General features: G+C 57.9%; 44 protein-coding genes, 1 tRNA gene and 2 pseudogenes. 15 read left to right on the forward strand and 32 right to left on the reverse strand.

The features are described from left to right. From LJD17_RS22400 to LJD17_RS22410, 3 genes are all read right to left on the reverse strand, one after another. Nucleotides 1–547, reverse strand: a 547-nt coding sequence (locus tag LJD17_RS22400) for a nucleotidyltransferase domain-containing protein (RefSeq protein ID WP_227386428.1), incomplete at its 3' end; no start/stop codon positions are given. Nucleotides 548–651: 104 nt separating this feature from the next. Then, a complete protein-coding gene (locus tag LJD17_RS22405; protein ID WP_319799723.1) occupies nt 652–1,161 on the reverse strand; it encodes an NUDIX hydrolase in 510 nt (169 codons plus the stop codon). A gap of 36 nt (nt 1,162–1,197) precedes the next feature. Beyond that, nucleotides 1,198–1,446: a hypothetical protein gene (locus LJD17_RS22410; RefSeq protein WP_227386430.1), complete on the reverse strand. Its 249-nt coding sequence runs from the start codon at nt 1,444–1,446 to the stop codon at nt 1,198–1,200. Nucleotides 1,447–1,578: 132 nt separating this feature from the next. Here LJD17_RS22410 and LJD17_RS22415 point away from each other — a divergent pair, with 132 nt between their 5' ends. Next, nucleotides 1,579–2,199 carry a DUF922 domain-containing protein gene (locus LJD17_RS22415; RefSeq protein WP_227386431.1) on the forward strand — a complete coding sequence of 207 codons (621 nt, stop codon included), beginning with the start codon at nt 1,579–1,581 and terminating at the stop codon, nt 2,197–2,199. 695 nt (nt 2,200–2,894) lie between these two features. On the opposite strand, the gene LJD17_RS22425 is transcribed toward LJD17_RS22415, so the two are convergent. After that, a complete protein-coding gene (locus LJD17_RS22425; protein ID WP_227386432.1) occupies nt 2,895–3,305 on the reverse strand; it encodes a VOC family protein in 411 nt (136 codons plus the stop codon). A gap of 360 nt (nt 3,306–3,665) precedes the next feature. Here LJD17_RS22425 and LJD17_RS22430 point away from each other — a divergent pair, with 360 nt between their 5' ends. The 4 genes from LJD17_RS22430 (at nt 3,666) to LJD17_RS22445 (ending at nt 7,073) form a co-directional block, all read left to right on the forward strand. After that, nucleotides 3,666–4,667: a hypothetical protein gene (locus tag LJD17_RS22430; protein ID WP_227386433.1), complete on the forward strand. Its 1,002-nt coding sequence runs from the start codon at nt 3,666–3,668 to the stop codon at nt 4,665–4,667. After that, nucleotides 4,657–5,784 (forward strand): hypothetical protein, encoded by a 1,128-nt coding sequence (locus tag LJD17_RS22435; RefSeq protein ID WP_227386434.1) that lies wholly within the window; start codon nt 4,657–4,659, stop codon nt 5,782–5,784. The genes LJD17_RS22430 and LJD17_RS22435 overlap by 11 nt, the downstream gene beginning before the upstream one ends. Next, the gene (locus LJD17_RS22440) at nt 5,781–6,458 is read left to right on the forward strand and encodes a hypothetical protein (RefSeq protein ID WP_227386435.1); all 678 of its coding nucleotides are present in this window, start codon (nt 5,781–5,783) and stop codon (nt 6,456–6,458) included. The genes LJD17_RS22435 and LJD17_RS22440 overlap by 4 nt, the downstream gene beginning before the upstream one ends. 408 nt (nt 6,459–6,866) lie before the next feature. Continuing rightward, nucleotides 6,867–7,073, forward strand: coding sequence for a hypothetical protein (locus tag LJD17_RS22445; protein WP_227386436.1), 207 nt, complete (start codon nt 6,867–6,869; stop codon nt 7,071–7,073). Nucleotides 7,074–7,311: 238 nt separating this feature from the next. Here LJD17_RS22445 and LJD17_RS22450 read toward each other — a convergent pair whose 3' ends face one another. Genes LJD17_RS22450 through LJD17_RS22460 form a run of 3 tightly spaced genes read right to left on the reverse strand, consistent with a single transcriptional unit; the run spans nt 7,312 to nt 8,988 of the window. Then, nucleotides 7,312–8,184, reverse strand: a complete 873-nt coding sequence (locus tag LJD17_RS22450; RefSeq protein WP_227386437.1) for a protein-L-isoaspartate O-methyltransferase family protein — start codon at nt 8,182–8,184, stop codon at nt 7,312–7,314. Further along, entirely contained in the window at nt 8,171–8,407 is a 237-nt protein-coding gene (locus LJD17_RS22455) for a hypothetical protein (protein ID WP_227386438.1), read from the reverse strand. The genes LJD17_RS22450 and LJD17_RS22455 overlap by 14 nt, the downstream gene beginning before the upstream one ends. Further along, nucleotides 8,404–8,988 carry a sigma-70 RNA polymerase sigma factor region 4 domain-containing protein gene (locus LJD17_RS22460; protein ID WP_227386439.1) on the reverse strand — a complete coding sequence of 195 codons (585 nt, stop codon included), beginning with the start codon at nt 8,986–8,988 and terminating at the stop codon, nt 8,404–8,406. Before LJD17_RS22460 ends, LJD17_RS22455 begins: the two co-directional genes overlap by 4 nt. Nucleotides 8,989–9,551: 563 nt before the next feature. Here LJD17_RS22460 and LJD17_RS22465 point away from each other — a divergent pair. Continuing rightward, nucleotides 9,552–10,802, forward strand: a complete 1,251-nt coding sequence (locus tag LJD17_RS22465; RefSeq protein WP_227386440.1) for an MFS transporter — start codon at nt 9,552–9,554, stop codon at nt 10,800–10,802. A gap of 256 nt (nt 10,803–11,058) precedes the next feature. On the opposite strand, the gene LJD17_RS22470 is transcribed toward LJD17_RS22465, so the two are convergent. The 3 genes from LJD17_RS22470 to LJD17_RS22480 all read right to left on the reverse strand — a co-directional run bounded on the left by LJD17_RS22470 (nt 11,059) and on the right by LJD17_RS22480 (nt 13,011). Continuing rightward, nucleotides 11,059–11,349 carry a hypothetical protein gene (locus LJD17_RS22470; RefSeq protein WP_227386441.1) on the reverse strand — a complete coding sequence of 97 codons (291 nt, stop codon included), beginning with the start codon at nt 11,347–11,349 and terminating at the stop codon, nt 11,059–11,061. Between the two features lie 124 nt (nt 11,350–11,473). After that, a complete protein-coding gene (locus LJD17_RS22475; RefSeq protein ID WP_227386442.1) occupies nt 11,474–11,971 on the reverse strand; it encodes an NUDIX hydrolase in 498 nt (165 codons plus the stop codon). Between the two features lie 515 nt (nt 11,972–12,486). Beyond that, nucleotides 12,487–13,011 carry a tautomerase family protein gene (locus tag LJD17_RS22480; protein WP_227386443.1) on the reverse strand — a complete coding sequence of 175 codons (525 nt, stop codon included), beginning with the start codon at nt 13,009–13,011 and terminating at the stop codon, nt 12,487–12,489. A gap of 106 nt (nt 13,012–13,117) precedes the next feature. On the opposite strand from LJD17_RS22480, the gene LJD17_RS22485 reads away from it, so the two are divergent. Further along, nucleotides 13,118–14,140 carry a GlxA family transcriptional regulator gene (locus LJD17_RS22485; protein WP_227386444.1) on the forward strand — a complete coding sequence of 341 codons (1,023 nt, stop codon included), beginning with the start codon at nt 13,118–13,120 and terminating at the stop codon, nt 14,138–14,140. 96 nt (nt 14,141–14,236) lie between these two features. Then, nucleotides 14,237–14,498 (forward strand): annotated as a pseudogene (locus LJD17_RS22490) (phosphomethylpyrimidine synthase ThiC); the annotation flags it as partial. Between the two features lie 741 nt (nt 14,499–15,239). Here LJD17_RS22490 and trhA read toward each other — a convergent pair. The 4 genes from trhA to LJD17_RS22510 all read right to left on the reverse strand — a co-directional run bounded on the left by trhA (nt 15,240) and on the right by LJD17_RS22510 (nt 19,627). Then, nucleotides 15,240–15,887 (reverse strand): PAQR family membrane homeostasis protein TrhA, encoded by a 648-nt coding sequence (gene trhA / locus LJD17_RS22495; RefSeq protein WP_227386445.1) that lies wholly within the window; start codon nt 15,885–15,887, stop codon nt 15,240–15,242. Nucleotides 15,888–16,047: 160 nt separating this feature from the next. Continuing rightward, nucleotides 16,048–16,230: a hypothetical protein gene (locus LJD17_RS22500; RefSeq protein WP_227386446.1), complete on the reverse strand. Its 183-nt coding sequence runs from the start codon at nt 16,228–16,230 to the stop codon at nt 16,048–16,050. Between the two features lie 404 nt (nt 16,231–16,634). Then, nucleotides 16,635–18,533, reverse strand: coding sequence for a molecular chaperone HtpG (gene htpG, locus LJD17_RS22505; protein ID WP_227386447.1), 1,899 nt, complete (start codon nt 18,531–18,533; stop codon nt 16,635–16,637). A 116-nt stretch (nt 18,534–18,649) separates the two neighbouring features. Further along, nucleotides 18,650–19,627 (reverse strand): 3'-5' exonuclease, encoded by a 978-nt coding sequence (locus LJD17_RS22510; protein ID WP_227386448.1) that lies wholly within the window; start codon nt 19,625–19,627, stop codon nt 18,650–18,652. Nucleotides 19,628–19,994: 367 nt separating this feature from the next. Here LJD17_RS22510 and LJD17_RS22515 point away from each other — a divergent pair. Together LJD17_RS22515 and LJD17_RS22520 are read left to right on the forward strand one after the other, a co-directional pair. Further along, nucleotides 19,995–20,068 (forward strand) — tRNA-Cys (locus tag LJD17_RS22515). 549 nt (nt 20,069–20,617) lie between these two features. Continuing rightward, nucleotides 20,618–22,096, forward strand: coding sequence for a protein adenylyltransferase SelO (locus LJD17_RS22520; protein WP_227386449.1), 1,479 nt, complete (start codon nt 20,618–20,620; stop codon nt 22,094–22,096). Nucleotides 22,097–22,526: 430 nt separating this feature from the next. Here LJD17_RS22520 and recD2 read toward each other — a convergent pair whose 3' ends face one another. From recD2 to LJD17_RS22570, 9 genes and pseudogenes are all read right to left on the reverse strand, one after another. Then, nucleotides 22,527–24,725 (reverse strand): SF1B family DNA helicase RecD2, encoded by a 2,199-nt coding sequence (gene recD2 / locus LJD17_RS22530; RefSeq protein WP_406600867.1) that lies wholly within the window; start codon nt 24,723–24,725, stop codon nt 22,527–22,529. Between the two features lie 469 nt (nt 24,726–25,194). Further along, complete coding sequence (locus LJD17_RS22535; RefSeq protein ID WP_227386451.1) at nt 25,195–26,322, reverse strand: synaptic vesicle VAT-1 family membrane protein; 1,128 nt, start codon at nt 26,320–26,322, stop codon at nt 25,195–25,197. Nucleotides 26,323–26,328: 6 nt separating this feature from the next. Continuing rightward, nucleotides 26,329–27,117 carry a phosphodiester glycosidase family protein gene (locus LJD17_RS22540; protein WP_227386452.1) on the reverse strand — a complete coding sequence of 263 codons (789 nt, stop codon included), beginning with the start codon at nt 27,115–27,117 and terminating at the stop codon, nt 26,329–26,331. A 17-nt stretch (nt 27,118–27,134) separates the two neighbouring features. Next, entirely contained in the window at nt 27,135–27,449 is a 315-nt protein-coding gene (locus LJD17_RS22545; RefSeq protein WP_227386453.1) for a hypothetical protein, read from the reverse strand. Between the two features lie 127 nt (nt 27,450–27,576). Further along, nucleotides 27,577–28,074, reverse strand: coding sequence for a cupin domain-containing protein (locus LJD17_RS22550; protein ID WP_227386454.1), 498 nt, complete (start codon nt 28,072–28,074; stop codon nt 27,577–27,579). Between the two features lie 169 nt (nt 28,075–28,243). After that, nucleotides 28,244–28,716, reverse strand: a pseudogene (locus LJD17_RS24435) (2-hydroxycarboxylate transporter family protein). Between the two features lie 427 nt (nt 28,717–29,143). Further along, nucleotides 29,144–30,088 carry a MerR family transcriptional regulator gene (locus LJD17_RS22560; protein WP_227386455.1) on the reverse strand — a complete coding sequence of 315 codons (945 nt, stop codon included), beginning with the start codon at nt 30,086–30,088 and terminating at the stop codon, nt 29,144–29,146. A gap of 87 nt (nt 30,089–30,175) precedes the next feature. Next, on the reverse strand, nt 30,176–31,330 hold the full coding sequence (locus LJD17_RS22565; RefSeq protein ID WP_227386456.1) for an AAA family ATPase: 1,155 nt from the start codon (nt 31,328–31,330) through the stop codon (nt 30,176–30,178). A 10-nt stretch (nt 31,331–31,340) separates the two neighbouring features. Further along, nucleotides 31,341–31,742: a hypothetical protein gene (locus LJD17_RS22570; RefSeq protein ID WP_227386457.1), complete on the reverse strand. Its 402-nt coding sequence runs from the start codon at nt 31,740–31,742 to the stop codon at nt 31,341–31,343. Nucleotides 31,743–34,329: 2,587 nt separating this feature from the next. Between LJD17_RS22570 and LJD17_RS22575 the strand changes: the two genes are divergently transcribed. Further along, the gene (locus LJD17_RS22575) at nt 34,330–36,066 is read left to right on the forward strand and encodes a hypothetical protein (RefSeq protein ID WP_227386458.1); all 1,737 of its coding nucleotides are present in this window, start codon (nt 34,330–34,332) and stop codon (nt 36,064–36,066) included. Nucleotides 36,067–36,126: 60 nt separating this feature from the next. On the opposite strand, the gene LJD17_RS22580 is transcribed toward LJD17_RS22575, so the two are convergent. The 5 genes from LJD17_RS22580 to LJD17_RS22600 form a co-directional block, all read right to left on the reverse strand. Then, a complete protein-coding gene (locus LJD17_RS22580) occupies nt 36,127–36,402 on the reverse strand; it encodes a hypothetical protein (RefSeq protein WP_227386459.1) in 276 nt (91 codons plus the stop codon). A 207-nt stretch (nt 36,403–36,609) separates the two neighbouring features. Then, nucleotides 36,610–37,101: a hypothetical protein gene (locus LJD17_RS22585; protein ID WP_227386460.1), complete on the reverse strand. Its 492-nt coding sequence runs from the start codon at nt 37,099–37,101 to the stop codon at nt 36,610–36,612. Between the two features lie 96 nt (nt 37,102–37,197). Continuing rightward, nucleotides 37,198–37,812 (reverse strand): HAD family hydrolase, encoded by a 615-nt coding sequence (locus LJD17_RS22590; protein WP_227386461.1) that lies wholly within the window; start codon nt 37,810–37,812, stop codon nt 37,198–37,200. 230 nt (nt 37,813–38,042) lie between these two features. After that, a complete protein-coding gene (locus tag LJD17_RS22595) occupies nt 38,043–38,279 on the reverse strand; it encodes a MucR family transcriptional regulator (RefSeq protein WP_227386472.1) in 237 nt (78 codons plus the stop codon). Beyond that, entirely contained in the window at nt 38,242–38,478 is a 237-nt protein-coding gene (locus tag LJD17_RS22600) for a hypothetical protein (protein WP_227386462.1), read from the reverse strand. Before LJD17_RS22600 ends, LJD17_RS22595 begins: the two co-directional genes overlap by 38 nt. 703 nt (nt 38,479–39,181) lie before the next feature. Here LJD17_RS22600 and LJD17_RS22605 point away from each other — a divergent pair. The 3 genes from LJD17_RS22605 to LJD17_RS22615 all read left to right on the forward strand — a co-directional run bounded on the left by LJD17_RS22605 (nt 39,182) and on the right by LJD17_RS22615 (nt 41,113). After that, nucleotides 39,182–39,496, forward strand: a complete 315-nt coding sequence (locus tag LJD17_RS22605; protein WP_227386463.1) for a putative quinol monooxygenase — start codon at nt 39,182–39,184, stop codon at nt 39,494–39,496. A 17-nt stretch (nt 39,497–39,513) separates the two neighbouring features. Continuing rightward, nucleotides 39,514–40,401 carry an RNA polymerase sigma factor SigJ gene (sigJ, locus tag LJD17_RS22610; RefSeq protein ID WP_227386464.1) on the forward strand — a complete coding sequence of 296 codons (888 nt, stop codon included), beginning with the start codon at nt 39,514–39,516 and terminating at the stop codon, nt 40,399–40,401. Nucleotides 40,402–40,585: 184 nt separating this feature from the next. Beyond that, nucleotides 40,586–41,113 (forward strand): YybH family protein, encoded by a 528-nt coding sequence (locus LJD17_RS22615; protein ID WP_227386465.1) that lies wholly within the window; start codon nt 40,586–40,588, stop codon nt 41,111–41,113. Nucleotides 41,114–41,167: 54 nt separating this feature from the next. Here LJD17_RS22615 and LJD17_RS22620 read toward each other — a convergent pair whose 3' ends face one another. From LJD17_RS22620 to LJD17_RS22635, 4 genes are read right to left on the reverse strand one after another with little or no spacing between them, the layout of a single operon-like run. Then, on the reverse strand, nt 41,168–43,459 hold the full coding sequence (locus LJD17_RS22620; protein ID WP_227386466.1) for an endonuclease/exonuclease/phosphatase family protein: 2,292 nt from the start codon (nt 43,457–43,459) through the stop codon (nt 41,168–41,170). Continuing rightward, the gene (locus tag LJD17_RS22625) at nt 43,456–44,283 is read right to left on the reverse strand and encodes an NHL repeat-containing protein (protein WP_227386467.1); all 828 of its coding nucleotides are present in this window, start codon (nt 44,281–44,283) and stop codon (nt 43,456–43,458) included. The genes LJD17_RS22620 and LJD17_RS22625 overlap by 4 nt, the downstream gene beginning before the upstream one ends. Nucleotides 44,284–44,318: 35 nt before the next feature. Continuing rightward, nucleotides 44,319–44,747, reverse strand: a complete 429-nt coding sequence (locus LJD17_RS22630; protein WP_227386468.1) for a hypothetical protein — start codon at nt 44,745–44,747, stop codon at nt 44,319–44,321. Between the two features lie 11 nt (nt 44,748–44,758). Beyond that, the gene (locus tag LJD17_RS22635) at nt 44,759–45,634 is read right to left on the reverse strand and encodes a hypothetical protein (RefSeq protein WP_227386469.1); all 876 of its coding nucleotides are present in this window, start codon (nt 45,632–45,634) and stop codon (nt 44,759–44,761) included. 579 nt (nt 45,635–46,213) lie between these two features. Between LJD17_RS22635 and LJD17_RS22640 the strand changes: the two genes are divergently transcribed. Next, nucleotides 46,214–46,547, forward strand: a 334-nt coding sequence (locus tag LJD17_RS22640; protein ID WP_227386470.1) for an NUDIX hydrolase, incomplete at its 3' end; no start/stop codon positions are given.

A 46,547-nucleotide genomic window follows, 5' to 3' on the forward strand; every position in this document is an offset into this window, starting at 1 on the left:
CCCGGCCTGTCCAAGCGCCGCGCCCTAACAGGATCAAGTCACCAAGTTTCTGATAGAGCGCGGTCGCAATCGCAAAGACCTCTTCGGGCGAGCGCTCGCCCCGTAAGTCGTCGGCGAGGTCACTGATCTGGTAGCGCAAAGCATCGTAGGATGGTCCTGACAGGGGAGGGGGGCCTTTTGCCAATGTTGCCTGTGCGGCGGCCTGTAGGCGCTTCCCGGCCACCGCTTCAGGGCCTATCACTTCACCTGAAGCCACCATGCTGACCATTACAGGGCAGCCGTTTTTCACATCGAGGTCCATGAAGTAGCTCAAGGTCTCCAAATCATGGACAAAGGCCTCGACAGGAAAGCGATCTTCCTCGAATGACTCCCGCCACGCCCGTTCCAGGCTTGGGAAAACAACGACCAAGTCGATGTCTGAGCCGACTGTGCCAGTGCCTCTCATGATAGAACCCGCCACGAAGGCGAAATCCGCTTCTGCAAAGCGGTTGGAAAATGCTCTTTGTGCAGCATTGAGCGCCTGTCCTCTAAGCGAGCTTGGGATCATGAATGCCTCTCAAGAGCGCAAGCAACACGCCAATCCTGTACTGGGAATCCGGGCTTGTGTTTGTGATTTGTGAATAATGATTGCCTCGGACTCCGCATCGGCAGCTACGATCGTGGTTTGTGCCAAGCAGGACCTGCCGCCAGCATCGAGGTAAGGTTGATAGGCCAGACGGTATCAGATGTGGAAGCCAACTCGTCTATCGACCACCAGCGATGCTCGGTCATGACCTCCCTCTCTAAGGCGGTCCAGCTATCACGGGTAAGAGCTGTGTTCTGTGTCTCAGCGAAGAAGCGTTCCTCGGCGATTACATGGTCACCATCCGGCAATTGCATAACGAACTCTCGCTGTCCCGCCTCCGGGCCAACTGGGTCCACATGCAGGCCGGTCTCTTCTCGGAGTTCTCGGATCGCGGCTTCTTCGAACGTCTCCCCGTCTTCAACCCCGCCTCCAGGCGTGGCCCAGTATGTTTGGCCTGCGAGAGGGCCACGGTCATGGGAGAAGCGAAACAGCAGAACTCTCCCCAAGGGGTCGAGCACAAGTACGCGGGCTGAGGGACGGCGGCGCATGATGTTCCTCAAAAGTGCTTTTGTCTCAGATACTTCGCATTGCCCCATTTGCTTTGCAACCACCTACCCACTCTAATGGACGCGTCAGCGAAAATCCCGGGACGCAACTCGGATGATTGGCGTCTCTCCGATCTGATCGGGCACTTGCGCCTCTGACGCATTGACTCTCTCCTTCGCCCCTTCGCGGAGTCGATCACGGGTGCCAATCTTCGCCTCATCGCCACGCCCATGGCGCATGCTGAGCGGATTGTTCCTCTCGCCGACGCTGCGCAGCAGGTCAGACAGGTCCATCAAATGCTCGGCGATCAGATGCGTACAAGATGAAGGCGTCAAGAAGATCGCCTTCCGCGCCGTAATGGACCTCAAGGACACGTTCTGAGCAACACCTTGAGGCAGCTCTTTCCAAGCAAGAATGCGTACTGTTATGCTTGTTCACGACAACGATCCTTTAGAGCTGGCTATCTCATGAACCTCAAGTCTCGCCCAATGCTGAGACCAATGATCGTGGTGGTTTTCTCGGCAGCCTTTGTGTCGCCCACCCTCGCTTCAGTCGTCCAAACCTCCAAAATCACTCCGTACAAAATAGCTGGCAATACTGTGGAAGAAGTCCGCCAGCAAATGAGCTTGAAGGGGCCAAGGGACGGCAACACACCCAAGGCTTCACATATCGGTGCGAAAGTGAGATGGGGCTTCCGCACTCAAATGGCCGGGAGCAATTGTATTATCACTGACGTCAAAGTGACGGTTTCCATAATACGGACAGTGCCGGAGTTGAACACGAATAACAACGAGCTGAGGTCGCAGTTCGCGCGATATCGAAAGTTGGTTGATGCCTTTCAAGAGGGGCATGCCAAGAATGCACAATCTATGGCGAGGCAGATGGATCGTGGAATCGCAGCGCTGCCACCTGCGGCGTCCTGCGATGACCTAAAACGCTCTGTTGAACAGCTTGGTAACCGGCTCACCAAAGAAACGGCCGCTGCCAATCGGGAATATAGTGAGCGCACAGAATACGGCCGTACCTTAGGAGCGGTATGGCCGCCCTTGGAGCCGAAGAACGGGACTTCCCAACCGGGCGCAGAATGAACTTGATTTCTTGGCCCCAGATCAGGCCGAGGCTTGCCAGGTCCCCCCCACTTACAAGTGTCGGAAAGAAGGCGAGGGACGGTGAGCAGAGCGAAGACGGGGTGCAGTTGTGGGCGTCCCATTACTGAGTTCTAACGGGACGAAACGTCACCGAAGCAACCCAAATTGGACCTCAATTTGGGTTGCTACCAAGACCCCGCCCTTGCTAGTGGTGGTAAATCTCTGGGCTGAAGGGGGTGAAGGCCTATCCTCATGCAAGGCTGCGGATCTGCTTTGATGCCGACATGATGCTCGGTCGTGGCAAGGCGGACATCCTCCAGGGCTCCTAGGAGACAGGTTCGATTTCTGCCGCAGGGCGGCGCATGGGCATGAGCTACAAGCGGGCCTGGGCCTTCATCAAGACACTCAAGCACCACTTCTGCCAGCCACTCGCCGTCTAATCCGCAGGCGGAAAACCAGCGGCAGTGCCAGCTTAACGCTACTCGGTGAGCAGGTTCTTGCCCGTTACCGCTCACAACCTATCGCTGGAAGTGGGTATGTTCGGTATAGGCCATCGCTCAAAAACGGTCGTTTGAGAGCGGGGAGGGGACGCACAGAATAGAGTCCGCTTTTGGTCCTGAGCTGGCCTTCTTCGCTTGAGCTGATGAAGCTTCATGACCGTGCCGCTCTTACAGGTCAGCGGTCGCAGAGGCCTGTCAGTCAGTGATTCTGGCGTTGATTTCGATGATGTTGCGGTCAGGATCGAGAATATAGATCTGCGGATATCCGACACGCGTTGAGGTCTTGATACCCATCGGATCATCAGGGCTCGCATCCTCGCGGTAACCTTTGGCTTTAAGAGCGTCCAGAGCCTGCCTGTAGCTGGTCACCCGAAGGGCGAAGTGGATGTCGTTGGTATCCATCCCTTTCGAGGCCCGGAACGTCGCCTGAGCATCCCCAACGACCAGATGCAGCTCCTGGCTGTCGCCGACCCGGAACCACGCCCCCGCCACAGGCAAGGCAGGCCGCGGGATTTCAGTAAAGCCGAGAACTTCCTGATAGAAGCGACGGGAACGTTCCAGGTTAGTGCACGGGAGAGCCACATGGTGAAGGCCGTTGATCTCCATTAGCCCTCCGACCTAGCCACCAGTTCACACCGAGAAAGTGCTCGAGCGCATATGTGCCACAATGGCGAGGTTTAGGGTCCCCTGGCAATTCAAATTGGGAGGTAACCACGAGCCGGCGTGTTGGCTTGAACCCGCCTGTCAGACCGAAGCCCACATTCGTGTAGTCGGTAGTCATGCGGCGAAGCTGGCTGGATTGCTGTCCCGCTTATATAAGTCGAGGCATCTAACTTTCCGGTGGAAAAGGCGTCGCTGTTCCATGGGCACCTTGCCTACCCGACCCCGCTAGCTAAGTATTGAAGGTTGGGGAATTGGGTACACCGAAGTCATTGATAAATTTCGGTGGTTAAGGGGCTGGCTACGATGGGCGAGACTGTGGGGATTGCACGCATCGCAGAAATAATTTCTGACGAAATATTCGCAGAATTTCTCTGGACGAAAATTGGCCCCGAAAATATCGACTTGGAATGCCAGAAGAAAGACGCCCACAATGCGCAAAGCCACCCTACAGACGTGGTCTTCTTCTATGACGAACCATATGAAGACATAACTACCTACGTTCAGTGCGATCTGAAAAGTTATGCGGCTGGTTCAATTGGACGATCTCAGATCGAAAAAGCTCTTGTGAGCCTATCTAAGCAGGTTTCGTGCGCCGAAATCAGTCAAGAATGGCAGGATAGATACGTTCACAAGCACAAAGACTTTGCAATCTCAGGACTGCTCTTCGTTTACAATCATGATGGGGGGTATGATCGTACATTTAGCGACAACTTCGAGAAGCTTAAACTCGATGATTTAGACACCCCGGAGAACAGCAAACTCGTTGTCCTCGGCCCTGTAGAGATCCACTGGCTGAATAACGTCAGTCAGGAAATTGTACGAATGAGGGGAAAGTCAGGTTCCGAACGCTTGCCTGACCTAGACGCTTGTTCCTTTTTCTATCCGCAACCCGTAAGACGCGCTCAGCTACGCGGGGAATTGAGATGTGCCGCCACTCTCGAGATGCTCACCGGACCTTGGATAATTCTGCAACATCTAGGACATGAGAACCGCAAAGCAGGGTTCGTAATTTTCTATAGACCCTCAGGTGAAACTGTCGATGAGTTCCTGTACTTAATAGATTATCTTCGGCAGCATGGCTTACTCGACCAGAAATACTCGATAGTTATTCGATCAATGGATAAAACTGGAGTATCAGCGAATAACTTTCAAAAAGCTAAGCAGCACTATGTTGCAGCAATGGGCGCAACTTATGACGGAGATGGCAGTCTGCTCGATATAATAAATGGAATCACCTTCTCACTTATGAATAACCTGATACCCACTTTCTCTGAGGTAGAGATTGGAATGGACTATGACAGATAAACTGCCATTTCTCTCAGCTTCCGATAAAGACATATTCGACCTGTTGATGTCTGCAAGAGGTCGCCTGAATGACAACGTGCTACATAGCATCGCCATACAGCGAGGCATCATCTACTCGAAAAAGACGAAGCGCGAACGTTTAGCAAGCGACATTGCTCTTCTGCCCCACGACTATCTCTCGGTGAAAAAACTGATCGAGAGACGCGAACATCAAAGCAGAAATGAAAAGAGGACCTATCTTGATATCCCAGTGGCCCTGACGAACGAGGAGATCACCGAGATTGTCAGGAACTACAAGAACGAGGTGCAAGGCGAAGAAGACGTTACGATTCAAAGAAGGCGTGCTCAGGACGTTTATGTGAATGTCGCGTATGACGAGGTTGATTACTCCAAGACGCGCCTTATTCAGAGACAGCGGAGAGATGCTGGTATCGAGTTCGTGATAGGCGAGGGGAAGACGACAATCAGGATGCCCGCGACGGAAAAAGCGAGAAGTATCGTCAACAAGATTTGCCATCAAGCAAGTCGGCTTAAGCTACAAGATCTGCGCAGCCATGAGATCTCATTGGAGGCCCTGAGCGCAGATCAAAGAACGACCTTCTTTGTCAACTTGATGCGCTCCATTTCAGGTTATCAACTGCAGACGGTAGTGACCATCAAGTGTGCGTCGGAAGATGATAGCATAGAAGACGATTTCGATGATATCGATTTAGAGACGGAGCGCTCTGTCGAGAGCGATATTGTTATCAAAATTAACAGCGTCGCGCTGAGTGGCATGAACCTTTTGCAGTCTGAGGAGTACCAGACACTAAAGCGAAATGGCTTTTTCATAACTGCAGTGACATGGAGAGCCCTACAGAAAGGGAAACCAAACGACCTCTTGCAATTTGATGTTTCGTTTGAGGAGCCCCGACAAGGAAAAGGCTTTAAGTTTGGAGTTCGTATTGCGCGTCGTCTAGCCGATGGAAGTCTGACAACCGATTTCAAGCCGCTGGAAGCACATCGACAGCCTCCGATGTGGACTCTTGTCGAGAATACCTCTTCAAACGTCCTTGAAGAAATTCGCTCATCTCCGGTCGAGGCACCCGTGGCGGCCAAGGCAGGAGCAAAGGCATGATCCGCCGTCGATGGCTCCGCGCCCAATGGCCATTCGGCACGCGGGTGTTGTCGGATAGATTGAAAGAGTTGCAGTTTACCTCTGAGGCGCAGAATGGCTTCATAGTCGATAGGCTTCGGTCGAACCGGATAGAAGGCCGATTTGTCGAGCGGCAAGAAATTAGTCAAACAGTGGAGAGCCCACTAGGCGAGACGATCCTCTATGAAAGGATAGAATTTCGAGAGACAGCGTTCATAGTCGCGCCTGATCGTTTAGGATTGGAAATCATCAACCCGCCGCGAAGCATGAGTCTGTTCTTATCCCGCTTGGCTGAGGCCTGCGACTTTCAGGTTGCTGTAACCGAAATTAGAGTTGACGTAACTTTGTGGTGCGAGCGTCTATCAGCCAATCTGGGAAAGCAGCTTGATATTATTAGCTGCCAGCTACGCGATATAAAGCTAACAGAAAACATCACAGCGACAGCAGTTTTGAAAGGCTCGTCAGACGTCCGTCAGGCAACCCGCCTGCTGACAGATGGCATGCCGTACATTAATGATAAAATAAAGATACAGGTTCAGGGCAGCCCATCGCAAAGCTTGATACTTACAAGGCATGGGTCGGCAACTCTCGACAGGATTGCTTCAGAGAGTCTGCTCGACCCGCTAAGGGATGCCTTGTATTCTGCCGCCGGCTAGGGCCGAAACACGAGAATTCTACTATAGAGTACTTAGTCGGAGGAGTGAGGTTCAGATTTCCTGTTACATCTGGGTCGACCCAACTATATGGATACCAAGAGCACTTTACCCGGAAGTGAATTTTTGGTTTGAGATATAGATTGGCTGAACAAGCGATTTATGTTTATTTATCAAGCACTTAAGTTCCATAAGCTATGTTATGCGAAATTCAGTTGTAGAACACCGTTAGAGATGTCACCGGTCTGCCCGTTACAGATGTCACCCTCCACGGGTGCGGACAACGGGGAGCTCGGGTGTCATGACAGTGATCGCCATGGGTTGTCGAGAGATCGATCGGATGCGGGTGTTGAGCAATATACTTGCGGCATGTCACGATCCGGGACCTTGCCGTTTTATCCCGAGTGTTGTGTGAAGAAGTCCACCTGCGTCGAGCGCCTGGAAGTGGGGGTAGCGTTCCATTACGGCATGGTAGGCATCCGCCACTTCCTCAAGACCTGTACCCTCAGGGAGACAGTACCCCAACCGGGTGTCCGTCCGCTGCGCTTGAACCTTTGCCCCTCGGAGAAAACCATCGACGAAGCGCAGGCAAAGCGGACGGTTTGGGGAATCCTTTGAACAGGGGCCCAAATACTCATAGGCCCATCTCATCTCAGCATCAGAGGCACCTGCTCCTTGAAACTGGCTGAGCCAGATGAGCATTCCCGCCAAACACGCACGGAGGAATGGAGACGTGATTGTTTCATGTAACAGGCCGCTGCCCAAAGGCTTCCTCACCGTAGCTTTTGCCGCGGCTCCTCATCAGGGAATATGCATGCATTGTTCTGGTACACGATATGCCCCTCGTGTATGAGGGCTACTCATAAGTGAGGCTCCAGCCCTCGAACGTTAGCCAACATCGCTCCTCCGGCAGTTCCGCCGTGCGGCGCAAGCGCGTCACTCGATTCCAATCCCCCTTCTCGAAGGCAGCTGCCAGGGCATGCTCTGATGCCTCGTCACGCATACCAGCACAAGGATAGATCGCGACCGGCGAGACCCAGCGTGCCAGGTAATCTGGTCCCTGGCGCGTAACGAGGAAGACGGCCCCACGGCGGCTGATTGGTCCCGGCCCCGCCGATCGAAAGCCCTGATTGGTGGTCAAGGGCAGAATAAGCCTGCCACCGTCCCGGAGCCGGTCGAGCCAGGTGTCCGCGGGTTTCGTTGTGCCGGCATTGACATAGATCACGTCAGCCGGCTCGAAGGGCACAGAGGCCCCGTCTCCCTGGAGCACAGCGACGTTGGCATAACCCGATAAGTTCTCCTTCGCTCGAGCCGCCAGATCCGGCTCGTACTCGATCGCAGTCACCTGCCCGGAGAGACCGACCATCTCGGCCATGATTGCCGTGTAGTAGCCGACACCAGCCCCGACATGGACGACGTGTTCACCCTCGTTAGAGGCCGCGCAGGCGAGCAGGTGGGCATGCAAGGACGGTTGGCCGTTGTTAATGTGCCGCTCGGGATCGATGCCAACGAGGTCGTTGGTGTAGAGATAGACCGGATCAGCGCTGGGGGTGGCCATGTAGCCTCCCTGCCAGAACCGGAAGATGGGCCAGGGACCTGGACCGAGGAAGCGCTCCCGTGGAACGGTCGCAAACGCATCCTCTACCTGTTGGCTGATCACCGCGCGATCGGCCGCCATAATTTGCTTGGCGTAGGCGCGCCGGACGATTGCGAGCTCATTCTCGGTCATCGATCTGGTCCTCAATGGGATCATCGCTTTTCGGGAGGGTGTGCGGCAGCAGCTCACAACGCGAGACGGCCGCGTGGACGATGGTCCGGATCTCTGTGAGCGTTGCGCGCAAAGATCGGCCGGAGGCAGCCTGCCTAAGTTCTGGATCGGCCGCGTCAACGACGTCCTGAGCGAGATCGGCAAGGACATAATCGAGCTTTTGCTCTGGTCTGAGGCGCTTCATCGCTCCCAACCTCTTAAGTTATGGCGCAGCAGGGTCCGTCGCATGCGCTTGCGCGCACTGTCGTAGTCGGTCTCGGACAAGCCGTACCGGACGCGGATTTCCGCCGCTGACAGGCCGTCCCCCAGCCCAGCGATAATCTTGAGGGCGATCTCATCCTCCGCGAACAGGGCATCTAGGATGGCTAGCATTTGGACGGCGGCGGCCGTTCGCTCGGGATCGGCGTCGGGCGCTTCATCGGCCTGCTCGACGGTCCAACTAGCGCCGGTACCCTCCAGGCTAACAAGGACTGTTCGCTCCCGTCGCATCTTCCGCCAGTATTCGTCGCAAACGCTGCGCATGCTCCAGGCCAGGAAGCTGATAATCGGCACCCCAGGCGACCAGCGGCGGGTGCCACGGAGCGCACGTACTATGGTTTCGTTGAGCACGTCCGCCCATTCGACCCCTGGCAGGCTACGCGCTCTCAGTCGGGCGAGAGCCTTGAGGCGAAGCAGATCCTCCTCTGGGAGGGCCTGGATCGCATGGGCGATGGCGGCGGTCGCCTCATCAGCCTCTTCGTTGCGATTCACGTTATAGCTCTGCATGTCCTAGATCAGCCGTTCGCCTACCTATCCTATTATGCGCACGACAAGGGGGAGCGCGGACACTGGTGCGCAAAATTTTCGAAGACCCCTCCAGTAGGCGAGATGGCCGAATGAGCGTGGGTAGGCACTCGATCTAACCCTTGGGCCGCCTCGGTAATTGGAACATTCAGGAAAGAGAGTTTTGGAAGCTGGTGGGGAAGAACCCTGCGGATGCCTTAGGGGGCTAAAAATTGCCGGCTTTGCAGGCCAGAAACCAGTTTGTTTGCTCCGCTGTCTAAGCCAGCGTACTGGAAGCCTTTGTCTGAAGTACTTCGCTACGTTTCATTTGTCTTGCAATTGCCCAGCGAACCGCCATCTGGCAGCGCGTAGATCCAATCGAGGACCGCGGCATTCCAGATAGTGTCTACACTCCTCGCTCATTTTTTCTCTAGAATGCCCAGGCTTGAGCCCATCATGTGTTTTAGGCACACTGCGACAGTGGTCCGCAGCAGTATTGGACCTACCGCCGATTGCTAATCAAGAGCGGGCAGTGCCGTTTCCGAACAGAGGTTAGGACACAAGGAATGGGGGCAACAGGCTGGGCCGCGTTCCACTACAGGGAATTTCGGCTGTTCTGTGCTGCACGCTTTGCCATGGCGCTTGCCACGCAAATCCAGACAGTTGCGGTGGCCTGGCTCGTCTACGACGCTAGCCAGAGTGCGCTGAGCCTAGGCCTTGTCGGGCTCGCGTCGTTCCTGCCGACAATCGCCCTTGTTCTGGTGAGCGGGCTTGTGGCGGACCGCTACAGCCGGCGCTGGATCCTCATCATTGTCGCCGGCACCATGATGGTGTCCTCACTTGGGATTTTGGCTCAGGTGCAGGCCGGCGTCCCGAAGCTCTCGATCATTTACGGGCTACTGGTGGCGCTCGGAGCAGCTCGGGCCTTCGGCAAACCGACTTTCCAAGCGATCGTTCCGAACCTGGTCCCCAAGGAGGATCTTGCAAATGCGATCGCCTGGAACTCTTCAGTCATGCAAATTGCGACCATCAGCGGGCCAGCCATCGGGGGGATCCTCTACGCCATTGATCCGACTGCACCCTTCATCGGGTCGGCGGGCTGTTTCGGGCTGGCCGCTTTACTGATGGCGGTACTGCGCTTGCGCCCTGCAGCCACAAAGCGGGAGCCAGTCACCTGGTCCCGGGTGATTGCAGGCCTCGTGTTCCTGCGGGCAAAGCCGGTTCTGCTCGGGGCGATCTCACTCGACCTCTTTGCGGTCCTTCTGGGAGGCGCCACGGCCTTGATGCCGATCTTCGCCCGTGATGTGTTCCATGTGGGGCCCTGGGGTCTTGGACTTCTGCGTTCGATGCCGGCTGTCGGGGCCGTGCTGATGGCCGTCGTCCTGGCGCACTCGTCCCTGCTTGCGCGGCACGCCGGCCTGCGCATGCTGCAGGCGGTAGGGATCTTCGGTCTGGCGACGATCGGCTTCGGGCTGTCCACGAGCTTTGGACTGACCTTAGTGTTCCTTGCGATCCTCGGTGCCGCCGATATGGTCAGCGTAGTGGTGCGCCAGACGCTGGTCCAAGCGGAAACGCCGGACGATCTGCGCGGGCGTGTGGCGGCTGTGAACACGGTGTTCATCGGAGCCTCGAACGAACTGGGCGAATTTGAATCGGGCACGCTTGCCTGGCTGATTGGCCCTGCGCCTGCAGTCGTGGTCGGCGGCGTTGGTACAGTCCTGCTCGCCGTTTGCTGGCGGTTCTGGTTTCCGGAGCTCGCCCGGCGCGACACACTGGTCCGCGATGAACTGGCTGATCATCGAAAGTCGGCTGCTTGAGAAACTAGCCCCAGACCCCTCAACCAGATGAGTCATTCGACGAGCGGTCGCGTGGGTCCGTAAAAATATGTCTTAATATAAACGACTAAGAGCATAAAATACGCTATCAATAGAAATGTTGTGCAGCAAAAGGCAAATGGCGACAATATTTTTACTAGAAGCTTATTTCCATCGACGTATGGCAACAAGGACGGATCTTCGCTCTGCGTCGCCGTCATGAACAGCGACCGTCCTGCGATGGTGATAATCACTACGATTAGGGTACAAATAAGGTTGCGTGGAACATTGGGATCGTCTTCATCTCAGGCATGAAGGGAAGGATGGCCGGCAGTCCGAAGGCAGCCTGCGTGATGCTCCCGATCAGAGCCAGGACGACGAACTGTTGATGGAAGAAGCTCAGCCCTTCCACGAGTGGCCGCTCCCAAGGCAGCAAAGCATATGGATAGAGGGCGTCGATCAGCGCTGGTGGCAGCAACAGGCGCTGTGAGCCGCGCACCAGCGCATAGATCGCCAAAGCAATGGAGGCGATAAATGGAAGCCCGATCATCTTCCCATTGTATCGAACCCGCTCTTCATATGTCATTGCCGGATGCTCGGTGGTGATAGCTCTACGTTTGAGCCGTCACCACATCCTAGTTCAAGGAGTGAAGGCTGATCAACGCGCTGCCCCTTCACCTTGAGCGTGTCGGGTATTGCGCAGCCGCTGCGGGTTTCAACAAAAGCACCTTTTGGCCCGGTCGTGGTAGTGTCGCGGCGCTCAGCCGTGCAAAGACAGGACGGTAGGCTTCCGACGCCAGCGCCGTCAAAGACTCGGCCTCTTCAAACCGGAACCATTTTAGTTGGCTGTGTTCGTCGTTGGCGATTGCTGGCTCGCCGCCGGTCCATTCCGTCACTGTAAAGAGGTGCCAGCGCGCCGGCGTGACACCGTCGAACTCAGTGGTCTCGATACAGTCGAAGTAATGGAATTCCGTTGGCGTGATGCCAATTTCTTCCTGGAGCTCTCGGATGAGCGCAGTGCTAGCAGCCTCACCAGCCTCCAGATGACCGCCGATTATATCCCAGCAACATGGCCAAGATCGGCGATGCACAGCTCTCAGGCCAAGCAAAATCTGCCGGTCGCGGATTAGTAATGCGCAAGCATACTCTACACGATATGGAAGATCGCTCATCCTCGTCATCCTTGCTGGCAAGCCACAGCTTAGTCGACTGGAAGATTCTCTCAACCGGCCTTGAACAGACTCTTGGCTCGCCCGCGCCGGCCCGACTGGTCAAGATTGCAGGGGCGGGCGAAGCCGTTCTCCAGCCCGACACGATCAGGGCGAAGGGCTGCTCGTTGCTAGAACTCCATTCGTTGCTATAAAGTATGGTGACGGTTCAAACGTCGAGCCATAGTCATCAAGCGCCACCAATGACCGATGAGGAGAGCCGAGCCGGTCGTTCCCAGCGTCCCTCTGGGCGGTCCGCTCCAGCGCAGGGACGACGTCATGCATCTCGATCGACCGCAGGATGGCGACGATCTTGAGCCGCTCTGACCGAAGTGCCTTTGGCGCATGCCCAACTTAAAGGCTCCGCAACCGTCCAGCAATGACCGTGCGGAGCCGGATTGGGAAAGCGGCTGCACGCGCCGAGTGGGCTCTTTGCGGGAAGAGCCCAAGGTTGCTTACCTTCTCGTAAGAGGCCGCCCTTATGACGCCTCAGTGGCTGCAGGGCCTCGCGCGGCCTCAAGAACAGCCACCGCCTCTTGCTGGCGCCGCTCGGCCAGTCGACGGGCTCCATCGGCGCTCGCCTCCTCGCCAAGCGCATAGGCAAGGAATTCCGGAAGCCGGCGGATCACGCCGCGACCACCCCAGCGGCCGTCCGCGATCTCGGTAGGGAACACCCAAACGCGCGGTGCGACGTCTTCGAATGTCGTTCCCTCCGCCCGAGCCACTGCTTCAGTGATCTCGCGCACGATCGCACTCCTCCGCTCGTCGTCGTAGAGGCCCTCCATCACAGAAGGGATGAACCGATAGCGCGGGGAGGTGGCCGGCGCTCCCGCGACATACACGACCGGCCTATGCAGGAAGATGAGACTCACCGCCCGCGCCTTTTCGTTCGCCGGATCAATCCCCTCGTTCCGCATCAAGAGGTCCGTGACCTCCCGCAGCAGCCGTGCTTCCGCGTCGGGTGCCAGTGCGCCTTCCGGAATAAATGCATCGAGCATCGGCATCGCTAAACTCCATTCGCCATTTCGATATGTCCAATTTAGGTCTTCACCAGCCCGTGAGAAATTGGCAGGATCGCCATCTTTGGAGGAAAATCAGACAGAGATGAGAATGATCCGTATCTGGGTATATGACGGGATCCTAGCCTCGGGCGTATCGGGTCCAATCGACGTCTTCGCAGCGGCCAACCGCATTGCTGCCAAGAGCTCCGTGAACCGTCGTCAGCCGTTCCAGCCCATCCGGTGGCGTGTGGAATCTCTTGATGGAAAACTGGTGCATACTGCCTCTGGTCAGACCGTTGCGGTCGACGGGAGGATCGATGCCCGCGGGCGCGCCGACGCAATTCTGGTGACGGCGCCGTTTCTCGCCGATATGGAGGAGTTTGTCTCCCGGCACGAGCAACTGCGCGCACTGTCGTCTGCACTGCGGCGGCAACACACAGCGGGCGCGGTGGTGGCGTCCTACTGTACCGGCAGCTATCTGCTGGCCGAAGCGGGACTACTTGACGGCCGTATCGCCACCACCCACTGGGATCGGGCTACGGACTTCTCGCGGCGATACCCAAGGGTCGAACTTCGGGCCAACGAAGTTCTGACCGAACAGGATCGCGTTCTTTGTACCGGCGCTGTGACATCCTTCCTCAACCTGGCCCTGCGCCTCGTGGAGATGTTCGGCGATGCACATTTGGCCACGACGACCGCCAAGGCCCTTTTGATTGACACCAATCGTGTGTCGCAGGCATCCTATGCGACGTTGCTCGACGAGCATGGACACTCCGATCGCCTTGTCGCCCGCGCCCAGCTCCGGATGGAGGCGACACTTCAGCACGGGTTTCGACTGTCCGAACTCGCAGCTTATCTTGCTGTCAGCGAACGGACCCTCAATCGACGTTTCAAGCAAGCGGTAGGTGACTCGCCCCTGGAGTATCTCCAGTCTCTCCGTATCGAAGTCGCCAAGCGGTTGCTTGAGGCGGGCCACGCCAGCCTCGAAAGTGTGAGCCAGCGTATCGGCTATGGCGATCTCAGCACATTTCGTGAGCTCTTCAAACGCAAGACCGGGCTGACTCCGCGCGAGTACCAACGCCGATTTGCGCGGCACGCGAGCCGGAACACCTCAAGTGCGGCGCCATCTTAAAGGAAGCGGCTGCGCAGGCATCACACCTAGCGCTCGGTCAGATGGAGTTAGGCAGGCTCCACTGCGGTCAGGCGGTCCTCGACCAGATCCAACACATCGCGTGGTCGATGCAGTTCCTTGTTGCTCGATCAGTTCAACCTTTCTCTGGATCCGGACACGGCGCGTGCCTACCACGATGAGACCCTGCCGAAGGATGTGCACAATGTAGCGCACTTCTGCTCCATGTGCGGACCGAAATTCTGTTCGATGAAGATCACGCAGGATTTGCGGGCGGAGGTAGCCGCGATGAGTCCAGAGGCCCAGGAGAGATTGGCCGGCATGCGCTAAAAGTCGGGAGTTCCTCTCCGGTGGCGGCTGACTTTGCATCGACCAACCTTGAAGTCGCCAGTGTGACGGGTACGGACATTAAACCAGAGGTTCGTGTTCGTCAGAGCAATATATGGGCTCACCAATCTTCCGAAATCGATCTTTATGCGCTGCCTCTGACACACCGCCATGGCCGCCTCCGAAGCATCCGTTGATGATGGAGCGGATGGTGACGGCGCATCGGCCATACTGTGGTGAGCAACCGAGGTTGCGATAGTGCTGTGCAGACATTCGGGACGGCAGCACATCTCCCGATCGAGACAGCCGCAAACCACGCCATAAAATAATGTACTGAACGAACAGACGATCATGAAAGCCTCCGGATTGCTCCTTGCGTGGCCCATGCGAACTTCGGCATGTGGCATAGGGAGAGGGTCACCGGACAGGCGGACGCCCGTCCAACAAACTTATCGTGAGCCCAAATCATCAGAACCATGAACAATTTGTGCTAACCAGAGAGATGGGTGGCCTCAGCATTTGTTCGGCAAACAAGCTTCCGCTCACGCACGGACTCTCGGGTGAGCAGTCTTGAGATCGCCAAGCGTTTGCAGTGAGCCCTAAGGGTGGACATGACCATCCATGGGAGGAGAGGGGAGCCTGCAGTGCGGAAGCGGTTCCGGCAAGTGCCCCTGCAACCATTCCGGCTCGCAGGAGGTCATAGCGCATGCCTCGATCTGATTGCTCAGCACGCGAACCGACGTGTGAGGACGGTGGCCAGAACGAGTGTCGCCAATTACGCCCGCGACAGCACCACGCAGTCCAGTACCGCCCCATAATGGCAGGCTGCAGCCACAAGCACGAAGGCATGCCAGATCGCGTTCTGAAAGCGGAGACTTTCCCACACGTGGAAGACAACCCCTATCGTGTACAGAATGCCACCCACAGCTAGAAGGGTAAGGGTCAAGCCCGGCAGGGCGCCAAGCACGGCCTCATAGGCCATGACGCCGCTCCAGCCGAGAAGCAGGTAGAGAAGAATCGAGAGCCGATCAAACCGGCCCGGCAGGCACAGTTTTAGGACCATTCCAGTCAAGGAACCGACCCAGACGCCGACCAGCAGGATGATGGCCGTGATCTCGCTTCTCATTTGCATGATGAACGGAGTGTAGGTGCCGGCGATTAGGAGATAGATGGCAGAGTGGTCGAACCGCCGCAGCACCCACTTGACCGGGGAGACCGGCCAGAGATTGTAGAACGCGGAGATCACAAGCACCGCCAGCAAGCCGCTCCCGTAGATCGCCACCGAGGTCAGCTCCCAGGGGCTAACCGTCGGCGCGGCGAGAGCTAGCAGGACGATCACGGCAACAAGACCACCGACGACCCCCAGGGCATGGACAATCCCGTCGGCCAGGATCTCATGCCTGTCATAGTTCCACCTGATCATTGTCCCCATATCATTGAAGGCAGCCCAGCCGTCGGCATAGTGGCCTCCGGCTTCTGAAGCAGCTAGCCTAGCTTCGGAGGAACCCGCCACCAGTACGCGGGTTCCTGCGACTTGGTGGCAGATCGTCGAGGTGTTAGGATACAGGCTCTGACTTTCTGATCTAGCAAGAGCTTGATTTGTCCCGGCGCGATCCAGTCGTTTCAACAAGGCAGACCAGCACGAAGACGGCCACGACCGTAACCAGCTCCACGGTCTGGGTGGCCCATTCTGGCGCATCATTCGACAGTAGACCAACCGTCAAGCCCGACAGCAGGGCTGCGGCAAGAGCGGACCAGATCAGCATGGGAACCTCGTTCGTCAGCGGAGGCGGATGTTTAGGCCAAGGTGTCTGAACCGAACCTGTATAGGTTTTTCAGGTCCTCGCCGCCCAGTACGTGCTGCCGAGCCAGTCGAACAGGTCTAGAAGCCACGCCATATATGGATCGCAGGCCACAGACCGGTAGTGATCTCAGCGGCCTGCGTGCCGGTGCAGGTTTCCACGGTCGCATTCAGTCGCTGCCGGAAAGCGCGGTCATCGCCATGACGCCCAATCCTCCCCAGGCAGACAAATTCGCTCGTAACCCTTCGGAAAGAACGGGTTACGGTGGCGTCGCTGGCACTGAGCTGCCGATTGGTACACACAGGCCGGACTAGGTCCGGCGAGGCGCGGCAATTACAAACCGAGCTCTCGCGTATGATCGTTTCGGTCTATCCGTTGGTAACGCACCCCTGCATGACCCGTGCAAGCCGTTGCGAAAATGCCCTCGCATCGGTCGGTAACTCGCCGTCCAGGATCCGAGCCTCGTCCAACAGCAGATGGGCGGCGTCTTCGCGCAGAGACTGCTGATCCTCCCCCAACTTGGCCAGGGCCAGGATAAGGTCATGGCGTGGGTTGATCTCAAGAATGGGTTTGGCCGCGGATGTCAGCTGACCCGCGCGGGCGAGAATCCGCTCGAGCTGGCGGTCCATGCCGGTCTCAGGGGCCACGAGGCAGACGGAACTTTCTGTCAGACGCTCTGAGGCGCGGACGTCGGAGACGCCCTCACCAAGGATCGCCTTCACGGATTGGATGAAGCTCGTCACCGCCTCCGTTGCCGGCGCGCGCGCATTCTCCTTAGTTTCAGTCAGCGGGACTTGCGCCAGGTCCGCAGCGCCTTGGGTGACCGACTTGAATGGTTTGCCTTCGTAGTCGACGCCAGCGGTGACCCAGAAACTGTCGACCGGATCGGGCAGCAACAGTACCTCGATAGCGCGCGCCCGGAAACCTTCAAGCTGCGGCGAGGTCTCGAGCCGGGCAAGATCCGTCCCGGTCACGTAGTAAATGGCGTTCTGGTTCTCCTTAAGGGAGGCGACATAATCCCTGAGCGAGCGCCATCCGCTACCAGACGCGGTGGTCTTGAACCGGGCCAGGCCGAGCAGTGTCGAGCGCCGCTCGAAATCCTCATAGAGCCCCTCTTTCAGCACCGGCCCGAAAGTCTCCCACACCTTGATGTAGGCCTCAGCATCGTTCTGCGCGAGCTTTTCGAGATCGCTGAGCACACGGCTGGTCACGCCCTTCTTGATAGCAGCCAGAAGTGGGCTCTCCTGGATCATCTCGCGCGAGACATTGAGTGGCAGGTCAGTCGAGTCGACGAGCCCACGCACGAAACGCAGGTAGCGCGGCAGGATCTCCGCCTCGTCGGTGATGAAGACTCGCTTGACGTAGAGCTTCATCCGCCCGTGACGGTCGGGACCGAACAGGTCGAACGGCGTAGAGCCTGGCACGAAGGCAAGTGCCGTGTATTCGTGGCGGCCCTCGGCCCGGAAGTGCACAGTCAGCGCGGGCTCGTCGAACTGGCCAGCCACGCTGCGATAGAAATCCGTGTAGTCCTCAGGCTTGATTTCGGAGCGTGGCTTCACCCAGAGAGCGGCACCGTCAGCGACTTCCTGTGGCTCTGCTCCGGGCTTCTCGACAAGAGAGATCGGCACGGGGACGTGGCCTGACTGATCCTTCACGATGCGTTCGAGCCGATAGCGCTCGGTGTAAGAGGCGGCGTCCTCCATCAGGTTCAAAATCACACGAGTGCCGCGGGTCGGGGCCTCATCGATGGCTGCAGAGGCGACCGTATAGGAGCCCTTACCGTCAGACGACCAGATCGTGGCCTCGTCGCTGCCGGCCCGGCGTGAGACGACGTCGACCCGATCGGCCACCATGAAGGCGGAGTAGAAGCCGACGCCGAACTGCCCGATGAGCTGAGTTCCTTCGCCTCCCTGGGCTGCCTGGATCTGGTCCATGAAAGCTCTTGTGCCCGATCGTGCGATGGTGCCGAGAGCCTCAACCATCTCGTCGCGGCTCATGCCGATGCCGTTATCCTGAATCGTCAGGCGGCGGTTGTCGGCATCAATCAGCAGTGTGATCGAAGGCTTAGGATCGTCGCCGAGCAGGCTCGGATTGGAGATCGCCTCGTAGCGCAGTTTCTCGCAGGCATCAGCCGCATTTGAGATCAGTTCGCGCAGAAACACGTCCTTGTCGGAATAGACCGAGTGCACCATCAGGTGCAGCAGCTTGGCAACATCAGCCTCGAAGGAGTGGTTCTCTGGGGCGGGCGTGGTGTCAGCAGTTTTCATGGCTTGAGATGAACCTTGTTGCTCCAGCGGGCGATGAGATGGCAGCCCACAGTCAAGATTTCAAGCCTGAAAGGCCGCGAGCAAGGGGAGCAGTCTTGAGAAATTGCTAAGGTTGATTAGCGTCCTGCCCGGAATCTCTCGAAGGCAGAGATCTTCTGGATGTAAGGCTCGACCTCGCGCCGGTAGACCTCGTGCCGGAGAAACGTGACCTCCGCCTCGCCAGCATTCTCGTCAACCTCAACCCACCACGACTTTGGCCGTCCGTCCGTGCCATCATTCCAACGGTAGCCCCGTTTCTTGAGGACATCTTTCATATCGAATGGGCTGCTCTCGGCCCAAATGCGCAGGAGCGATTTTCGAGCCGACGTCAGCAGGTGCTTGAGCGGGAGACCACCCTCAGCAGGAAGGGGCGATGCCAACACCTCAAGCAAGGCATGGCAATCCTCTACAGCACGGTGTCCCTGGTGGAACCAGCCGGACTGGGTCAGAAGGTATCCCAGCTTTGATCCCTCGAACCCGAACTCGCCCCAGGAAATCTCGGAATGGGAGCAGGCCCAGGCCTTCACCTTGAAGCTTTTGGACAGGCGCTCGCAGAAGGGCCGATCGAAGCGGGCATTGTGCGCGATAACCAGATCGGCTGGCTCGATGAACCGCTCGACTGCCTCTAGATCGAGCACTTGGCCGGTGACCATATCCGGCGTAATTCCAGTCAGACGGGTAATCTCTGCACTGATCGGCACACCCGGCTCGCGTAAAGCATTGAAACTGCCTATGACGTCACTGATGCGGCCTTCCTCATCAAAAGTGAAGGCGACCATGCCGAGCTCAATGACCTCATCCTTCGTGTGATCCAGACCTGTGGTCTCGGTATCAATGATGATGGCGATCTTTTCCCCTCGGAATGGCGCACTTTGTACTGCGATAGGGCGGGGCTGCAGGCGGCGGAGAACGCGATAGTCGCCGGTTGCTTCCAGGATCCGGGCGGCCGCCTCACAATCGGCAGCCTTGAGGGACTTGCCGCGGTATTTGGTTCGGAGGACGATTTCATCGGCGGTCTTCGCCTCGATCGAACCCGGAGGTGCCTCAAAGTCCAAAAAAAGATCAGCCTGGCCTCGCATTCCCAATCTTTCGCCCATCAACAGTGCAGGCTTTCGCGTAAGCCCCGTGGGAGAGAATAATGAGATGCAAGTCGACAGATCGTTAATGGGCGAGCCTCCGTCGGGCGCGGCGAGACGAGCGTTTGGATGGTAACGGAGAAGATCGCGGCCTTTGCCGAGGCGACAGCTCCGATTGCCGCTGGCGGATTTGCCCACAAGGCGGTCAATGGATACCGCGAGCATGTGCGGGCGAGCGCGAGGTGTTTGAGGCCTTAGCGACGAAAGCTTCACCAGGAACGAACACTTGTCCTGTCGGGGGCTCTCCATTATCAAATTGTCCTCCCATCCAGAGGACACCTCGGATGGCCTCGTGGCGGAGTGGTTACGCAGAGGACTGCAAATTCTTGCACCCCGGTTCGATTCCGGGCGAGGCCTCCAACTCTAGGCCAGGAGCTAGAACTTTGGGAACCGAGGGGTACAGTCAGACGGTGACAAAAGCGCCCGGCAGGATTTCAACCTTGCATCCCACCTCTGGTATCAGCATATACCAGCTTGTTGAGATCGTGGTGCGTCACGGGAGCCGATGGACACACGCTATTCGTTCCGTCCAGGGACAAAATCTATCGACTGCCCCGCTGGGCTGTTGTTCTGGCTGCGATCGCTGCCGTCTCACTGGGCCTCCTGCTGCTCGTCTTAGCTGCTGGACTCGCGCTGATCATCATCCCTGTTGTCATTGTCGGCGGCATAATCATGCGTTGGCGGCTTCGCCGCAGGATGGGAGAAGCAACTCGCCCCGGAGATGTGATCGACGCTGAGTACCGCATCATAGACCGGGGGCGGTGATCGACCTTCTGGCTGTGCTTGGAACGGGATCGTAGCACACTTGCGAGCGCCATGAAGCCTTATACAACCAGTTTTGGCCTCTGACCCTTGCCTTCAGCAGGGTCAGTTACGATTTCACGGAGTCCTGCCGGTGAAATCAGTCTCATGACAGTTCATTTCCCCTTCGACAACACTTATGCCCGCCTGCCCGATCGTTTTTACGCGCGCTTGGCTCCGACACTTGTCAGCGCGCCAGGACTCATTCGGCTGAACCGGGACCTCGCCCAGCAACTCCGCCTCGACCCGGATCGCCTCTCCAGCCCCGAAGGAGTTGCATTTCTGTCCGGCAACCGCGTTCCGGATGGCGCTGAGCCTATTGCCATGGCCTATGCCGGCCACCAGTTTGGGAGCTTCGTGCCGCAACTCGGCGACGGACGCGCCATTCTTCTCGGTGAGGTCGTCGACCAGAACAGTATCCGCCGGGACATTCAGCTCAAAGGCTCAGGCCCGACACCCTTCTCGCGCCGCGGCGACGGACGGGCCGCATTGGGACCCGTCCTGCGAGAATACCTCATCAGTGAAGCAATGGCAGCGCTTGGGCTGCCAACGACGCGTGCGCTCGCCGCAGTGTTGACCGGAGAAGCCGTTATCCGCGAGATGCCGCTTCCCGGGGCAGTTCTCACTCGTGTTGCCTCAAGTCATATCCGGGTTGGCACGTTCCAGTATTTCGCCGCCCGACAGGATGTTGAGGGGCTTCGTCTTCTAGCGGACTACGTCATCGGCCGACACTACCCGCACGCTGCCGAAAGCGACCATCGCTATCGCGCGTTCCTCGACCAGGTGATCGCCGCCCAGGCAGAGCTTATTGCCCGTTGGCTGCACATCGGCTTCATCCATGGAGTCATGAACACCGACAACATGTCCATCGCCGGCGAGACGATCGATTATGGCCCGTGCGCCTTCATGGATGCCTACGATCCGGCGACAGTCTTCAGCTCCATCGACCGGCAGGGCCGCTACGCCTATGGCAACCAGCCGCGCATCGGCCTCTGGAATTTAACGCGGCTGGCCGAGACGCTTCTGCCGCTCCTGTCTGAGGACGAGGAGAGGGCCGTGGCTGAAGCGAGCGAGGCGCTCGAAGCTTTCGCGAGCAAGTTCGAGGCGGCCTACCACGCGGGGCTCAGGCGCAAGCTCGGGCTACTGACGGAGCGCGAGGAGGACCCGACGCTTGCCGGTGATCTCCTGAAGGCGATGGCTGAGAACCAAGCTGACTTCACCCTGATCTTCCGGCGGCTAAGCGATGCAGCCGCTGGTCCTGAGAGAGACGAGGCCGTCCGAAACCTCTTCATTAATCCACTTGCTTATGATGCTTGGGCCACCCGCTGGCGAGAGCGGTTGAGCCTTGAGCCGCAAGGTGGTGTCAGGCGCCAAGCGGCCATGCAAGCAGTCAATCCAGCGTTCATCCCGCGCAATCATCAGGTGGAGGCGGTGATACAATCTGCGGTGGAGCAGGGTGACTTTGCTCCCTTCGAGGAGCTTTTGACGGTGCTCTCCAGGCCCTATGAGGATCAGCCAACCTTGGCCCACTATTCCGAGCCACCAGAACCGAACCAGCGCGTCTATCGGACATTCTGCGGGACATAGCTGCCTCAACAGCTTCGCGCCTGTGCCGCTCTCTAGAGATCCCGACGGAGAGCCCTCGGCATCCTATCCCCTCCCACAGCTTCTACTTCCGCCCATCACCCATTCTGCATGCCAGGCGGAGCAACAACAGCGTGCGCGAGTGGTCAGCTAACCGGGGCAGTCAAATGTTGGAACATATATTGGCGTGCTTCGTCATCCATCTCAGCTTTGAAGCCGTGTCGCTCCTTCAGCGCGCTAGCGGCATGAGCAGCCCGGCGAGCGCTGATCGCAATTGCTCCCATTCATCCGGTCATCAGGAAGCAATAAGCAGCTCTCCTGAGTGGTTGTATGGGGGCAGCGGCATGGTCTAACTAATATTACCTCGACGTGCAGATGGTGTTGAAACCTCATGCCTCGAACGCATCGTGAGAACATAAGTTTGGGCTGTTTATCAGCGAGCAGCTAACCATTCTCGCAGTTTCGTCCAGCGCCTCTTCATCTGCCCGCCCCTGACGGCAATCCCGACAGCTTTCTTCTGGCCTACCAGAACGACCAGTCGCTTACCGCGGGTGACACCCGTGTACAGCAGGTTGCGGGCCAGCATCGTGAAGTGCTGCGTAACCACCGGGATGATCACGGCGGGATATTCTGAACCTTGTGACTTATGGATCGTGGTCGCGTAAGCGGGGACAAGGGTATCGAGTTCACCGAACGGGTAGGGCACCTCCCGTCCATCAAAGGAGGCGATCAGCACTCCCTCCTCACCGTCGATCCCGACCACCGTGCCCAGATCTCCGTTGAACACCTCCCGGTTGTAGTCGTTCTGGGTCTCCATGACCCGATCTCCCGGCGAGAAGCGCCAGCCAAACCGTTCCACCTTAGATGGAGGATTGGGATTGAGCACTTCCTGGAGTTGGATGTTGAGGTTGCGGGCTCCGAGCACACCTCGGTTCATGGGGCAAAGCACCTGAATGTCCTTCATTGGATCAAGGCCGAACCTACGCGGCATGCGTTCCTTGATCATCTGGATGATCTTGGCCACACCCTCCTCGGGATCGGCGATCTCGACGAAGTAGAAGTCAGTCTCCTCTCCTGCCTTTGGGACCTCAGGCATCTGGCCATTATTAATCCGGTGAGCATTCACCACGATCCGGCTTTCTGCTGCCTGCCGGAAAACCTCAGTTAGACGGGCGACAGGAATGCGCTCCGAGGCGATGATATCGGCCAGTACCTGCCCTGAGCCGACGGAAGGTAACTGATCCACGTCGCCGACCAGCAGCAGACCAGCCTCAGCGGGGATAGCCTTGGTCAGGGCGTTCATCAGCGGAACATCCACCATGGAAGTCTCGTCCACTACCAAGAGATCGCAGTCGAGTGGGTTCTCCTCATTGCGTGAGAAGCCACCGTGCTCGGGATCGATCTCCAGGAGGCGATGGATCGTCTTGGCTTCCAGACCGGTCTGCTCTGTCATGCGCTTGGCCGCTCGCCCTGTGGGCGCGGCCAACGCGACCCGAACGCCTTTCGCAACCAGCAGACGCAAGATCGTATCGAGGAGAGTCGTCTTGCCGACACCAGGACCACCTGTCACTACCGCCATCTTAGAACCAAGCACCAGTTTTAGAGCCTCGCGCTGCGAGACTGCCAGGGTCTTGTCAGTGCGGCCTTCAACCCATGGAACAGCTTTGTCGAGGTCGATCTCGGGCCAGGGTGCTGGACCAGACGTTCGCTCAATCAACCGAGAGGCAATCGCCTGCTCGGCCACATGGAGCCCTTTCAGGAACAGGCAGGTCTCGTCGCCAATTGAGTCCGAGACGATTTCGCCCTTGGACAACTCATCGGCTATGGCGGTGCGGATCAGGGCCTCATCGACTTCGAGAAGCTGCTCGGCCAGTCGGCTGAGAGCATCAACCGGTAATGCGCAGTGGCCCTCGTCCGTCGCCGTTTGGAGCGCGTACGAGATACCGGCGCGGATACGCTGGGGGGCTGTCTTCTCCATCCCGAGCTTGACCGCGATGGCATCAGCGGTCCGGAAACCGATGCCGCGCACGTCCTTGGCCAGGCGGTACGGGTCATCGGTCATGACGTGGACGGACTCAAAGCCGTAGGTCTTGAAGATGCGCACCGCACGAGCAGTACCGACCCCGTGTGCGTGAAGGAAGACCATGATCTCCCGCACGGCTTTCTGCTCGGCCCAGCCCGCCACGATGCGGGAGGCCCGCATCGGGCCGATTCCAGGCACCTCGGTCAGGCGCTCAGGTGCCGCCTCTATAATCTCAAAGATGTCCACGCCAAAGGCAGCAACAATCCGCTTGGCCATGGCCGGTCCGATGCCGCGCATCTGGCCTGAGGACAGATACTTCTCAATGCCCTCGGCACCGGTCGGCGGAGTGGACTTGAGCACCTCAGCCTTGAACTGCAGCCCGTGGGCGCGGTCGCTGATCCAGAGCCCACTCGCGGTGATCCACTCGCCTGCGGCCACAGCAGGCGTATGGCCGACGACTGTCACGAGATCGCGCTTGCCTCTCGCATGCACCTTTAGGACAGCGAAGCCGTTCTCCGCATTGTGGAACGTGACGCGCTCGACTGAGCCTGCGAGCGTCTCAAAGACTGGCCTCTGATCAACTTGTGAGGGTCGAATCATCTGGTTCACGGCGCCTGCCAGGAAAGGTTCCTGAACTCTCGGACTGTATCCCTGAATAGCACCACTGACGCGGATGCTCTCCCTAGATTGTCATCAGATGTTCTTGGTTCGTTTCAAGGCTTTTTTACGGCCATTCCGGTGGACACAAGCTCGATGAGAGGAAGTTCACTGGTTTGGTTGTAGTGCTCGCTAAGCAAGTGTCGAAACCGAGCATTCGCAGAGTTCTGTCCGGCTCCATAGGAAAATATAGATATGATTAACGATTGATTAGCGAAGCGATACTCAGGGGCGGCTACAGATTGGGAGAGAGGAATAGAAAGTGGGTCGGATGGCAAACAGTCTTCAGTAATCTCCGATACCGAACTCCTGCGCCGGATCGGTCAAGATCTCCGCTCGATTTAAGTGGACGTTATCAGGCTGGCTCTCCCACAGCGCATCCAGGCAACTCTGGCACTGATCGATCGGAAGCAGGGGCTCACTAAATGTGCACCTCGTGCGGTGCACCACTGAAGATGGTCGGCACTGTGCGCAAGACTAACTTGCCGGTGGTTTCGCCTGACTCCAGAACTCGGTGAGCTTGAGCCACATCTTCCAGCGCAAAAGAACGAACCTTCGGCAACCGAATGTCCCCTGCCTCTACCCAGGCGGTGAGATCGTTCACAGCCGCGTGCAGCAGGTCGGCGCGCGGCAAGAGAAACGACAAATTGAACGCCACGACACTCTTGTTGTCACTTGTCATCGACAAAGGACTGAAGCGCGGCATTTTTAGCATTCCGAGGGCCGCTTTAAGGTAGTTAATGCGCCCACCCTTTTTGGGCAACAAACTATGAAAGCCATAGACCAGCAGCTTACCTGTGGGCTTCAGATGCGCGTAACTTTGCCCGAGGGTCTCAGGGCCGTTCGCGTCAAAGATCAAATCGTAGCCGTCAGGGCATACACGCTTGGCTTCATCCCAGAGTGACTGAGTGGATTTGTCGATCACGGCGTCCGCGCCGAGCCGGCGCACATACTCGACCTTGTGACTTCTTCCCACTACGCCAGTCACGTGCAGGTTGTGCAACTTGCATAGTTGCACAATCGCTGAACCTACTCCACCGCCGGCCGAATGCACGAGGACCCTCATGCCGGGCCGGATCACCACGTTCTGCAAAAGTCCGTGATAGGCTGTGAGATGGACGGCCAAGAAGCCAGCCGCGGCCTCGAAGTCCAGAGCCTGCGGCTTAGGCCATACTAAATCTTCCGGTGCGCACACGTGGGTGGAGTAGCCGTTGAAAAGAGTGACACCGAAGACCGCATCCCCTGGCCTCACATTCTTGACCTCCCGGCCAACGTCTTCCACCCAGCCTGAATATTCGAAGCCGGGCGTGATCGGCCAGCCCACGAATCGCCGCGCGGACTCGTACACGCCCCAACGAACACAGATGTCAGCATAGTTTACACCCACTGCCTCGGTGCGGATCAAAACCTCCCGACTGGCAGGTTCGGGCACAGGATGAGTTTCGAGCTTAAGCTGCTCGTAACCGCCCGCTTTATGAATGACCACTTTGTGCATGGACGCTGGAGACATCGCCTTTTCACCCACAGCTTCAACCTGAAATGTCCTCATTGGCCCCTATGGGCGTCGGCGTGAGGCCCCGACCATCGGCCCCATAGGCATGAACGTGTCCATCCTCTTCAATGAAGGGGCATAGAGGCTAGAGACACTTCCATCCAGGAACAGAGCATTCGCGCAGCCTAACTCGTCCCGGAACAAGCGAGCGAATGTGCTAAATGTGACCGGGTCATCTGAAATCGCAAACACGATCACGTCTTGGCCTTTCACGCCAACACCGTTCCGGATCTTTCGTGAGCTGCTTTGTTCTGAAAACTGAGGGTGGATTTGCCCATTGATGACGAGCATCGGGCCCGATTGCGTCGCGAAGTCAGGCCTGACTTTCCGCTTCAGATAGGCTCCTGTCTCAAGCACGCCTGCCTGATAGCCTTTGACGTAAAAGATGCCATTAGGCATGAGGTGGAAGTTCCCGGGACCGTTGCGGGTGTTGACGGCCTTCAGCTCTTTTCCGTTTTCAACGTAAAGTCCCACTGGCGAACGATCCTTATGGTACATGCCCGCGTTCATCGCGACTGCAAGGCGTGAGCCCTCTGGGGTCTCTTTCAATCGGTTGAACGAGCCAAGTACCTCCCCGTCCGGCCCGCGCCAGAACAGCCTCACCTCGTGTTGTCGGAGGTTCACAGTGCAAACCACAAAGGTGCTGTCAGCATATTGGACTGGCCGACACAGATCACTGTCGGGCTGAGCTGCTACTTGTCCAGCAAACAGTCCAAGAGAAACGAGCGCCGTAAACAGGATGGTGGTCGTCCGAGAGAACGCTCGACACAGAGTGAGGATGATAGATTTCATGTGCAACTTAGGTCCCTTCAGTGTCCATGATACCGTTCTCGCAGATGGGTGCGGAAGATCCCCGCAGTCAGTGGTTGCGGGTCTCGCAGGTAAGCGCACTGCCAATCATCGAGCCGGTAGCTGTCTTCATCCACTCGAGCCAGCAGCTCACCCGTGTTAAGCACAGTGAGCACATCATGTGCGGTTCCTTTTAGCATCGCGAGTTGGTGCGAATGGCTGTCGGCAGCCCCTTCCAGCTTCATGGTCTCAGCGCTCCAATGCAGAATACCGATCCCGTCCTCGATCAAACTGATGCGTGCAATTCGTTCTAGCAGCGGGTGGTTGACCTGCATTTGGACGTGAACTCCGTACTTGGCGCCGATCCCGCCAGCTTTGCGGGGAGGCAAGTGGCTCTGCAATCAGCCTGGGGAAGGTACCGAGCTGTTACTAACGTGTGGGGTTTGCAGTTCCGGAATGCCCTTATTCCGGCTGATTGTGGATCGGGTCGACCCAATAAACCTCCTCCGGCTTTTCGACAGGATCCACGTCGGTGATGTTCACGACGACGGCCTCGTTATCGCTGCGCACGAGAACGCATTCGAGGGGCTCATCCGGGTTGGCGTTGATCTCCTGATGAGGCACGAAGGGCGGCACATAGATGAAGTCGCCAGGCCCAGCTTCAGCAACGAACTCCAACCGTTCGCCCCAGCGCATGCGAGCCTTGCCTCGCACTACATAGATCACGCTTTCCAACTCGCCGTGGTGGTGCACTCCAGTCTTGGCATTCGGCTGAATGGACACCGTACCGGCCCAGATCTTCTGAGCTCCGACCCGCGCATGATTGATCGCGGCCTGCCGAAACATGCCCGGGGTCTGAGCTGTGTTTGGATCGAGGCGGTCACCTTTGATCACTTGAACGCCGTGGTGCTTCCAGTGGTCGTGCTGATCATGGGATTTGTCTTGATTGTCATCTGTCATGGTGCCCTCCGAGACGATTGCCTTCCATCCTTGTTCTGGAACTAGCCGCCCAAGACGGCAGCAGGTGGCTCGACGAGTGAGCCCTGCCCCCATCTTAATGGGATACCCGCTCCAGTGTTCCCCTCCGGCCGCTCGCTGCGTGAGCGGGTTGGCGCGCCTTGCGTCACCTTCAATCTTTGTTCCGTCTGGTCTGGTCATCAACGGGCGCGGATTGTGTAGCGGCGGGCGGCTGGAGATCATTGGGGATCCGAAGCCGGCTTGAGCTTTTCATGGTTCCAGAGCGGTTTTGCCAGGTAAAGTCGAGCAGTGCCGCGCAGAAGATAGCGACCAGGTTGCCGACTACGATGGCGGGAAGCATTAGGGCGAGGGTGGTTCCAGGCGGCCCGAAGCTGCTGGCATAGCCGGCGGACAGCGGAATAGCGCCGGCCGTGATGCCCCGCCCAGGATCGGGACGACGATCAGGAGCAGCGAGTGGGACGGAGCGAGGCCGAGCAATGATCCCGCCGCGGTTCCAACACATAGGGCCAGAAGGCTGCCGAGCATCAATGGGACAATGATCTTCAGAAACCTTGCGCCGAGATCGTGCGGGCTGAAAGCGGCAACGCTCCCGAAGATAACAATTGCGATGAACCAACCGAGGATGTCCGTTCGTCCAAACTACTCTCCAACCCACTCAATAGATTCGGGATTGATCTAGGCCCGATGGACGATGAAGGACGGCGCAGAGATTGCCAGAACTGTATCGAACCCAGACCTGGTGAGGGCTGACGTCGGCTTCATCGCACCTTCACTGTAGATGCTGGTAAGACCTCAATCCTTACCTGTTAAGATTCGGCGTCACCGGGCGCAGGCCAAGCGCGCTACAGTGCCAAGCGGTTTTCGTGTGGCTCGTCCAAATCGTCGTCATGGCTCTAGTCCTCCCATGCGCACGGAGGGGAACTGCTACTGACATCTCTAAATTGCAGGACACTGACATTTAGAGATGTCAGGGAGTTGGGCTGGGTCCTTAGGCGCAAGCAGCGGCGGAACTGTCAATATTGTGCAGCCGCGCTGCGGCAGAGCTACATCATTATTTGTCGTGGAAGCTTCGCGTCAGATGATGCGTCATAGCCGCAATGATCCAGTGGTACTCCTCACCCCGCGCCAGGGGACCACTCTCGCCCCTGAGGATCGCCAGGAGTTCATAGTAACGGATGGTCCGGACCTGGTGTTTGCGGTATTGGTCCAGGTGCCATTGCAGGAAAGCCGCGTCCGGCTCACGTCGCATGGCCCGGGCCGAACTCTCCAGCCATTCCTGAGCGAGCTTGCGTCCTGTCTCAGAGGTCAGATCCTGACCCTGATCTATGGCCTCTCGAACCCTGCCCATGGTCTCAGACGACGCCTGCTCATAGGCATGCGGATCGAACTCTGGGCTCCACATGCGCTCGAAGCTGGCCCGCATCTCGGCGATGTATGCCTTGTCCGTGACCATCGCCATGATCTCGTTCCAAGCATCAATCTGCTCAGGCGTTGGGGCTGCGGGCAACTCCGGCATGGTCTGCTCGATCATCCGGCGCTTCCAGGCTGGATCCATCTCCACTCCGCTGGTTACCTGCTCGTACATGCGTTCAACCGCATCCCGCAACTGGGTCTGAGAGTAAGCTGTCATGGTCCACAATCTCCTTAGGTCGGCTTCCGTGGGGTTGGGAATTCTGAGCGTGGTTTGCAGAACTGCGGCGATACGCTGCTTGGTGGCGATCTCCGCCTCTAGAGCCTGAAGCCGGATCTGCAGAACATCTACCAAGGAGAGCTTGCGCCTGAGGATCTTGCCGATCGCGTCAAGGCTAATGCCAGCCTCCCGTAGGGCTTGGATCAGGTCGAGCCGAGCCAAGTCTTCATCTGAATAAACTCGGTAGCCGCTCTCCGTCCGAGCCATTGGGGGCAGTAGGCCTTCATCCGAGTAGAACCGGATCCGACGCACGGACAATCCGCTTAGGCGGGCAATCTCGCCAATGGTGTAGGGTCTGTTGCTCATGACAGCCTTGTACAGGCTCCACTTGGTGGAGGGTCAAGACATGGGCGAGCAACCTCTAAAATGCCCTGCACCATGGGCATTGACACCTCAGCGTATAGGCCATTTCCACACGGGGGCGGCATCATTGGTTACAATTGTCTCGCCCAAGTGCTTCTCCAGGATCACGGCTTTGGCGGAAACCTCCTGGCGGAGCCCCGCCACAAGGTCTTTTGCATGCGAAACCAGGATGATCTGCGAGCGCTCCGCCGCCTTCCCAATCAGCCGAGCCAGTGGCACAAGGAGATCAGGGTGCAGACTTGTCTCCGGCTCGTTGAGAACCATGAACTCCGGTGGTCGAGGAGATAAAAGAGCTGCCACGAGCAGGAGGTAGCGAAGGGTTCCGTCCGACAGCTCCGCCGCCTTGAGGGGCCGAAGCAGTCCATGCTGGTACATCTCGAGCTCGAAGTACCCATCAGCCACCCTGATCTCCAGTTGCGCCCCTGGAAAGGCATCCTCAACTGCGTCGGTCAATCCCCTGGCATCGCCGATCTCGGTAATCGTCCGAAGGGCTGCCGCCACATCGGCTCCGTCACCAGCGAGCACTGGCGTATAGGTGCCAACCTGTGGCCTGCGGGCGGGTGCATCACGATCCGTGCGCAGATGGTCGTAGAACCGCCACCCCCGCATCCGCTCGCGCAGCAGCAGGAGTTCGATGGCATCATGAGGATCCGCGCCATGGGTCATCATGCTGTCGGAGGAGGCGAGGTCTGGGAGGACTTGGCCCCACGCACCGCTATCCGTCCGGATCCGGACCGTCGGTCCGCGACGCTCCGCAAACATATTGGTGCGCCCCAGCACTTCGCCGGTCCAGACGGCCTCCAGCTTAATCTCAGGATCACGGGAGAAATAGGACGTTGAGGGGACTGGCAGCCCCAGATCTATGGCATAGCCATAGTTTGGACCTGAGAATCCGAGCTTGAGACTCACAGGCGCGCCTCGTCGCGTTCCCTGGATTGGCTGCGTCCCGGCCTTCATCTCCCGCGAAAAGCCCTCCGGTCCAGCCCAGAGTGTCGACTGAAGTCCCCCTTCGGCTGCCAAAGATTGGATGATCCGCCCTTGAGCGATGTCAGCCAAGAGCCGCAGGGCGCGGTACAGGCTGGACTTACCGCTCCCGTTGGCTCCTGTAATGATGTTGAGAGGCCCCAGTTCGAGCCTGACATCACGTAAGGAGCGATATCCTGAGACAGCGAGGCGTGTGATCATAGACCCGTTGCTAGCCTGAAGGTCGACATCCTTCAACACAGGCAGGCAACTTGGCAGCCATATTGTTAGGCTGATCAATCACCATAGGACGGCTCACTAACTGAACAATGACCAACTCGGCGAATTCCTCCGGCTCTGCCATGAAGCCTGGAGCACTTGTTCCGCTCTGCGCTTTGACGAAGAATAGGGCGTTCAGCGCGACCGCGAAGTGCCGTGCCAGCCTTCCTTCCGCGTCAACACGCCCGGTGGTCACTTCGGAATGGAGGGTCTGAAAGCCTGAGGCGGCGCGGATGTAGGCTCCGTCGAGGCCAACGATCAGCGGCCCACCCTGTGACAGGCTCACGCAACGCGGGCTGGCATGGTCGCGTGCCTCGATACGATTGGTGATCTCGGCTAATTTCCGGGACGCCACTGTTCTTGTCCACCGCACGATTAAGGGCGGCGCCGAGATCATAAATGTCGGTCCAGATTGCTTCTGAGCCGACACAGGGTTCGCAGGGGCCCGCTTTTGAGCCGGCGCGCTGTCGTTTTGAGACGGAGGTGGCGTTGGCTTCCCGGCCGACGCCGGAGCGTGTTTCGGACGGTCAGCCGTCACGGGGGCAGTGCTGGCCGTGCCTATCTTCGACGCAAGCGGGTCTTCGACCGGGGCAGAAGGGGCGACGGGGTCACAGCAACAGGCTTTTTGTCAGGAACCTGCGCGGGTGATTTGATCCGAGAATTAGATTCAGCCGAGCCCGGCGCCTTTGTTACATCCGGTTTCGATTGAGACGGACCTGCGGTAGAGGAGGGGTCGTTGATCGCCTCGGGCTTCTTCGGAGCCGACCCACCGGCATGTTGTGGCGGTGCCTTCTTGTTTTGCGAGCTCCAGGCGGGCTTTGGGAAAGGATCCGCCGGAAAAAGGCGCCGCGGTTCGAACTTGGGCTTCTCAGGTCTCCGGCGTGATTACCAGAGTGTCAGATCTGAACGAGGAAGCCATTTTCTTATCCATTTGCACCCAATTAGAGTGCTGCGTCAGATTCCATTTGTCTATCCATTCTTATCCATTTTTAGTCCAACCGCTCCTGTTCGACCGTTCAGCCCTAATACAGGGCAGTAACGGGTCTATGTCCCGGTTGGGCACCGAGGTCCGTGCAGGGCGATTGAGAGGCCTGACAGCTCTTCGAGCAGACCTGATGCACCACTAGTGCGAGTGCAACAGGTCAATCGATTTAAGTGACAATGACCACATACAGGGGAGGGGCAAAGTCACCCGACCCGAGCCGGGACAGGGCAGCGTGCTGCCAAAATAAGGCATCAAAAATCAGAGGGAGAGGACCACGCCGGGACGCTGCCGGTCAGCAACCCAGCCGGACGCCGGATACAGCCGGCAGCCCGATTTTCGATGCCTTAAATGCCGCTCTCAGCGGCGTCGCCAGACATCCGAGTGGAGATAAGCGTGAGCCGCCGCTTGGACCCCTCGAGGTGCATTTTGTGGCACCGATCGGATCCGGACCGAAGCTCTATGACACCTCATGAGCCCAAGCCCGGGAGGGCTGCAGCAGGAACTCAGGATCCCAAAGACCGACAGGTGCCGGAGGCCGAAATATGGACCGTTGGGGCCAAGCAAAAATGATGCGCCCGTGAGGGTGCGTCATTTTTGCGGTATTGAGCCTATTTTCTGGGAGCCTTTTTCCATAGGAAGATCGACCTATGGGCTGTGTCGGCTCTCCTGAGCCGCGGTGATCTTCCAAGGACCTGCGAAGCGGGCAGGGAGCGTGATCGCGGGCCTCCGGCCGGGATCCGCATCGGCACCCGCATGGGAGCCGGCTCTGGGCAGCTCACGATCTTCGGATCTGTGTGAGAGGCCTTCTTATGCGTCAGCCTGGCCGGGAAAGGCGTCGGGTTATCCGTAAGCCTGATCGGACAGAACGCTCTCGAGCGTCTGGGACAGGGGTTTGGGGCGTCAGCCACAGGAATCCCGCAGGGATTTGCAGCGGCCGCCAGACGAAGGCGGATCGCGGCTAAGCCGTTGTCACAGCGTCAGTTTCATGGGGGAGGTTCTGGGAGCTTCCCTTGATAGCGCCGGCCGATACGAGCGTCTGCTCAGCAGGCCTGGCGCTCTTTCCAGGGGCCTTTCTTGGGAAAGCTCGCTGTAGCGGGCTCTGGAGGGCTGTGGAGCCTTTAGGGCGCCAATCCTCCTCCGGCAGCAGGATAAGCCCTCCACGGGCTTCCTGCAGGATTTGAAGCGGCATCGATAGCAAATCCTTATACCGCAAGGCCTTCACGGCGAAGGAAATCGGAGCCGGGGACAGGCGGATGCGCGGCAAGCGCGGATTCGCATAAGGTATCTTATGGAACCTAAGTAACTGATTTCATTAAGGTATTAACCTTATACCATCCGTCCAGAACGTCAACGGATGTGCTGCGGCCGGCCCTGTTATGGCGTCTCGACCGCTGCATGAGCTCTTAGGCAGGAAAAATCGAATGAATTTCTCTGCCTAAGGGCACCGCGAGCCCTTTCTTCGTCAGGGTTCCGGATCGCGAGTGCAAATGAAGACCGGCTTGCATTGCCGGTTACAAACCCTGCCGCTTAGGGTGCAAATAGCTCACAGGTCGAATTTTCGAGCCTTAGGTTGACGCTGTCGGTCGATCATGAGGCGCGTGCTTTAGGCCGGAAAAATCCTGCCGTTAATTTCTCCGGCCTTGAGGCGAAGAAGTGACGCTTCTTAGGGTGACAATCTCAATCCAGATATTTTTCCGGCCTAATCCGAGAACGGTCCAAAAGGCGGCATGAGAGGTGCCAACCACACGGAACGGATTTTTACGGCCTTACGGCTTTCGATACGTGGCGAAGAAACAAGGGTGAAAAAAACAAATCGAGCGCGTTTTCGCTAGCGCAAGCAAAAACGGAGCTCTTTCTGAGCGAAACGTTAGGCCGGAAAATTGACGCGCGATTCTCCGCACCTTAAAATTTTTCGAGATCAAAAAATCCGCGTGCCGGCGGAAATTGGAATTCAATAATGCCTCTTGCCGAAAACTACCGTTGGGGAACCGAGCGTCCGAACGCGCGCATCAAACGGCTGAGCGCGACGTCGCTTCCGAATGCGGACAAGGACATCGAGAAAGCGCAGCTGGCGCTCCAGCGCGCGATGGCACAGCGCGATGCGATCGTTGTCGAGATCGCGGCGGTGGAATACACGATTCCGGACGGTCGTTATGACCGGGATCGCGGCAATGCGCTGGCGGCCCAGGGATACAATCCCTATCAAGGAGCAGGCTCTGCGATTGGTGACCGGCGCAGTCGCGGCCGTCCGCGAAAGTATTCTGCCGAATGTCCGCCGCCGCCTCGTAAGAGCCGGGCCAAGACAGAGGCCGGGTTGGCGCGTGCCGCGAAGGGCTTGAACCGCAGGTCACCGCGGGCGCCTCGTGCGAGTGCGTTGAACGCAGCGCATGTTTCAACCGTCACGGCCTCCCCTTCCCGCACCCCGTTGCCGAAGTTTGCGCCGGATCTGGGACGGAAGCTCCTGGAGTCCACACTCGCCGGCTCGGCCACGATCGACGCGATCGGCCCGGCCGATGTATCGCTGCCGGACATTCCGGCGGGCGAGGTCACTTATGAGCAGATTGTGGACGCCGACGCTCCTGGTGATTCGGTGGCGGAGGCCATCCGCCTCCCGGCCACAACGCCGAAGCCGGGGGATGAGTTGTTTGCAGCTCCGCCCGATCTTCCGGCTGAGATGGGCGACGGCGCCGTTGCGGCGTCAGGCGGCCTGGTCCTCGACGGCGGCGTCGAGCCGTTCGAGCCCGGGTTCCTTGACGAGATCGAGCTCGGAACTTTGACGATCTTTGTCGAGGATCATCACGAGCTGGTGTTCTACCGCCGAGGCGAGGATGGGATTGCCTGTCACGATTATGATTTTTCGGATCCGATGGATCGCAGCAAGGCCAAGCCGTGGCTGCTTGAGATGTTCCCGATGTTCGGATTGCGGCTCTCGGAGCACCTGCAGCCGCCGCCGTATCAGTTCCGCCGGTTTGCCGATTTGACGGACGATGAGGCTCGGGCCTGGATCGATGCCAGCATCGAGCTCAAGCTGTCGTATCAGATGATGAGCTATTTCCGGCGCTCGCCCTTGTCGGCAAAGCGCCTGGTCGACGAATATAATTACGTGTTCGCGAAGGACATGTGGTTGGAGCAGTACCGCCGTCTGGCGTGGCCGTTCATTCAGCAGCGCCTGATCGACGTGGAACTCTTGGCCCACCGGGTCAAGCAAGGCGAGATGACGCTGGAACAGGCAAAAGTCCTGTTCACGTATCAGGAGATGGGCGCGCTGCGGGCCATGCCCGGCCCGGTCCAGGATCTGTATTATCAGATCGTGGACGCCATGGACTGGTTCGAGGGCTTCTCGCCCCGGGACCTGCTCCATTGGCGCGGTCTTCGCGAGCCGGGCTTCTTGTTCCGGCATAGGGACAAGGACGGGTTCGCCCGCTGGATGTATCCGGCGCACCTTTATGATGCCGTCCGCGATCTCACCATCGTCGACCGCGGCTTTGTGGTATCGATCCCGATGCTCAGCGACGACATCGTCACGTCCGCATTTGATGTCATGTTGTGGGAGGCGATCCGACGGTCGGATGTCTGCGAGGAGGAAAAGGAGTTGGCCCGTCGCCACTTTGATCTCTCCGCGGAAAACCCGATCTCGGCCGATGCGCCGCGGCTGCTGATCGCGCGGGAGCCGGATTTGGTCGAGCGGCCATGAAAAAAGGGCGGGAGGCGAAAGCCCCCTGCCCTGTCGGTGTACGATGGTGTGTTGCTGGGATCAGGCGGCCGAGATTTCGGCGCCGGGCCCGCCCTTCTGAAGAGCGAAGTTGGCAACCGCCAGAAGCAAGCGGGCATCCCGGTCGCCCGCGATCGTCAGCCGTTGCTCGGCCTTTTGCTTGAGATCGGCGGCCGGCACGCTGATGCAGAACCAGTCGGGCTCGCTCGACTTGTAGCCAAGCGCCTCGAAGGCCCGGATGGCATGGCCCGCGGTCCAGCTGAGGCTGTATTCACCCTCGAACTCGTTGCAGACCGCAAGATGCGGGCCACGGTTCATCCAGTCGTCATCGCCGGAATCGATCAGCAGGGTGAAACCGGCCGCAACCGTCTCCTCGACGATCCTGGTGACTTTGGCTGCGAGCTCGGGCGCCAGCGTAGCTCAGTCCTCAGAACCGCAGCGGCAATCGGTACGTCCAAGGCTTGTTTCGCGGCAGCACTTACCGTGTGAAGAGATCTCATTCAGGGCAGCATGGTCAGATCGGAATCATGATGTCGAACCGTGCTCGGGCTTCTTCCATGGGACAAACGAGACGTAGCTGAATGTGAAGAACAGCAGAGATAGTGATTTCTGTGACGCCAGAAGCATTTCCTGCGGTTCTCCTGTCTTGACGTCGTAGACGAGTGAGCAGCTCTGCCCCGTCTGATCCGGCTGGGTTTCTCCCCACATCAGTTCGACGCCAATGGACCCAGGCGTGTGGGTCACGATATATCCGCCGATCTTGTGCGAGGTCGGAACATTTAGGCTAAGTGTCTTCTCCTTTGTCTCTCCCTTCATCTCAACATCGCCGATACCGGCTGCGTGCCCTTTGAAGCCCGATCCGCGGCTCTTAACGCTGCCTTTAAAGGAAAGGCGGGTGCTCGGGGCGACTGGGATCAGCTCGATTAAGCGGCGAGCGTCATTCGAGGAGAATGTCGCGCCATCCATAACCAGGCGGTCAATGATCGCATTCGCTTCGAGACGGATATGGATATCCATTGTTGGTTTCCTTATGGGATTTTCTATATGCAGTCTGCACTGATCTCTCCACTCAAAGGAGTCTTCCTGAACGTTGGGCGAAAGCCCACTCTCGGTTTATGAACTCGCCATCGCCGACAAGAAATCATCAGGCAGTTCTCCAATCTCCTCAAGGTGTGACGCGGCGTATCTCTCGAAGGTCGAAATCGGCATTGCCGGCATGCCGATGGCTCGTGGCCCTTCAATATCAGCTGCTGGTGTATCTCCGACAAAGAGCACCTCGGCTGGATGCCGTTCGAGACGCTCGCAGACGAGTCGAAATATGCTCGGATCAGGCTTGGCCAGCCCCACTTCGTAGGAGAGGACCACCGCATCAGGGGTGTCCGGGAGCGTGGCTAACAGGGGTGGACCGTACGGCAACGCCAGATTCGAGCAGACGCCTATGCGGGTCCCCTTCTGACGCAGGCTTTGCCAGATCGCTTCGATCCCTTGCCGCAGGCGGATTGAATCGCATTCAGCCCGAAGATCCTGTTCGATCCTGGCCAGGTCATCACTGGCCAGCTTGTGGTTGAGCCGCGCTGCGACCTCTTGCAGACCGAGTGGCTTTATGAGGATCTCTTCAGCCGGAATGCAAGCCCCCCTGCCCTGCAGCAAGGCTCGGAAGGGGCGCCGCTTATCGACAATCTCAACCAGTGTCCCGAAGGCATCAAAGCAGATCGCGCGAATTCTCATTCTTTCGGCTCCTGAGTTCACATTGGCTTGCGACTGACCCGCTCGCCGCGCAGGCATCGAAATAGTCAAGCATGGGCTGCACGGCCGTCACTATCAAGGATCGCTCCAGCCTGCTCCGTTGACGCGAGGTTCGGCAGAGTTCTTCCATCGGGCTTGAGCAAACTCCTACCGCAGGTGGTGGCCGGTCTATCAACCGGCAACCGGACAAAGTCTCTCTGCCTGGGAAGTGCTCAGTCCCGGCGCTTACGTGGCCGTCCACGACCGCGGCGCTGCGAGGCTGGCTGCCGCGCGACAAAGTCGCGCCGCTCTCTCTCATCAGGTGCCACCATGGGATAGTCATCCGGAAGGCCCCATTTCTGACGATACATGTCAGGAGTGAGGCCCAGATCGCGCAGGTGACCGTAGAGTTGCTTATAGGGACGGCCGTTCTCATTTGAGATGATGACATTGCGCCAGACCCCCCGGATGGCGGTTCGTCTTCCGCATTAGCTCTTCCGCTGAAGAGCCAAGGCTGGAACTCTGCTGCCCAGTAATGTCATTGACGATGTCCTGCAGGCGCTTGTCCCAAAGTGGATCAATGGGATAACCGTCACGTGGCATGGTGAGTGCGAAAATGACAGCCCAGCGAACAATCTCTTCGAAGCTATAGGTGATATAGTTTGGCAAAGTATCCTCTTTGACAATGCAAAACCTCCATTCGGAGGCTATTGAAATGAAATCCGAGCGGTCTTCTCAGCTGCTCGGCCAATGAATGAGCGTCGCCAGAAGGCGCGCTAAAGTAGGCCCGATCGATCTGAAGGGCGGGTCTCCTTTTCGAATTTGAGATTGGTCTGTTCAGTTGGCTCAGCGTTACGGGTGCTGGCACAACCAGGAGCCTTGTGAGCGGCACCTGGTTGATTCCCCTTGATTACGTTCTCTGGCAGAGTAGATGCGATCAGGCCTCGTTAGGCGCCCTCGTCGCTCTTGCTTGAGGTGATGTCCCGTAAGCCTGCATATACCTCATCGGCAGATGATTTGTGCTTTCATCATCGCGCTGGGTCAGCGCGTTACATTTTCTGGGATTTTCAACCCGTCTTCTTTCACCCCTTCTTCACTCTTCAGATTCGAGCCCGCCGAACTCGTTACGGCACCGATAGTCGATGGACCGTGAGCTCTGTTACGCGGATCCCGGGACGGCCTCTTCCTGCCTATCCTCAGTCCTCCAGCCTACGAGCCATATTCCAGGAAGGTCACCTTTCAAAAGGGAGACCAGCAGGGCGAGAATTTTTGTGGGGAGACGTCACAACCATGGAAGCTCACTCGTCATAGGAGCAGATGGCTGCGGTTGCGCCGCAGAACATCGCAACATTAGGACAATTCAGAGGTTCCGATGAACAAAGCCGCTCTTCTCATTACGCACAGAACCCTTCCCGGAAAACGTGACGCGGTTCGTCAGGTCTGGGAGAGGCACCTTATGCCCAACATTGCCAGTAACCCCGCGCACGAGGCCTACTTCTATTGCTACGACGACAAGGATCCCGATGTGATCTGCGCCTTCCAGCAGTATAAGGACCGCGTGTCGCCGCAGGACTTCGTCAAGGCGCCGTGGTATGCCGCCTACATCGAGGACGTCACGCCCCTCATTTCTGGAGAACCGGAAGTCCGCGCCATCACCCCGGTTTGGGTGAAGACTGGGTCGAACTGACGTGGGGAGGTAATCTGATGCTGGATCGCAATGACGCTATCGCGTTCAAGCAATCGAGGTCCAGGCTCCTGGGACTGGCCTACCGCATTCTCGGCTCCTGGGCCGATGCCGAGGATGCCGTTCAGGACACCTTCCTGAAATGGCAGGGGACCGACCGAGGCGTGATCGAAAGCCCGGCATCCTGGCTGACTACTATCTGTACCCGACGCTGCATCGACATGTTGAGGGCGCCCCACAAGAGCAGGGTCGATTATGTCGGTCCTTGGTTGCCGGAGCCGATCCAAACCGTGACCAGCGCGCTTCCGGAGGACGGACTGTCGCTGGCCTCCACTCTCTCGACCGCTTTCCTGCTGATGCTGGAGCGGCTCACCCCCAAGGAACGGGCCGCCTACCTGCTCCACGACATCTTCGAGGTGCCTTATCCTGAGATCGCACAGACGCTCGGCCTCCAGGAAAGTACCTGTCGCAAGCTCGTCTCCCGGGCCCGCGAGAACATTGCCCAATCCAAGGTCAGGCATATCACCCCGGCCGCACGGCAGGAGGAGCTTCTCGCCGCCTTTGAGGCGGCAGTCGCCAGCGGCGGCACCGGCCCTCTCGCGGCCCTGTTGTCGGACGAGATTGAGCTTAGTGCCGACAGCGGCGGGAAGGTGCCCACCATCCAGAAGGTTCTGCATGGCAAAGCCACGGTACTCGCGTTCCTCGCCGAGGCTCGTCAGTGGTGGAGCACCTATGACTGGGTAGCTGCGGAGATCAACGGAGGCCGGAGCATCATTCTACAGAAGGACGGTATACCAACGGCTTCAATCTCCTTTGCCTATGACGAGAACGGCACCGTCACCAACATCTTTATCATGCGCAATCCCGATAAGCTCGCTCGATTGCACGAGGCGCGTTCGATCGAATAAGGGAAGCCGATGGCGGCAGGTGCTGCCAAGCCGAAAACCTATCCCAACCCACAACTTGCCGGCCTTGGGGCTGCATCGCTATTGAGTAACAGTTGATCTTCAGCCCCCTCGATGTGCCCTTTGTCACAGCAGGACTTAGCGTTGGCTGCTACGCTCAATTACTGGGGGTTGAGGATAATGTATCATGATACCGGACAATCTCATCACTCCAGATCTTGCTGACCTCATCCAACGCAGTGCCCAAGCGAACGCGGCTCTCATGCGTGGAGACATCGAGCGGTACACTGAACTCGTCACCCTCACCGACGATTTCACGCTGATGTCACCATTTGGCGGCCCACCTACATTTGCATCGGAGTGCACGCCCGAGCGAATGGAGGCTATGGGACGTTTTTTCAGGAACGGTACTTTTGAGCAGGACCTCGTTCAGTCGTACCAATCGACTGATATGGTGGTTCTCGTGCTCATAGAACGGACGCACGTTGAGGTCGGCGGTCTTCCAGCTCAAGACTGGGCGTTGCGCGTGACACTGGTGTATCGCCGAGACGGTACAAAGTGGAACCTGGCCCACCGACATGCTGATCCGCTGGTCAACGGCGTCGACCTGGAGCAAGCAGCAATTCTTGCACGCGGCGATGCGGCCTTGCTTGCAAATCCCGGTCAACGATCCTCGGTGCGAAAGCCTCCGGCGACAGAGCGTAATAGGACTTAACCTCGATCAAGGAGACCTCGTGGCAGGCAGAGTGCGAGGGATCCGGCAGTTGAATCAGTCTGCTGGCGGTGGCTCCTGTGAAATCGTCACATGCAGGTCGTAAGATCCATCCTCAAATGACAGGTGAAGTCTAGTCATCTTAGAGGTGGGATTGCCAACGATCTCTGTCGCATTGGCGAAGGATGGGATGGTGACAGAGGCGCGATCTGCTGCTGAAAGATCGTCGAGTTCGACGAGCTCGAACTGTGCCTCCCCAACGTAGCGTAGCCCATCAAGCTCGGGGAGGTCGCGCCGACTGTCATCGTCAAAACGAAGGCGGTCTGAATGCGGAATATGCAGGATATTTCGTCCGTCAGAGGAGATGTTGATCTGGATATCGTCCGAACCCCATTCGTTGCCAAAGGTGCCATCCGTCTCATCGATACAGGTGAGCGTAGCCAAACCCAACGCGTGGGATCTTGGGCCAGGCACCGCATAAAGATAGGAAACATCGCTCGTAAGCAGAATATCGAAGGGGAGATTTTCATTTGGGTCGAATGGTGGCGTTCCCTTTCGCTGGACCAGAAAGTAGCCTGTTGCAGGCCAGCGATAAGTATGAACGGCGACCGCTGGTTCCCCCGGTTCTAGCTGGTCAGCGAGGCCGACATGACGGCGCGGCTCACCCGGTCGCTCCTCGAGGAGCTGGACGAGGTGCCGGTTATGATGGCTGCGCAGCGTGATCGTGCTGGTGACCGTCATCCCGCCATCCGGATTGGTGTCCAAGGGGGCGGTGAACCAGACGCAATCGAACTCACTCCAGGGGGTACTGGGATCATCATCGCAGTGCTGAGCTCCGGACTTGTGTGCAAAACGGATGGGGACACCGCGCAACAAGGGTATGGCGTCATCTGCACTGGTGCCCTCGAAACGGTGGATGGCCAGCTTGAAGGCTGCTTCGCGCACGCGAGACTTCATGAACACTCGGATAAAGAACGGCGCCGACGGAAGGGCAAAGCGGGTTCCCCAGCGTCTCTCGAGCACCGCTTCATCAGCCAGAGTTTTAAACGGCGGATAGGGAATGGAGAGGTTATCTGCTGTGTAAACCTCAAAGGAAACGCGCTCACTCCCATTGACCATTCTGAAGGCGTACCCACCTGCTTCGTCAATCCGATACCAATGCATTTCACCTTCGACGAGGAGGTCTGATACCGTCTGGTCGGCTGTAGGGAACAGGACTGGCTCTGCGGTGAGAGCCGAATTGTGCAGCCGTGCCGGAAAGAGGTCGAGCGACAGCGGCATGTGGTCGCTGGTGTAGTTGTTCGGTGGGTTCGTATTGGAGCCCGCGGCAACTTCATAGGGAATGCAGATGTGCTGCGCCACCAGACGGCCCGGGAACGGCGCCGGCATGACAAAATAATCGAGACGCTGCTCAGGGATCGTCGCGCCCCGATCAAAGAAGTCAGGCAGGGGTGTTCCCGATGACGGATCACCAGGACATTGCTCCCGATGCCACATATCCCAGAGCTCGTCGGTGAAGCTGCTACCGGACGTCGCGAAGCGTTCTTTCCACTCGCTCCGTGGCCCGCCAGTATGCTGCATACCATCGATGTTGATATCACCGCACAGGATGACCTCTGCCCTACCTGGAAATCCGTCAACCTGAGAGCTTATGAGATTAAACACCTGCTGAAGTTGAGATTTGCGGATCTCCTTGAATTTCTCTGGATCGTCATGCGGAGCCGCCTGGGTATGAGTGGTGACGATATGGATCGGGCGGTTACCGTCATGGAAGAAACCGGCATAGAGAGCTCCTTTGCACGAAAGGTCGTCCGGAAAGGCAGCTTCTTCATACGGAACGAATGCCACCTTGGGGATGCCATTGGGAAAGGCGGCTCTCATTGCCGCGTCGAAATGAGGCTCGAGGGTCTCTGGAATCGGTGTTGTCTGAAACGGCAGACGGCTGAAGATCATCAGTCCTGAGTCCTCGAATTTGGTGGACAGCAGCAAGGCGACGCCAGCCGTAATAACACCAAGGCCCCAGAGCAACGGCATGGTCGGCACGACGAGCAGCCAGGCGGCGCCGCCCGTGATCAGAGCCTGCAGCGCCAACTCGTCCTGATCCGCTTTGATGACGATGTGCGGAAACTCACCACCAAGCTCGGATTTGAACACTTCGCGCGCATCTTCGTCGAATACCTCCTGCAGACAGACAATGTCCCACGACCGAGGACTATCTTTGATGCGTTGACTGATCGTCTTGGCGCGCTCCTCAGTATTGGTGGTCGGCGGAAAAGTTCTCTGCGCTAGTGCCTCCAGTCCCCAGGAGCGCATTTGGGTATTGTAGGTGAGAACGCGCAGAGAGCTCATGGCGACACCGCTATGCCGAAGGGACGCTGAATTCCGAGGGGAGGAAGCCGGACTTCATCAACAATCGCCAAACTCCCAGGAGCAACGGCGACTTCGAGAACGAGGCCGAGCGTCGAGACCAAAACCAGAATCGTGGCTGCGTTAACTGTGGTGACCGCAGTAGGACCGAAGAGACGCCGATCTTCAAGCGTGATCACAACCGAGAGCTGCTCGTCCAGCAACACTATCCGCCGCGCCCCGAAATCAGCAACCGCAACGTGGCTGCCGCAGACGGCCAGAGCTATTGGCGCTGATAGGGCGTTGCTTGGAGAGACTGTCCAGTTGGCACCCGTCACATCATCGAAGCGGGCGATACGACCGAGCCGCGGGTCTGCTACCAGAATGCGCCCCTGTGCGTCCACCGCAATCGAAAATGGGTCCGCAAAGCGACCCGGAGCATCGATAGCTCCTGGCGCCGCCGGCTGCCCATAAGTGGCGACAACGCCGTCGCTGCCGAGACAGACAATCCGACGATGTCCGTTGTCGGCCACCCAGATATCTCCGGTCGTGCTTTCCGCTGCGCTGGTCGGCCTGGAGAGGCTCGTTCCGTCAGGAAAGTCGGGGTGAAAGACTTGCCAGATACTCAGATCGTCCGGATCGGCAAGGATCACACGGTTATTGCCTTGGTCGGCGATGCAGAGTCCAGATGTCAGTGCCGGTGAGAGGCCGGCGGGCTGCAAGAACTGCCATTGGCCGTTTCCAGGACCGCCATGATCTGCGGCAGTGCCTGCGGTAACCGCAACGATCTGGTGTCTGCCAATATCGGAGACATAGAAATCTCTCATGCCGCCCTCAAGCGATTGAAACTTCCAATGACATACTACCCACAATCCGTATCAGCTAACCGGATGGGCTCGCTGCGCCATTGCGTCTGCAGTGCATTGACCAAGCGTCGTAAACGGACTTGGGCCCGGAATAGTCCGAGGATCTTACCGATAACTGTTCCTGCGACGGCGCTGCCCAAGACGATGGCACCATCAGTGATTCCGATACTACCTATGGTGGCGATACGAAGACCAACCCAGACAATTGCGATGAGGACACCTGTGATCATTCCAAGAGATGCTTCACCGCAGGCGCAGGCATGATACGCCCGGTTCAAGCGCTTTTCCCACGATGCACGCTCATCTGCAGCAAAGGCAGTCGTCTCCAGTCGGAGAATTCCCCGTGGCCGCGGCTGCATCAGGGGCAGAACCGACAACGCATTCAACTCATCCGGATGATGAATGGCGCGGATTCCAGCAGCCATAGAAACCTCCGTTAGAAGTAGCTCACATGCTTGGACGCGCGGAGCAGCAGCACCTGCCAGTCATAAAGCCTGTAGTTCATCACATCTGTCACCATCGGTCGCGGTGTAGCCATCAAGTTGTCGGCATTGTCGGTCGCCCCCAGATGCCAGAGGTTTCCCGTGTGGCCGATTTCATGGCAGGCGACGCGACGCAGGTCCTGGGATGTCGGCATTGGCTGCGCCGCCACGGTGACAAAGTCGACAATCCAGGTACCACAGCCGTCTTTGCTAGGCTTCACGCTGCGCACGAAGAAGACCGAGACGGGCGCGCCGTACCCTAGCAGCCTGCGCCACCCGCCGTAGAAACAATGGACGGTCATCAGCAGATTGAATTTCGAGCCGGCAACACCAAGATCTGCACCGAAGGCGTTGGCATCGCACGGCGGATCAAGCGTATCGGAGTCTCCAGGCTCACGATCAAGTACTGTGATCCAGTCTTTGGTGACGATGGGGGTGCCGGAAAACCCCGTCACGTACTGCAAGGGAGCGGAGGGAACCAAACGAATATTCGCTTCACGCTTCAACAGATGAGCAGCTGCCTGGAGTTGGTCGACCGCATGGTCGATTGTATCCACCGGTCGCGATCGCTCATCGGCTAGGATCACCGGGCAGACACGAAGCAGCTTCTCCGGTCGAATTCCTAGTAAACCCGCGATTGTGTCGGCGATAGAGGCGATGGTCCACACAATAGCAGTCGCCAGACTGATAATCCAACGGATGAAGGCTCCGAGAATCGGAATTGACAGGATGACAGCAATGATTGCGGCAATCGCTGACCAGACCCATCCGAGAATACTCTCGATTGTGACAACCACCGCATTGATGATGGTGACAACTACGTCCCACATCAGGCAAATGGCAGTTGTTACGACGGCCCAAGCGGTACAAACCCAACTTGAGACCCACACGGCCGCGATACAGACCCAACTTGAAATCCAGACAGATGCCGTGCAGAACCAAGTGATGAGTTTGCATCCCCAACTGCAGGGCCACCAGTCGCAGCAGTTTTTATCCCAGGACTGACATTCGCTGTGGCCGTCATCACGCCACTCCGTGCACTCCTCGTGACCATCGTCGCGCCAGTTGGAACACTCTTTCGTACGCTGTTCGCCCCACACCAAGCATCCTGGCATAGTCATCATCCTAGCAATGCTGAAGTCGCACGCGGTAGATCACGAACTCTACTAGGGGATAATCCCAGTATTGATTACTTTTCCTATCTTTGCAATCTTCGCCTTCGAAGGTGAGATTAGCCTCCGGAATGCGAAGAAGCAGAATTCAACAGTGCATACTCAATACACTCAAGAATATCCGCAAATAATATATTAATATCAATAACTTAATTCCAATAATCCATATTCTTGAGAATTCCCCGCTCAATATGGATTGATAGGAGTTTAGGCTCCTCTTATGGCATAGAGGTCTGCATGCGCCGTCGACCATCAGCCCGCGTACTTGTGCTCGACCCCTTGGGGAGAGTTCTGCTGTTTCGCTTCTCCCATGACCGTGGCCCTCTCGCAGGCCAAACATACTGGGCCACGCCTGGAGGCGGGGTTGAAGACGGGGAGACGTTCGAAGAAGCCGCGATCCGAGAACTCCGAGAAGAGACCGGCCTGCATGTGGACCCAGTTGGCCCGGAGGCGGGACAGCGAGAGTTCGTTATGCAATTGCCGGATGGTGACCATGTAATCGCCGAGGAACGCTTCTTCGCTGAGACACAGAACACAGCTCTTACCCGTGATAGCTGGACCGCCTTAGAGA

This window comes from Microvirga rosea, assembly GCF_020595095.1.
Classification (GTDB): domain Bacteria; phylum Pseudomonadota; class Alphaproteobacteria; order Rhizobiales; family Beijerinckiaceae; genus Microvirga; species Microvirga rosea.

Bases quoted from the DNA above. Each gene is read 5' to 3' on its own strand.
- LJD17_RS22500 (WP_227386446.1), bottom strand. From the start codon at position 16,230: ATGCTGATCTGGTCCGCTCTTGCCGCAGCCCTGCTGTCGGGCTTGACG.
- LJD17_RS22440 (WP_227386435.1), top strand. From the start codon at position 5,781: ATGATCCGCCGTCGATGGCTCCGCGCCCAATGGCCATTCGGCACGCGG.
- LJD17_RS22565 (WP_227386456.1), bottom strand. From the start codon at position 31,330: ATGATCACACGCCTCGCTGTCTCAGGATATCGCTCCTTACGTGATGTC.
- sigJ (WP_227386464.1), top strand. From the start codon at position 39,514: ATGCTGGATCGCAATGACGCTATCGCGTTCAAGCAATCGAGGTCCAGG.
- LJD17_RS22615 (WP_227386465.1), top strand. From the start codon at position 40,586: ATGATACCGGACAATCTCATCACTCCAGATCTTGCTGACCTCATCCAA.
- LJD17_RS22535 (WP_227386451.1), bottom strand. From the start codon at position 26,322: ATGAGGACATTTCAGGTTGAAGCTGTGGGTGAAAAGGCGATGTCTCCA.
- LJD17_RS22625 (WP_227386467.1), bottom strand. From the start codon at position 44,283: ATGAGAGATTTCTATGTCTCCGATATTGGCAGACACCAGATCGTTGCG.
- LJD17_RS22560 (WP_227386455.1), bottom strand. From the start codon at position 30,088: ATGAGCAACAGACCCTACACCATTGGCGAGATTGCCCGCCTAAGCGGA.
- LJD17_RS22520 (WP_227386449.1), top strand. From the start codon at position 20,618: ATGACAGTTCATTTCCCCTTCGACAACACTTATGCCCGCCTGCCCGAT.
- LJD17_RS22590 (WP_227386461.1), bottom strand. From the start codon at position 37,812: ATGAGAATTCGCGCGATCTGCTTTGATGCCTTCGGGACACTGGTTGAG.
- htpG (WP_227386447.1), bottom strand. From the start codon at position 18,533: ATGAAAACTGCTGACACCACGCCCGCCCCAGAGAACCACTCCTTCGAG.
- LJD17_RS22430 (WP_227386433.1), top strand. From the start codon at position 3,666: ATGGGCGAGACTGTGGGGATTGCACGCATCGCAGAAATAATTTCTGAC.
- LJD17_RS22465 (WP_227386440.1), top strand. From the start codon at position 9,552: ATGGGGGCAACAGGCTGGGCCGCGTTCCACTACAGGGAATTTCGGCTG.
- LJD17_RS22620 (WP_227386466.1), bottom strand. From the start codon at position 43,459: ATGAGCTCTCTGCGCGTTCTCACCTACAATACCCAAATGCGCTCCTGG.
- LJD17_RS22450 (WP_227386437.1), bottom strand. From the start codon at position 8,184: ATGACCGAGAATGAGCTCGCAATCGTCCGGCGCGCCTACGCCAAGCAA.
- LJD17_RS22480 (WP_227386443.1), bottom strand. From the start codon at position 13,011: ATGCCGATGCTCGATGCATTTATTCCGGAAGGCGCACTGGCACCCGAC.
- LJD17_RS22425 (WP_227386432.1), bottom strand. From the start codon at position 3,305: ATGGAGATCAACGGCCTTCACCATGTGGCTCTCCCGTGCACTAACCTG.
- LJD17_RS22605 (WP_227386463.1), top strand. From the start codon at position 39,182: ATGAACAAAGCCGCTCTTCTCATTACGCACAGAACCCTTCCCGGAAAA.
- LJD17_RS22585 (WP_227386460.1), bottom strand. From the start codon at position 37,101: ATGGATATCCATATCCGTCTCGAAGCGAATGCGATCATTGACCGCCTG.
- LJD17_RS22405 (WP_319799723.1), bottom strand. From the start codon at position 1,161: ATGGGGCAATGCGAAGTATCTGAGACAAAAGCACTTTTGAGGAACATC.
- LJD17_RS22545 (WP_227386453.1), bottom strand. From the start codon at position 27,449: ATGCAGGTCAACCACCCGCTGCTAGAACGAATTGCACGCATCAGTTTG.
- trhA (WP_227386445.1), bottom strand. From the start codon at position 15,887: ATGATCAGGTGGAACTATGACAGGCATGAGATCCTGGCCGACGGGATT.
- LJD17_RS22580 (WP_227386459.1), bottom strand. From the start codon at position 36,402: ATGAACCGTGGCCCGCATCTTGCGGTCTGCAACGAGTTCGAGGGTGAA.
- LJD17_RS22475 (WP_227386442.1), bottom strand. From the start codon at position 11,971: ATGAGCGATCTTCCATATCGTGTAGAGTATGCTTGCGCATTACTAATC.
- LJD17_RS22435 (WP_227386434.1), top strand. From the start codon at position 4,657: ATGACAGATAAACTGCCATTTCTCTCAGCTTCCGATAAAGACATATTC.
- LJD17_RS22485 (WP_227386444.1), top strand. From the start codon at position 13,118: ATGATCCGTATCTGGGTATATGACGGGATCCTAGCCTCGGGCGTATCG.
- LJD17_RS22550 (WP_227386454.1), bottom strand. From the start codon at position 28,074: ATGACAGATGACAATCAAGACAAATCCCATGATCAGCACGACCACTGG.
- LJD17_RS22470 (WP_227386441.1), bottom strand. From the start codon at position 11,349: ATGATCGGGCTTCCATTTATCGCCTCCATTGCTTTGGCGATCTATGCG.
- LJD17_RS22460 (WP_227386439.1), bottom strand. From the start codon at position 8,988: ATGCAGAGCTATAACGTGAATCGCAACGAAGAGGCTGATGAGGCGACC.
- LJD17_RS22540 (WP_227386452.1), bottom strand. From the start codon at position 27,117: ATGAAATCTATCATCCTCACTCTGTGTCGAGCGTTCTCTCGGACGACC.
- LJD17_RS22630 (WP_227386468.1), bottom strand. From the start codon at position 44,747: ATGGCTGCTGGAATCCGCGCCATTCATCATCCGGATGAGTTGAATGCG.
- LJD17_RS22635 (WP_227386469.1), bottom strand. From the start codon at position 45,634: ATGTGGGACGTAGTTGTCACCATCATCAATGCGGTGGTTGTCACAATC.
- LJD17_RS22575 (WP_227386458.1), top strand. From the start codon at position 34,330: ATGCCTCTTGCCGAAAACTACCGTTGGGGAACCGAGCGTCCGAACGCG.
- LJD17_RS22455 (WP_227386438.1), bottom strand. From the start codon at position 8,407: ATGAAGCGCCTCAGACCAGAGCAAAAGCTCGATTATGTCCTTGCCGAT.
- LJD17_RS22415 (WP_227386431.1), top strand. From the start codon at position 1,579: ATGAACCTCAAGTCTCGCCCAATGCTGAGACCAATGATCGTGGTGGTT.